General features: G+C 69.1%; 44 protein-coding genes. 18 read left to right on the plus strand and 26 right to left on the minus strand.

Annotated elements, in window-relative coordinates; genetic code table 11:
- Window positions 1-112 precede the first annotated feature (112 nt).
- Entirely contained in the window at window positions 113-988 is an 876-nt protein-coding gene (locus AVR91_RS00005) for an HhH-GPD family protein (RefSeq protein WP_063272658.1), read from the plus strand.
- Between the two features lie 88 nt (window positions 989-1,076).
- On the plus strand, window positions 1,077-2,039 hold the full coding sequence (locus tag AVR91_RS00010; protein ID WP_143253823.1) for a peptidoglycan recognition protein family protein: 963 nt from the start codon (window positions 1,077-1,079) through the stop codon (window positions 2,037-2,039).
- On the opposite strand, the gene AVR91_RS00015 is transcribed toward AVR91_RS00010, so the two are convergent.
- A complete protein-coding gene (locus AVR91_RS00015; protein ID WP_063272659.1) occupies window positions 1,984-3,138 on the minus strand; it encodes an MFS transporter in 1,155 nt (384 codons plus the stop codon). The two genes, AVR91_RS00010 and AVR91_RS00015, sit on opposite strands and share 56 nt — an antisense overlap.
- Before the next feature lie 167 nt (window positions 3,139-3,305).
- Here AVR91_RS00015 and AVR91_RS00020 point away from each other — a divergent pair, with 167 nt between their 5' ends.
- On the plus strand, window positions 3,306-4,745 hold the full coding sequence (locus tag AVR91_RS00020; protein WP_063272661.1) for a M1 family metallopeptidase: 1,440 nt from the start codon (window positions 3,306-3,308) through the stop codon (window positions 4,743-4,745).
- A gap of 297 nt (window positions 4,746-5,042) precedes the next feature.
- Here the strand turns inward: AVR91_RS00020 and AVR91_RS00025 are convergent, their stop codons facing one another.
- The 3 genes from AVR91_RS00025 to AVR91_RS00035 are packed head-to-tail and all read right to left on the minus strand — an operon-like array spanning window position 5,043 to window position 8,022.
- On the minus strand, window positions 5,043-6,023 hold the full coding sequence (locus AVR91_RS00025) for a LysR family transcriptional regulator (protein ID WP_063273494.1): 981 nt from the start codon (window positions 6,021-6,023) through the stop codon (window positions 5,043-5,045).
- Entirely contained in the window at window positions 6,020-7,333 is a 1,314-nt protein-coding gene (locus tag AVR91_RS00030) for a purine-cytosine permease family protein (protein ID WP_063273493.1), read from the minus strand. The genes AVR91_RS00025 and AVR91_RS00030 overlap by 4 nt, the downstream gene beginning before the upstream one ends.
- Before the next feature lie 2 nt (window positions 7,334-7,335).
- On the minus strand, window positions 7,336-8,022 hold the full coding sequence (locus AVR91_RS00035; RefSeq protein WP_063273492.1) for a tRNA-dependent cyclodipeptide synthase: 687 nt from the start codon (window positions 8,020-8,022) through the stop codon (window positions 7,336-7,338).
- Between the two features lie 159 nt (window positions 8,023-8,181).
- Here AVR91_RS00035 and AVR91_RS00040 point away from each other — a divergent pair, with 159 nt between their 5' ends.
- The 3 genes from AVR91_RS00040 to AVR91_RS00050 all read left to right on the plus strand — a co-directional run bounded on the left by AVR91_RS00040 (window position 8,182) and on the right by AVR91_RS00050 (window position 10,025).
- Window positions 8,182-9,135, plus strand: coding sequence for a LysR family transcriptional regulator (locus tag AVR91_RS00040; RefSeq protein WP_063273491.1), 954 nt, complete (start codon window positions 8,182-8,184; stop codon window positions 9,133-9,135).
- 92 nt (window positions 9,136-9,227) lie between these two features.
- Window positions 9,228-9,578, plus strand: coding sequence for a rhodanese-like domain-containing protein (locus AVR91_RS00045; protein WP_016337743.1), 351 nt, complete (start codon window positions 9,228-9,230; stop codon window positions 9,576-9,578).
- Window positions 9,579-9,590: 12 nt separating this feature from the next.
- Window positions 9,591-10,025, plus strand: coding sequence for a thioredoxin family protein (locus AVR91_RS00050; RefSeq protein WP_063273490.1), 435 nt, complete (start codon window positions 9,591-9,593; stop codon window positions 10,023-10,025).
- Here the strand turns inward: AVR91_RS00050 and AVR91_RS00055 are convergent.
- The gene (locus tag AVR91_RS00055; RefSeq protein WP_143253824.1) at window positions 10,007-10,804 is read right to left on the minus strand and encodes an alpha/beta fold hydrolase; all 798 of its coding nucleotides are present in this window, start codon (window positions 10,802-10,804) and stop codon (window positions 10,007-10,009) included. The genes AVR91_RS00050 and AVR91_RS00055 overlap by 19 nt on opposite strands.
- Between AVR91_RS00055 and AVR91_RS00060 the strand changes: the two genes are divergently transcribed.
- The gene (locus AVR91_RS00060) at window positions 10,803-12,242 is read left to right on the plus strand and encodes a M1 family metallopeptidase (RefSeq protein ID WP_063273489.1); all 1,440 of its coding nucleotides are present in this window, start codon (window positions 10,803-10,805) and stop codon (window positions 12,240-12,242) included. The two genes, AVR91_RS00055 and AVR91_RS00060, sit on opposite strands and share 2 nt — an antisense overlap.
- Window positions 12,243-12,331: 89 nt before the next feature.
- Here the strand turns inward: AVR91_RS00060 and AVR91_RS00065 are convergent, their stop codons facing one another.
- A complete protein-coding gene (locus AVR91_RS00065) occupies window positions 12,332-13,522 on the minus strand; it encodes an FAD-dependent monooxygenase (RefSeq protein ID WP_228709088.1) in 1,191 nt (396 codons plus the stop codon).
- A 61-nt stretch (window positions 13,523-13,583) separates the two neighbouring features.
- On the opposite strand from AVR91_RS00065, the gene AVR91_RS00070 reads away from it, so the two are divergent.
- Together AVR91_RS00070 and AVR91_RS00075 are read left to right on the plus strand one after the other, a co-directional pair.
- A complete protein-coding gene (locus AVR91_RS00070) occupies window positions 13,584-13,892 on the plus strand; it encodes an antibiotic biosynthesis monooxygenase family protein (protein ID WP_038520818.1) in 309 nt (102 codons plus the stop codon).
- Window positions 13,885-14,697 carry an SIR2 family NAD-dependent protein deacylase gene (locus AVR91_RS00075; protein ID WP_063275540.1) on the plus strand — a complete coding sequence of 271 codons (813 nt, stop codon included), beginning with the start codon at window positions 13,885-13,887 and terminating at the stop codon, window positions 14,695-14,697. The genes AVR91_RS00070 and AVR91_RS00075 overlap by 8 nt, the downstream gene beginning before the upstream one ends.
- Before the next feature lie 276 nt (window positions 14,698-14,973).
- On the opposite strand, the gene AVR91_RS00080 is transcribed toward AVR91_RS00075, so the two are convergent.
- Window positions 14,974-16,002 carry an endonuclease/exonuclease/phosphatase family protein gene (locus AVR91_RS00080; RefSeq protein ID WP_063275541.1) on the minus strand — a complete coding sequence of 343 codons (1,029 nt, stop codon included), beginning with the start codon at window positions 16,000-16,002 and terminating at the stop codon, window positions 14,974-14,976.
- Window positions 16,003-16,129: 127 nt separating this feature from the next.
- On the opposite strand from AVR91_RS00080, the gene AVR91_RS00085 reads away from it, so the two are divergent.
- Together AVR91_RS00085 and AVR91_RS00090 are read left to right on the plus strand one after the other, a co-directional pair.
- Entirely contained in the window at window positions 16,130-17,107 is a 978-nt protein-coding gene (locus AVR91_RS00085; RefSeq protein ID WP_063275542.1) for an ATP-binding cassette domain-containing protein, read from the plus strand.
- On the plus strand, window positions 17,104-17,901 hold the full coding sequence (locus AVR91_RS00090) for an ABC transporter permease (protein ID WP_063275543.1): 798 nt from the start codon (window positions 17,104-17,106) through the stop codon (window positions 17,899-17,901). Before AVR91_RS00085 ends, AVR91_RS00090 begins: the two co-directional genes overlap by 4 nt.
- A 61-nt stretch (window positions 17,902-17,962) precedes the next feature.
- On the opposite strand, the gene AVR91_RS00095 is transcribed toward AVR91_RS00090, so the two are convergent.
- On the minus strand, window positions 17,963-21,148 hold the full coding sequence (locus AVR91_RS00095; protein ID WP_063275544.1) for a BTAD domain-containing putative transcriptional regulator: 3,186 nt from the start codon (window positions 21,146-21,148) through the stop codon (window positions 17,963-17,965).
- A gap of 151 nt (window positions 21,149-21,299) precedes the next feature.
- Between AVR91_RS00095 and AVR91_RS00100 the strand changes: the two genes are divergently transcribed.
- Together AVR91_RS00100 and pcp are read left to right on the plus strand one after the other, a co-directional pair.
- The gene (locus AVR91_RS00100) at window positions 21,300-22,715 is read left to right on the plus strand and encodes a M1 family metallopeptidase (RefSeq protein WP_063275545.1); all 1,416 of its coding nucleotides are present in this window, start codon (window positions 21,300-21,302) and stop codon (window positions 22,713-22,715) included.
- 26 nt (window positions 22,716-22,741) lie between these two features.
- Window positions 22,742-23,377: a pyroglutamyl-peptidase I gene (gene pcp, locus AVR91_RS00105; RefSeq protein WP_063275546.1), complete on the plus strand. Its 636-nt coding sequence runs from the start codon at window positions 22,742-22,744 to the stop codon at window positions 23,375-23,377.
- On the opposite strand, the gene AVR91_RS00110 is transcribed toward pcp, so the two are convergent.
- The gene (locus tag AVR91_RS00110) at window positions 23,378-25,141 is read right to left on the minus strand and encodes an Hsp70 family protein (RefSeq protein ID WP_063275547.1); all 1,764 of its coding nucleotides are present in this window, start codon (window positions 25,139-25,141) and stop codon (window positions 23,378-23,380) included.
- Between the two features lie 356 nt (window positions 25,142-25,497).
- Complete coding sequence (locus AVR91_RS00115) at window positions 25,498-28,056, minus strand: ATP-dependent Clp protease ATP-binding subunit (protein WP_016337759.1); 2,559 nt, start codon at window positions 28,054-28,056, stop codon at window positions 25,498-25,500.
- A 347-nt stretch (window positions 28,057-28,403) separates the two neighbouring features.
- On the opposite strand from AVR91_RS00115, the gene AVR91_RS00120 reads away from it, so the two are divergent.
- Entirely contained in the window at window positions 28,404-29,222 is an 819-nt protein-coding gene (locus tag AVR91_RS00120) for a hypothetical protein (RefSeq protein WP_063275548.1), read from the plus strand.
- Here AVR91_RS00120 and AVR91_RS00125 read toward each other — a convergent pair.
- Window positions 29,219-29,800, minus strand: a complete 582-nt coding sequence (locus AVR91_RS00125) for a TIGR03086 family metal-binding protein (RefSeq protein WP_063275549.1) — start codon at window positions 29,798-29,800, stop codon at window positions 29,219-29,221. The two genes, AVR91_RS00120 and AVR91_RS00125, sit on opposite strands and share 4 nt — an antisense overlap.
- A gap of 66 nt (window positions 29,801-29,866) precedes the next feature.
- Here AVR91_RS00125 and AVR91_RS00130 point away from each other — a divergent pair, with 66 nt between their 5' ends.
- A complete protein-coding gene (locus tag AVR91_RS00130; protein WP_063275550.1) occupies window positions 29,867-30,706 on the plus strand; it encodes a helix-turn-helix domain-containing protein in 840 nt (279 codons plus the stop codon).
- A gap of 6 nt (window positions 30,707-30,712) precedes the next feature.
- On the opposite strand, the gene AVR91_RS00135 is transcribed toward AVR91_RS00130, so the two are convergent.
- On the minus strand, window positions 30,713-31,066 hold the full coding sequence (locus AVR91_RS00135; RefSeq protein WP_005165380.1) for a histone-like nucleoid-structuring protein Lsr2: 354 nt from the start codon (window positions 31,064-31,066) through the stop codon (window positions 30,713-30,715).
- A gap of 151 nt (window positions 31,067-31,217) precedes the next feature.
- The gene (gene lysS, locus AVR91_RS00140; RefSeq protein ID WP_043848432.1) at window positions 31,218-32,729 is read right to left on the minus strand and encodes a lysine--tRNA ligase; all 1,512 of its coding nucleotides are present in this window, start codon (window positions 32,727-32,729) and stop codon (window positions 31,218-31,220) included.
- A 96-nt stretch (window positions 32,730-32,825) separates the two neighbouring features.
- Here lysS and AVR91_RS00145 point away from each other — a divergent pair, with 96 nt between their 5' ends.
- Complete coding sequence (locus tag AVR91_RS00145) at window positions 32,826-33,599, plus strand: class I SAM-dependent methyltransferase (protein ID WP_063275551.1); 774 nt, start codon at window positions 32,826-32,828, stop codon at window positions 33,597-33,599.
- Window positions 33,596-34,369: a class I SAM-dependent methyltransferase gene (locus AVR91_RS00150; protein WP_063275552.1), complete on the plus strand. Its 774-nt coding sequence runs from the start codon at window positions 33,596-33,598 to the stop codon at window positions 34,367-34,369. Before AVR91_RS00145 ends, AVR91_RS00150 begins: the two co-directional genes overlap by 4 nt.
- 288 nt (window positions 34,370-34,657) lie before the next feature.
- Here the strand turns inward: AVR91_RS00150 and AVR91_RS00155 are convergent, their stop codons facing one another.
- The 7 genes from AVR91_RS00155 to AVR91_RS00185 all read right to left on the minus strand — a co-directional run bounded on the left by AVR91_RS00155 (window position 34,658) and on the right by AVR91_RS00185 (window position 41,645).
- Window positions 34,658-35,437 (minus strand): type III pantothenate kinase, encoded by a 780-nt coding sequence (locus tag AVR91_RS00155; protein ID WP_063275553.1) that lies wholly within the window; start codon window positions 35,435-35,437, stop codon window positions 34,658-34,660.
- Window positions 35,438-35,441: 4 nt separating this feature from the next.
- Window positions 35,442-35,936: an aspartate 1-decarboxylase gene (panD, locus tag AVR91_RS00160; protein ID WP_016337767.1), complete on the minus strand. Its 495-nt coding sequence runs from the start codon at window positions 35,934-35,936 to the stop codon at window positions 35,442-35,444.
- 12 nt (window positions 35,937-35,948) lie between these two features.
- Window positions 35,949-36,857, minus strand: a complete 909-nt coding sequence (panC, locus tag AVR91_RS00165) for a pantoate--beta-alanine ligase (protein WP_016337768.1) — start codon at window positions 36,855-36,857, stop codon at window positions 35,949-35,951.
- Window positions 36,854-37,771, minus strand: coding sequence for a Rossmann-like and DUF2520 domain-containing protein (locus AVR91_RS00170; RefSeq protein ID WP_394329939.1), 918 nt, complete (start codon window positions 37,769-37,771; stop codon window positions 36,854-36,856). The genes panC and AVR91_RS00170 overlap by 4 nt, the downstream gene beginning before the upstream one ends.
- Window positions 37,772-37,906: 135 nt before the next feature.
- Complete coding sequence (locus AVR91_RS00175) at window positions 37,907-39,076, minus strand: PrsW family intramembrane metalloprotease (RefSeq protein ID WP_083715537.1); 1,170 nt, start codon at window positions 39,074-39,076, stop codon at window positions 37,907-37,909.
- A gap of 28 nt (window positions 39,077-39,104) precedes the next feature.
- A complete protein-coding gene (locus AVR91_RS00180) occupies window positions 39,105-41,114 on the minus strand; it encodes a DUF6779 domain-containing protein (RefSeq protein WP_063275556.1) in 2,010 nt (669 codons plus the stop codon).
- A 69-nt stretch (window positions 41,115-41,183) separates the two neighbouring features.
- Window positions 41,184-41,645: a DUF3180 domain-containing protein gene (locus AVR91_RS00185; RefSeq protein WP_063275557.1), complete on the minus strand. Its 462-nt coding sequence runs from the start codon at window positions 41,643-41,645 to the stop codon at window positions 41,184-41,186.
- 60 nt (window positions 41,646-41,705) lie between these two features.
- Between AVR91_RS00185 and AVR91_RS00190 the strand changes: the two genes are divergently transcribed.
- A complete protein-coding gene (locus AVR91_RS00190; protein ID WP_063275558.1) occupies window positions 41,706-42,647 on the plus strand; it encodes a MerR family transcriptional regulator in 942 nt (313 codons plus the stop codon).
- Window positions 42,648-42,800: 153 nt separating this feature from the next.
- Here the strand turns inward: AVR91_RS00190 and folK are convergent, their stop codons facing one another.
- From folK to AVR91_RS00220, 6 genes are all read right to left on the minus strand, one after another.
- Window positions 42,801-43,289 carry a 2-amino-4-hydroxy-6-hydroxymethyldihydropteridine diphosphokinase gene (gene folK / locus AVR91_RS00195; RefSeq protein WP_063275559.1) on the minus strand — a complete coding sequence of 163 codons (489 nt, stop codon included), beginning with the start codon at window positions 43,287-43,289 and terminating at the stop codon, window positions 42,801-42,803.
- Window positions 43,286-43,645, minus strand: coding sequence for a dihydroneopterin aldolase (folB, locus tag AVR91_RS00200; RefSeq protein ID WP_063275560.1), 360 nt, complete (start codon window positions 43,643-43,645; stop codon window positions 43,286-43,288). The genes folK and folB overlap by 4 nt, the downstream gene beginning before the upstream one ends.
- On the minus strand, window positions 43,638-44,480 hold the full coding sequence (gene folP / locus AVR91_RS00205; RefSeq protein ID WP_063275561.1) for a dihydropteroate synthase: 843 nt from the start codon (window positions 44,478-44,480) through the stop codon (window positions 43,638-43,640). The genes folB and folP overlap by 8 nt, the downstream gene beginning before the upstream one ends.
- A complete protein-coding gene (gene folE, locus AVR91_RS00210; RefSeq protein ID WP_063275562.1) occupies window positions 44,477-45,091 on the minus strand; it encodes a GTP cyclohydrolase I FolE in 615 nt (204 codons plus the stop codon). The genes folP and folE overlap by 4 nt, the downstream gene beginning before the upstream one ends.
- Window positions 45,060-47,477 carry an ATP-dependent zinc metalloprotease FtsH gene (ftsH, locus tag AVR91_RS00215; protein ID WP_016337778.1) on the minus strand — a complete coding sequence of 806 codons (2,418 nt, stop codon included), beginning with the start codon at window positions 47,475-47,477 and terminating at the stop codon, window positions 45,060-45,062. Before ftsH ends, folE begins: the two co-directional genes overlap by 32 nt.
- 189 nt (window positions 47,478-47,666) lie before the next feature.
- The gene (locus AVR91_RS00220; RefSeq protein WP_063275563.1) at window positions 47,667-48,500 is read right to left on the minus strand and encodes an ESX secretion-associated protein EspG; all 834 of its coding nucleotides are present in this window, start codon (window positions 48,498-48,500) and stop codon (window positions 47,667-47,669) included.
- Window positions 48,501-48,654: the final 154 nt, after the last annotated feature.

The following is a 48,654-nucleotide window of genomic DNA, read 5'->3' on the forward strand; positions in this document are numbered from 1 at the left end:
AACAACCGATTGAGACCGCCCGCCCTTCACCGCGTGAGACGAGGGGAAAGTCCCCTTCAGCTACGCCCTGGGCCCACGTTCGACGCGCGGGCGCACTCTTTAAGCTGGCCCGGTGGGCGTCGACGCGGATGTGCTGACCGAGTGGTTCGACGAAGTGGGGCGCGACCTGCCCTGGCGTGAGCCGGAATGCTCCGCCTGGGGCGTGCTCGTCAGCGAGATCATGTTGCAGCAGACCCCGGTCGCGCGCGTCCAGCCGATCTGGCTCGAATGGATGGCGCGCTGGCCGGTGCCGTCGGCGCTGGCGGCGTCGTCGCAGGGCGAGGTCGTGCGCGCCTGGGGCAAACTCGGCTACCCGCGGCGCGCGCTGCGGCTGCACGCCGCGGCGGCCGTCATCGCCGCCGAACACGGCGACGTCGTTCCGTCCGATGTGGACACTCTGCTCGCGTTGCCGGGGATCGGCGCGTACACCGCCCGCGCGGTCGCGGCCTTCGCCTACGGCAAGCGGGCGCCAGTGGTGGACACGAACGTCCGGCGCGTGGTCGCCAGGGCGGTGCACGGCGCGGGTGACGCCGGGCCGCCGTCGAACACCCGCGACATGGCCGACGTCGAGGCGCTGCTCCCACCGGAGGACGCGCCCGCGGCGAAACTCTCCGCGGCACTGATGGAACTCGGCGCGCTCGTCTGCACGGCGCGCTCGCCGCGCTGCGCCGACTGCCCGATCTACGAGGACTGCGCGTGGCAGCACGCGGGCAAACCCGCTTACGCCGGACCCGCGAAGCAGGTCCAGAAGTTCGCCGGCACCGACCGCCAGGTGCGCGGTTTGCTGCTCGACGTCCTGCGCGGCAGCGAAGGCCCGGTCGAGAAGGCGCGGCTCGATCTCGTGTGGCACGAATCCGGGCAGCGCGACCGGTGCCTCGACTCCCTGCTCGTCGACGGCCTCCTCGAACAGACCCGGGACGGCCTGTTCGCCCTCCCTGGCGAACACTAACGCATTACGACAAAAGTTGGTCAATGGTTGTCATCGGCGCGATGGCGGGTTAGTTTTCCGGCCAACGCGCATGATGGGAGTTACGCCCGTGGCCGACTTCGACCGACGTACCGCGCTCAAGGGCGGCCTGACGGTAAGCGCCGTCGGGCTACTGGGGACAGCGACGATTTCCGCCGCCGATGCGGCGTCCGGGGTGGCGGAACCGAAGATCTACGGAACGGCCGCGTGGAACGCGCGGCCGCCGGGCGGGGCGATCGAGGTGCAGAACCACAAACCGACGTACATCGTCGTGCACCACACGGTCGAGCCCGGGAACGTCACCGACTACACGCTCGAACACGCCTTCTGGGCGTCGCGTTCGATCCAGAATTTCCACATGGACACCCGTGGCTGGATCGACACCGGCCAGCAGTTCACGAACAGCCGCGGTGGCCACATCACCGAAGGACGGCACCGCAGCCTGGAGATCCTCCGCGGTGGGACCCAGCACGTGCTGGGCGCAAACGTGGGCAACAACAACAGCACCTGTATCGGGATCGAGAACGAGGGCCTCTACAGCAAAGAGGACGTCACGCCCGCGCTCTGGGACTCGCTGGTGAAGCTGGTCGCGTACATCGCGTCGCAATACGACATCTCGCCCGAGTTCATCAAGGGGCACCGGGACTTCAACTCGACCGAGTGCCCGGGAACGGTGCTGTACAACCGGCTTCCCGAGCTGCGCACGGAGGTCGGGAAGCTGCTGGGCACCGCGTCGCCCAAGGTGGACCTGCCGGAGTGGCCGCTGCTCAAACCCGGTGACTCCGGGCCTCGCGTGCGGACGGCGCAGGAACTCCTGAGGGCACGCGGTTTCGCCGTCCCGGTCGACGGCCTGTTCGGACAGTCCACAAAGGACGCGGTCGCCGCGGTGGCGGCCCGGAACGGGCTGGAACGCGACACCTGCGGTGCGACGGCGGCGACCGACGAGACCGGATTCCTCGGCTCCGACGTCTGGCCGCTCATCGTCGGCTCCGGCACCGATCCGCGGGCGCTGAAAGCACGACTCGCCGGCTGAACAGCAGCGGCACGAGGATCAGGAAGGCCGCGCACCACGGGAGCGACGACGTTCCCAGCGGCAGCAGCAGCCCGCCGACGAGGGCTCCCCCGGCGACGGCGCCGTTCCAGGCCGCGATCGTGAGCGACTGGGCGGCGTCGGCCGTGGGGCCCGCGAGCACCGCGGTGACGGCCTGGAAGGCGGTCGGCGCGCCGCCGAATCCCAGGCCCCACAAGGCCGCGGCGGCCAGCACCAGTCCGTGGACGCCGTCGCTGATCCCCATCAGGACGATGGCGGCGGCGGTCGCGACGGAGCACGACAAGAGCACGGCTCGCGGACGGCTGTCGAGCGCGGAGCCGACGGCGACCAGTCCGCCCACCGTGGCGCAGCCGAACACCAGCAGCGCGGCGCCCAGCATTCGCTCCACGCCCAGCCCGGCGAACACCGGGCCGATGTAGGTGTAGGCCACGTTGTGCCCCAACGAGAACAGCGCCACCGTCGCCAGTACGGGGCGCATTCCCGGCAGCCTCGACGCGGCCAGCGGCCGGGTCGGTTCCGTCCGTTCCGCGGGTACGGCGGGCACCGCGACGGACACCCACGCCAGCAACGGCACGGAGATCAGCGCCATCGCGGCGAACGCCCAGCGCCAGTCGGCGAATTCACCGAGCGCGGTACCGGCGGGCACACCCAGCGCGAAGCCGATCGGTGTGCCGGACATGGCCACGGCCAGCGCCCGCCCGGTGAGTCCCGCTGGGGCGAGCCGCATCGCGTAACCCGCGACGAGCGACCACATAACCCCGGTCAGCGCGCCGGAAACGACCCGTGTGGCCAGGATCAGCGGGTACGACGAGGACACGGCGATCACCAGATTGGTCGCCAGGAAGCCGAAGATCAGCACCAGCAGCAGGCGTTTGCGCGGCACCCGGAGGGTCGCGCCGGTGAGCGGGACGGCGGTGAGCGCGGTCGTGATCGCGTAGACGGTGACCAGCTGCCCGGTGGCCGACGGCGAAACGCCCAGCTCCTCGGACATGCCCAGCAGCAGCCCGGCGGGCAGCACTTCGGTGAGGCAGCCGAGGAACACCGTGGTCGTCAGCGCGAGCAGCGCCGGGAGGGGCAGCATGCTCCGACGATCTCTTCCGCCGGGGGACGCGGGTAGTCCCTGGCGGGTATGCCGCGCGGTTATCGGCTGGGATAACCCGGCGGCATGAGCGGCTGGCAGTGCCGCTCGCCGCGCGAGCGTACGCACGATGGCCGGGCATCCTCCCCGTTCAGAGAGAAGGCTCGTTCATGACCGTGCGGATTCGATGGCAGGAGCCACTGTGCACCGCGTTGCTCGCCACCACGATGCTCGGCGCCTGCCCGGCTTCGGCGGTGGCAAAGCCCGCGCCCGGCAGCGACGGATACGTGCACGTCTCACCCGACGGCACCGTCCTCGGACCCGATCCTTACTACCCGAAGGACGGCAACGGCGGCTACGACGTCGATGGGTATTCACTCGCGCTGGACTACGCGCCGTACTCGATGTTCTTGAGCGGCAAGGCGACCATCACCGCGACCGCGACGCAGGACCTGGACCGGTTCGACCTCGATCTGCGTGGTCTCACCGTCCGGTCGGTCACCGTCGACGGCGTGGCCGCGGCGTTCCGCCGGGAGGGCGAACACGAGCTGGTGATCACGCCTCGCACCCCGCTCGCCAACGGTGCGCGGTTCACCGTGGTGGTCGGTTACGACGGGCGTCCGGAACCGATCCCCACGGCGCGGGGACGCGTCGGCTGGCTGGCCGCGTACGGCGATTCCGCCGTCGCCACCGGGCAGCCGCGTTCGGCGATGACCTGGTTTCCCGTCAACGGCACCGAGGTCGACAAAGCGACCCTGCGCGTTTCCGTCACCGTATTGGACGAATTCTCCGTGCTGGGCAACGGTTCCCAGGTCTCGGACGTGCCCGCGGGCGTCGGGCGGCACACCGTCACCTGGTCGGAGGAAACCGCCCTCGCGCCGAGCACGGCGATGCTCGGCATCGGCCGCTGGGAGGTCGAGAGGATCACCCTTCCCGGCGGGCGGACCGCGATCAACGCCTACCACCCGTGCGCCGTGGACAAACGGAAGATCGGCGGGCGGCTGCCCGAGGTGCTGGAATTCCTCACCGGGAAGTTCGGCGACTACCCGCAGTCGGCGGCGGGCGGGCTGTTCCTCGACCGCTCCCTCGGCTACACGCACGGCGCCCAGACCAGGCCGGTGTACGGGCGCACCGCCACGATCGCCGATCTGGTGTACGCCAGCGCGTACCAATGGTGGGGAGCCGGCGTGAGCGGCAAGATGTGGCGCGACGCGCTGATGCCCGAGTCCATCGCGCGGTACGCGGTGTGGCTGTGGGACGAGAAGAACGGCGTCGATCCGGATCGTCGCTACCGTGAGATGGTGGCGAAGGTGCGCGACGACGCGGCTTTTTGGGCGCCGAAGCTCACCGATCCGGGCAAGGGCACGGAATTCGCGCCGACGGCCAAGGCGGTGCTGATGGTGCACGCGCTGCGCCGTCTCGTCGGCGACGACGCGTTCTTCCAGATCCTGGTGGGCTTTCCGGTGATCAACCCGCAGGGAAACCAGAACTGGCACGACTTCGAGCTCTACGTCTCCGCGATGACGCAACGCGATCTCGGCGAGTTCACCCACGCTTGGCTGGACGGCACGGTGCGGCCGCCGGACTCGCTGCTCTTTCCCGGGAGCTGAAGTTACCTCGTGAGTGGTGAGGACGGTGGGTTGCGAAAGCCACTTTCGCAACGTTGAAGGTTGCGAAAGTGGCTTTCGCAACCTCGGCCGTGACCTGGCCCGGTACCCGCTCTGGCGATCATGTCGCCGGTGGTTCTCTTGAGGGGTCGTGCTCGCGGGCGGGGTCGGCGGTGGGGCGAAGGCTCCCTTCGCCGCGTCTAATCCGGTGAAGGGAGCCTTCACCCCGGTCACCCACCCGCGGTGACCTCTTGATGTCCCTTGTGGACGGTGGACCGCGCACCACACGTCACCTTTGCCTCACCACTCACGAGGTCTGTCCAGGTACTCGGCATAAACGGGTGCCGTCCGCGCCTCGGCCCAGTAAGCGTCGACCACCGCGGAGAGCAGCTCGTCCCGCCGCCCCGCCACGAACGTCTCCTTGTTCCAAGCGAGAACATGCCTGCGCGGCAACACGTCCCCGCGCAGCGGCCGGGTCACGATGCCGTGGTCTCCCGGATCGCAGATCGGCTGGGACAGCCCGATCGCACCCGCCTTGACCACCAGCAGCGCCACCTGCTGCGAAGTCACCTGATGGGCGAACGTCGGCGTGAAACCGTGCCGCGCGCAGGTGTCGGCGAAGTACTTGGTGAACGTGGCCGCCGACGAATCCGACACCATCACCCACGATTCGTCCCGCAGGTCGCGCAGGTCGACGACCTTCTCCCGCGCCAGCGGATGGGAGGCGGGCAGCAGGACGAAGGTCGGCTCGGTCACCACCACCGCGGTGTCCACGTTCGCGGGGATTTCGAGCTCGTAGCCCGGATAGTCCTTGACCAGCGCCAATTCCGCGCGGCGCTGGGCCAGCAGTGGCAACAGCCGCTCGGGATGGTCGTCGTGCACGACCTGCACCTCGGAGACCTCCGGCCACAACCTGGTCACCAGCGACGGCAGGCACGCCACCAGCGCGCTGGCCACCGCGGCCACCCGGACGACGGCGGGCGGGCCGCTGGGGCAGACGCGTTGCTCAATGTCTTCGAGCAGTTTGTCCAGCTGTGGCAGCAAAGCGGCGGTGCGGCGCAACAGCAGCTCCCCCATCGGGGTCGGGGTCACGCCGCCTTCGCACCGATCGAACAGCTGGTAGCCCAGCATGTTCTCCAGCCGTTTGAGTTGCGCGGAAACCGCGGGCTGGGTGACGCCCAGCGCGATCGCGGCACGGGAGAGGCTGCCCGTGTCCGCGATCGCCCGGATCACCCGCAGGTGGTGGACATCCAGCTGTACGACGTCGAACTCCTTTGTCACGAACGGGTTTTCGACCCGCCGGAAGAAGTCGTGGCCGCGGGAACCGCCGCGGCCGTGGTCCGTCTGCCGAGAAGAACATACAGCAGAAAAGCGCCGAAAACGGAGTTCACCGTGGGGATCCCCCACGGCAGCCAGATCCCCACCGCCGCTCCGGCCACCCAGCAGATCAGCGCGGCGGGCACCCAGGACGGGCAGGTGGACGGCAGTTCCCCCGACGCGCGGCCGGCCTCCAGCTCCGGTTTCCAGCGCCGGACCACGTAGTACTCGGCGATCACCACCCCGGCCACCGGCGGCGTGAGCACGCCGACCCAGGTCAGGAAGGTGGTGAAGTGGTCGAGGATGCCTATCGCGGAGAGCACCGTGCCGAAGCCGCCGAGCAGCAGGGTCGCGGTGGTGCGGTCCAGCCGCCGGGACAGCAGCACCTGCACGGCGTTCACCAGCCCGAGCGAGGACGAATAGAGGTTCCAGTCGTTGATCTTCAGGATCGCGGTGACCAGGATCAGCGTGCCGAGCACCCCGGACGACGAGGTGATGATCCCGACCACGTCGGCGCTTTTCGCCGCGTGTGCGAGCAGCACCCCGATCAGGCCGATCAGGTACTGGCCGAGGGTGACGCTGACCAGGGTCTGCTTCACCACGTCGGACGCGGTGCGGTTGAACCGGGTCATGTCCGGCGTCATGATCGCGCCCATGATGAAGGCGCCGGCCACCAGTGTGGTGCCCTGCGCCAGCGACATCGCCGGGCCCGGTGGCGGCCCGGACATCAGCACCGGCAGCGAATGGTCGCCGAGCGCCGAGATGATCGAAAACCCCGCCAGCGCCAGGAAAGCGGGCACCGTCAGATACGCCGTCCAGGCCATCGCGTGGAAGCCGAACACGACGATCGCGGTGACCAGCGCACCGCCCGCGAGCGCCCACACCCACACCGGCGGGCCGCCCATCAACGCGTGCAGGCCGTGGGCGAAGACGTCGTTCTGCACCCCGAACCAGCCGGCCAGGCTCACCGTCATCAGGAGCCCGACCAGCGACGATCCGCCGGTGCCGAAGCCGGTCCAGCGCGCGAGTACCGACGTCGAAAGCCCTTCCCGCGTGCCGGCGATCCCCATCAGGATGGTGATGATCTCCAGGAGCACGGAACCGATCGTGATGGCGAGTACCGCGTCCCAGAACGTCATCCCGAAGCCCAGCACCGCGCCGAGCAGGAACTGATGGAACGAGGAAACCTGCCCGAACCGTTGCAGTGCGACGGAAACCCAGGAGTAGCGGCGGTCGGCCGGCACCCGGCGCAGGGAGAAGTCGTCGTGTTCCACGCTCACTCCACCGGTTCCGGGACGGCTTGTTCGAGGACGACGAATCCTTGGCCCGGCAACGGCCGCCACGAGAGTTCGCCGCGGTAGAGCCGTTCGAGGAAGCCGACCCGCTGGTGATAGGCGAACACGGAGCTTTCGACGCCGGCCACGGCGACGGTGCCGACGAACATCGGCAACTCGGCGAGGAAGTACCGGACCGCGCTGCGCAGCTGGTCACGAGTGGGGTGTTCGCCTTCGGGCAGGCGCCGGTCCAGCACCCAGCCCGTGGCGCCGAGGCACTGCTCGGCGAACTCCGGATCGGTGGCGAACCGCTGGTGTGCCTCGGAAAGCAGGCCGAGATACGCGCTGTCGGCCTCCAGCACAGAGGCGTCCAGTATCAAGGTGTGCGGATCCGAAGGACAGACCCGCTGCAGCGCGCGGACGATCTTGTTACGCGTGTAATTGCCCTGTCGTTGCGCCTTTTGCGCGGCCCGGACCGGGTCGTAACCGAGCGCTTCGAGGGTGAACGCGGACGGGCCGTCCGGGACGAAGAAATGGAATTCCCGAAAGGCCGACATGGCCCAGCGGGCGAGATCGGCGATACGGTCCACGGTGAAATGGCTGTTGAACGGGCTGACGCCGAGACAAACGTGCTCGGCCCGCGCCAGCGGATCGGCGCAATGCTCCGTGAGTGGCAGTGGTCGCGGCAAGACGGCTCCTGATTCGCGTGATCTGCGGGGCGTCGACCGAACGTAGCCACGGCACGCCCGCGCGGGTATTGCCGTCGAATGTTGTCACCGGGTTATGAGAAATCGGCTGTCTCTACTTTCGGGGGTGCCGGGCGCGAACCGGTCGCGGTATACGAAGTCATGGAGATTCAGGTTCGGCATCTTCGCGTGATCTGTGCGATCGCCGCCGCCGGCAGTCTCAATCGTGCCGCGGCCGGGCTGGGGCTCGGGCAACCGGCGCTCAGCCACCAGTTGCGCCGGATCGAGCGGATGGTCGGCGGCCCGCTGTTCCACCGCGACCAGCACGGGGTGCGGCCCACCGAACTCGGCGCCCTGATCCTGCGGCGGGCACGCGCGATCGTGCTCACCTTCGACGAACTGGAGCACGACTTCCACCGCCGGGAACCCGAGACCGGCGAATCGATCCGGATCGGCTGGAACGACAGCGCCATCACGGGTTCGCTGCTCGGCGGCCTGCGCGACCTGCGCCCCGGCGAGCCGTTCCGCACGCGCGCCGACACTTCGCGCACGCGGCTGCTGGCGCAGGTCGCGAACCGGGGCATCGACCTCGCGCTGATCATGATCTGCGGCCGTCGTGGTCTTCCGGTGCCGCCGGAAGTGCGGACGCTGACGCTGGTCGAGGAGCCGTCTTTCGTCGCCGTCCCCGCGGAACATCCGCTCGCCGGCGAAGAGGAGATCGAGCTCGCCGAACTCGCCGGGGAGGACTGGATCGTGTCGAGCGGCGGCGACGGCTGCCGGGTGGTGTTCCGCGAAATGTGTCTCGCGCACGGTTTCGATCCGCGGATCACCCACGACGTCGACATCGACACCGCGCGGGAGGACCTGGTCAGCGGCGGATACGGGGTCGGGCTGGTCCAGCCGACCCGGCCACCGGCGGACGGGCTGGCCATCCGGCCGCTGGCGGGCGCGCCGATGTGCGTGCGGCATGTGCTCGCGTGGCGGGAAGACGGTCCGTGCGCACGCGGTGTCCCGGAACTCGCCACCGAGGCGAGGGCGGGCTATTGGCGGCTCGCCGAACGGACGGCGTCGTATCGCTCCTGGCTGCACCGCCACGGCCGGGTGGCCGCCGGATAACCCCTCGGCATGCCGAGGCGGCACTAGAGCGTGTCCCGCGAGGCGGCCGACGATGTGAATCGTCAATCACGGTCGCCGAAAGAAGGGGCACCATGCTGCCGTTGATCACCCGTACGGAACTGCTTTCCCGGATGGAGTCCGGCTCGGTGGTCGTGGTCGACACGATGCCGGTCGCCTATTTCGAAAAGGAGCATCTGCCGGAAGCGCGCAACATTCCGGGTTTCCCGTACGAGCAGGCCGCCGAATTCACCGACCGGCTGGCACCAACGGTGCTTCCGGACAAGGGCGCCGCGATCGTCGTCTATTGCGCGAACACGCCGTGCCGTAACAGCGAATTCGTCGGACGGCGCCTGCTGGAGCTCGGGTACACGAACGTCCGCAAGTACCGCGAAGGCATCGAAGACTGGGTCGCGAACGATCTTCCGACCTGGTCTTCGTCCTGAAAGGAGATCGTCTTGTCCAAGGTCAAACGATTCGTCTGCGTGCTGGCCGGTGCGCTGGCACTCGTCACCGGATTCGGCGGCGGCGTGGCTTCGGCCGCACCGACGGCAGAGAACGTGATGACGGTGACCTCGGCCAACTACGCCGAGGTCATGAACATCTCGAAGCAGAAGCTGGTCATCATGGACTTCGGCGCGACGTGGTGCCCGCCGTGCCGTCAGATGAAGCCGGTGATCGAGCGGCTCGCCGGTGAATACGGCGGGCGGTTCCTGCTGGGCGAGGTCGACGTCGACCAGAGCCGCGACCTGTCCACCCGGTACAACATCCGCTATCTCCCGACGCTGGTCGGTGTCCGCAACGCCGCCGAACTGCCGTCGTCGCGGAACATCGGTTATCCGGGCGAAGCGCGGTTGCGTGCCTGGATCGACGCTCAGCTCGCGAAGGGCTGACCGATGACGTCGGAGAGAAACGCTTCGACGGCACCGAGGTAGGTCTCCGGCGCTTCGTCGTGCACCACGTGCCCGGCGCCTTGGACGACGATGTGCCGTCCGAGGCCGCCGGGCACACGTGCGGCCAGTTCGGCCTGCTGGCCGGGCGGCATCGCGGTGCGTTCGCCCTCGATCGCGAGCAGCGGACACTTGACGCGTTCGACGAACTCCCAGAAATCACGCCGTCCCCACTCGGCCGCGATTTCGTACAGGTCCGTGAGCGACGCGATCAGGTGATAGCCGTCTTCGCGTTCCTCGACGCATTCGATGAAGTAGTCACCGGTGTCGCCGAAGAATTCGCGCACGTGGGCCAGCGACCGGAACGGGACCGGCCACGACTCGAAGTACCCTCGCCAGGTGTCCACCGTCCGGCCGCGCTGATCCGGCGCGAAGTCCTCGCAGACCACCGCGCGGACGAGCTCGGGATGCGTGGCCGCGGTGACCCACGCGTGCAGGCCGCCCATCGAATGTCCGATCAGGACCGCCGGTTCGTCGAAGGTCCGCAGCACCTCGGCGACGTCGTCGGCGAACCGTTCGGTGCGCCAGGGCCCGCCGCGCGGTCCGCGCCCGTGCCCGCGCGCGTCGAGGCCGTGGACACGCCCGTACGGTTCGAGCCTTCGCGCGACCTGCCACCACGTCGTCGCCCTGCCCATCAGCCCGTGCAGAAGGACGATCGGCGGCCCGTCGCCGCCGAAAGTGACCAACCCGTCGCGCTGAATCACCACTAAGCTCCCCTCCATGCGCAGCCGTGTCCCCGCCGCCGGTCTGGTCCTGGGGGTCGTCTGCGCCCTGATTATCGGCTGCAGTGCCGATCCCCCTCCGGCCACGCCCCCTCCGCCGCCGATGAACCCGGCGCCGGGTGCTCCGGGCGCGGGCGACCCGTACTACCCCATGGACGGCAACGGCGGCTACGACGCGACCGAATACCAGGTCGGGATCACTTACGACCCCGCGAAGGGGCGTCTCGACGGCGACACCACGGTGATCGCGAAAGCGACCCAAGACCTCAATCGGTACAACTTGGACTTACGCGGCTTGACGGTCCAATCCGTTGAAGTGGACGGTAAACCGGCGAAGTTCGCGCGCGAGGGCGAGTTCGAGCTGGTGGTGACGCCCGCCGAGCCGATCCGGAACGGGACCTCCTTCCGCACGAAGGTCCTCTATGGCGGCGATCCGTCGGCGACGCCCAAGGCGGGCGGCAGCGAGAACGGCTGGCAGAAGTCGAAGGACGGCGGCGCGTTCATCGTCGGCGAGCCGCATTCGGCGTCGTTCTGGTATCCCGTCAACGAGACCCCGCGCGACAAGGCGATGTTCACCCTCACCGCCCGCGTGCCGGACGGCTGGACCGTCATCTCGAACGGGCGCGAGATCCAGAAGACCGCGGCGAACGGCTGGACGACGACGTCCTGGCAGGAACGGACCCCCGTCGCGGCGTACCTGACCACGGTGGCGATCGACAAGTTCACCGTCGACCGGATGGCGCTCCCGGACGGGACGCCGGTGGTCAACGCGTACGCGCCGGGCGCCGAGGACCGGCGCGACACCGGCAGGCGGCTGCCGGAGATCATCGGCTTCCTGAGCTCGAAGTTCGGGCCGTATCCGGTGGACGCGGCGGGCGGTATCTATCTCGACGAGGACATCCACTTCTCACTGGAGACCCAGACCAGGCCGACCTACGCGAAATGGGCCGACCTGATCACCGTGGTGCACGAAACCGCGCACCAGTGGTTCGGCGATTCGGTGACGCTGAATTCGTGGTCGGACATCTGCCTCAACGAATGTCTCGCGTCGTACGCGCAATGGCTGTGGCAGGAGTCGCGGGACAACGAGGACCTGGATGTCCGTTATCGCGCCGCGCTGGAGATCATGCGGGGCAGCACGGATTTCTGGAAGCCGAAGCTGGTCGGCATGGGGGCGGGGCAGGAATTCCGCGGCGTCTACGACAAGGGGATCCTTGCCGTCCACGCGCTGCGGCGGAAGATCGGCGAAGGCGCGTTCGCGCGGCTGCTGAAGGAATGGCCGGCGGCGTACCGGAACGCGAACGCGAGCTGGGCGGACTTCGAGGCGTTCACGATCAAGCTTTCGGAGCAGGACCTGCGACCGTTCTTCGACGCGTGGTTCCACGGGACGACGATCCCGCCGGACGCCGAACTGCTTCCGGGCACCCTGCGCGGCTGACACCTCACCCACGCACTGGCGCGTTGCGAAAGCCACTTTCGCAACCTTCAACGTTGCGAAAGTGGCTTTCGCAACACCTGCGGACGACTCTAAACGCGCGGGTAGTCCGGCAGGTCGATGCCGTTCACGACGTCCCGCATCTTCCGCGAGGCCAGCGCGGCGAACGGCTTCAGCCGCATGACCCGCATCGCCAGGTACCGCATCCGCAAGCCCGTCCGCGACTTCGCGAAGATCGACTCCGCGTTCTCCCGCCCCAGCTCCTGCGTCTTCTCGACGAACTCGCGCATGACGGCTTCGTAGCGCTTGAGCCCGGTGTCGAGACCGGCGGCGAGTTCCCCGGCGAGCACGTACGCACCGACGAACGCCAGGCTCGTGCCCTGCCCGGACAGCGGCGACGGGCAGAAAGCGGCGTCGCCCAGCAGCCCGACACGGCCGCGCGACCAGGAGTCCATGATCACTTGGGCGCACGAGTCGAAGTAGAAGTCGGGCGCCTCGTCCATCCGGTCGAGCAGCCAGGGCGCCTCCCACTCCATCCCGGCGGCGAACCGGCGGACCAGCGCCTTCTGCGCCTCGACGTCGCGGTAGTCGTAGTCGATCTTCGGCGAAGCGAACCCGAAGTACGCCATCGCCTCGTCGCCGTCGCGGACGGCGCGGATCCCGGCGGACCGGCCGACGTCGTCGTAGCCGACGGCCCAGTTCCGCAGGCCGAGCCGGTTCGGCACGGTGAAGAACGCCAGGTACGAACCCAGATGCCGGACGAACCGGGACTCCTCGCCGAAGGCCAGCGCCCGCACCCCGGAATGCAGCCCGTCCGCCCCGATGACCAGGTCGAACGTCGCCCTCGAACCACTCGCGAAGGTGACGCCGACGCCGTCGGCCCGCTCGTCCAGCGCGGTGATCCGGTCGCCGAAGACGTACTCCGTCCGCTCCCGGGTCGCTTCGTAGAGCACTTCGGTCAGGTCGCCGCGGAGGATCTCGATCTCCGCGACGACGCCGTCGCCGTCGAAGTCGTCGGCGCGGATGGTGGCCTTCGTGCGGTTCTTCCGGTCGACGAGGGTCTCGCCCTTCGTGTCCGTGCAGGCCGCCCGGATGCGTTCGTCCAGCCCCATCCGGCGGGCGACCTCCTTGGCCGTTCCGCGCAGGTCGACGGCCTGGCCGCCGGGGCGCAACGACGGCGCGCGCTCCACGACGGTCACCTGGAAGCCGTACCGGGTCAGCCAGAAGGCCAGCGCCGGCCCGGCGACGCTCGCTCCGGAGATGAGGATCTTGGTGTCAGCCATCGTCTGGAAGGTCCCACGCATCACATCGCGGCGCAAAACGATTTCGTCGTAGGCTGGCGGCATGGCTGTCGTGAAGATCAACGCGATCGAGGTCCCCGAAGGCGCAGGCCCCGAGCTGGAGAAGCGGTTCGCCGCGCGGCTGCACGCCGTCGACGACCAGCCCGGCTTCCTCGGCTTCGAGCTGCTCCGCCCGGTCTCCGGCGAGTCGCGCTACTTCGTCTACACCAAGTGGGAGTCCGAAGAGGCGTACCAGGCGTGGGCGTCCGGCCCGGCGCGTGAGGCACACGCGGGCGAGCGCGCGAAGCCGGTCTCCACGGGTGCGAACCTGCTGGAATTCGAGGTCGTCCAGGCTTCGAAGCCGGGTGAGTGAACTCGAACGAGCCGCGGAACTGATCGACGGCGCCGGCGCGCTGCTGGTCTGCGCCGGCGCCGGGATGGGCGTCGACTCCGGCCTGCCCGATTTCCGGGGCGACGAAGGTTTCTGGAAGGCGTATCCGCCGTACGAGCGGCTGGGCATCAGCTTCGTCGAGCTCGCCGACCCGCGGCATTTCGCCGAAGATCCCGAGCTGGCCTGGGGTTTCTACGGGCATCGGCTCGCGCTGTACCGCGCCACCGTGCCGCACGACGGGTTCCGGCTCCTGCTGTCCTGGGGAGCGCGGAAACCGGGCGGCACCCGGGCGTTCACGTCCAATGTGGACGGACAGTTCCAGAAGGCGGGCTATCCGCAGGTCGCCGAGGCGCACGGCTCCATCCATCACCTGCAGTGCCTCGACAGGTGCACCAAGGAGATCTGGCCCGCGGACGACGTCGAAGTCCCGATCGACGAAGGCACCATGCGCGCGCAGGCGCCTTTGCCGTCCTGCCCGCGCTGCGGTGGTCTCGCCCGGCCCAACATCCTGATGTTCGGCGACTACGACTGGCTCGGGCAGCGCAGCCAGGCCCAGCTCGACGAGCTCAACGCGTGGCGCCGCGCGCATCGCGACCTCGTGGTGGTGGAACTCGGCGCCGGACAGGCCGTGCCGACGGTGCGGCGGTATTCGGAGCTGGCCAGCGCCGCGACCGGTGCCCTGGTGCGGATCAACCCGCGTGAACCCGGGATCCGGCACGGCCGCGGGGTCTCCCTCGCGACCAGCGGCCTGGAAACGCTCGAAGCGCTGGACGCCCTGCTCAGCTAGGCCCGGTCCTTGCCTTCCGGTCTCGGGGTGGATGAAGGGGACTTTCACCGCATGCGACGCGGGTAAAGCGCCCTTCACGGCGTGGGTGAGGGACCGTGCCATGAACATCCACAAGGTGCACCTGAACCGGCGACACCGTCCAGGTCGCGCCCGCGTCACCCGAGCGCGCTCTCCGGGGCGCCCGCGGGCAGCTGTCCCGGGACACAGGCCGCGAGCAGCGACAAGGCCGGAATTCCCCAGAGCTTCCTCATGAGCGGGAAGCCTGCCGGCGGAAGGTCAATTTCCGGGCAGCACGATTTCCGCGTAGACGGCGTCGTGATCGCTCCCAGGCGTCTCCAGCACCTTGAAGTCCGCGATGGCCGTCCGTTTGTCCGCCAGCACGTGGTCGATCGCCACCGGCGGCGCGATCCCGTTCGTCCAGGTCCCCTGCAACGCCTTCCCCAGCTCATCCGCCGCGTCCACGTATCCCCTGGTCAGCAGCTCGCGAAAGAGCGCGTGGTCGAGGCTGGCGTTGAAGTCGCCCGCCAGGATCCGGATGTCGTGCTCCGCGTCGGCGTACGGCAGTTCCTTGGCCTCGGCGACCCACTCGTACCGGTCCCACATCGGCGCCGAAGGATGGACCGCGACGACCTCGACGCGGACGCCGTCCCCGAGATCCACGCTCGCACTGGGCTGCTTGTAGTCCGAGTCGCCGCTGAGCTTCAACGGCGTGAGCGGGTACTTCGACACCAGCCCGGAGCCGGACGCCCACTCGGCCGGATGCAGCACGCGGTACGGCAGGACCTGGAACAGCCCCGCCCGGTCGAGCGCGGTGATCGCCTCGGGGGTCAGCTCGGTCAGGCTCAGGACGTCGACCTGGTGTTCCTTCACGTAGCCGACGATCCTGGCCGGATCCGCCCCGCCGCCGAGCATGTTCGACGCCAGGACGCGGACGTGCTTCCCGTCGAGCGCCTTCTGCTCGTTCGCGAACGCGCGCGGCAGGACCATCGACGCGATCGTGCAGGTCAGCACCAGCGCGACGGCCGCGGTCCACCAGCGGCGCAGGACCAGCGCGAGGACGGCGAGCACGAGCGTCGCGATCCCGGCGTACGGGGTGAGCGCGAGCGCCGCGATCGTGTACGTGTTGCCGTCGTAGCCGACCAGCCGCAGCGCGGTCAGCACCGCGAACGGCACGACCGCCGCGATGAGGAGCCCGCTGACCAGCTTCCGTCCGGTGCCGGGACGCGCCGCCGGACGAACCGGACGTTCTTCGATCACCATGCCGTCGAGTATGCCGATCACGCGCGCCGGGGCAGCGGTCTCCACAACACCTTCACAACCTCCTCACACGGCGTCTACCAGCGCTTATCAGCCGCTGACAGCGCGCTGTGCGTGGTCTGCCAGGCCCGGGGTGCACCTTTGTCCGCGGGGCGAGATCCACAGGAGGAAAGCGATGACTCACGCGATCAGGGCCGAGGGCCTGGTCAAACACTATGGGGAGACGAAGGCGCTCGACGGGGTCGATCTGGAGGTCCCGGCGGGCAAGGTGGTCGGGGTGCTGGGGCCGAACGGCGCGGGGAAGACGACCGCCGTCCGGATCCTGGCCACCTTGATCCGGCCGGACCGCGGCCACGCGAGCGTCTTCGGGTACGACGTCGTCAAGAACCCGATGGCGGTCCGGAGCATGATCGGGCTGACCGGGCAGTACGCGTCGGTCGACGAGGACCTTTCCGGTACGGAGAACCTCGTCCTGATCGGCAGGCTGCTGGAGTTCTCGAGGGCGGACGCGAAGCAGCGCGCGGCCGAACTGCTGGAGCGGTTCGAGCTGACCGACGCCGCCGGCCGCGCGATCAAGACCTACTCGGGCGGGATGCGGCGGCGGCTCGACCTCGCCGCGAGCCTGGTCGGCCGTCCCAAGGTGCTGTACCTGGACGAGCCGACCACGGGGCTCGACCCGCACGCCCGCAACGAGGTCTGGGCCGTGGTCCGGACGCTGGTCGCCGACGGCACGACGGTGCTGCTCACCACGCAGTACCTGGAGGAGGCCGACCAGCTGGCCGACACGATCACCGTGTTCGACCACGGGCACGTCGTGGCGAACGGCCGGGCCGACGAGCTCAAGCGGCGGACCGGCGGCCAGACACTGCAGGTGCGGCCGTCCGCGCTCGCCGACCTCGACGCCGTCGAGCGCATCCTGGCCGGGCTCACCGGGGCCCGGCCGAACCGGGACGACGACACCGGGCTGCTCACCGCGCCCGTCGCCGACCCGGTCCTGCTGTCCACCTTGGTCCGCAAGCTGGACGAAGCCGGGATCACCGCGGACGAGCTGGCGCTGCGGCTGCCCAGCCTCGACGAGGTGTTCCTCGCGCTGACCGGCAAGAAGACCGGCGAGTCCACAAAGGACACTACTCCGGAAGGGAGCCTGGTATGACGACCATCGCCGCGCCCGCACCACGGCGCGTTTCACTGTCGAGCAGCACGCGGCACGGGCTTTCCCTCGCCTGGCGCGGCATCCTGAAGATCCGCAAGAACCCGGAGCAGCTGGCCGACGTCACCATCGCGCCGATCATCTTCCTGGTCATGTTCGTCTACCTGTTCGGTGGCGCGATCATGGGCAGCACCGAGGGCTATCTCCAGATGATCGTGCCCGGCATCATGGTGTTCAACATCCTGCAGGCCAGCATGACCGTCGGCGTCCAGCTGAACACCGACGTCACCAAGGGCGTGTTCGACCGGTTCCGCGCGATGCCGATCGCCCGGTCCGCGCCGCTGATCGGCGCCGTACTGGCCGATATCGTGCGGTACCTGGTGTGCCTGGTCGTGTTGATGGTCGTCGCGACGATCATGGGTTACCGCGTCCAGACCGGACCGGCCGAGTTCGCGCTGGCGATCCTGCTCGTCATCGCGTTCGCGCTGTCGTTCTGCTGGGCCTCGGTGTTCGTCGGGATGCTGGTGAAGAGCCCGGGCGCGGTGCAGGGCCTGATGTTCGTCGTGCTGATGCCGCTGACCTTCGGCAGCAACGTCTTCGTCCCGACCGGCACCATGCCCGGCTGGTTGAAGGCGTGGGCCGACATCAGCCCGGTGACGCAGATGTCCGACGTCCTGCGCGGGCTGATGAACGGAGGGCCGATCGCCGGTCCGCTGACCGGCTCGCTGATCTGGATGGCGGCCGCGCTCGCGGTCTTCTTCCCGCTCGCCACGTGGGCTTACCGGAAGCGCGTCTGACGGGGGTCAGGGGGAACGCGCGTGAAGGGCTCCTCGCCTCTGCCAGGCGAGGAGCCCTTCTTCACGGAGCCAGTTCCCGCAGGATCCAGGACAGCAGCTCGGTGCGGGCAAGCCCGGCGTCCTGCACGAGCAGCTCTTCGTAGCACTCCTCGCCGAAATGCTCGCGAAGATCGCCGATCAGCTGCCGGACACCGGGTTCACCGAGGTCCAGCCTGCCGCGCAGGAGTTTCGCCGCGCCGAGCAGCCGGACGGCGGTCTCAGGTCGTCCCTGCCGGAATCGGATCAGGCCGCCGACCTCGACGATCCGCCCGAGGTCGGCGATGTCGCCGCGCTCCGCGGTGGACTTCGCGACGGCCGCGGCCCCGCGTTCGGCCGCGGCCAGATCCCCGGCGGCCAGCCCGATCTCGGTGTCGATGTATCCGCCGAACTCCTCGCCGAACGTGCCCGGCGCCGCGACCGCGGTCATCTTCTCCCGGAATCGGATGGCGACCTCACGCGCCTCGTCCACGCGTCCGGCCCGGCAGAGCAGATCGGCCTTGCCCACCAGCACCATCACCGCCAGCTGGGCGTTGCCCATTTCGCTCGCGTAGCGCTCGGCCTCGAACATCTCGCGCATCGCCGTGTCCAGATCGCCCGCCCGCGCGTACTCCGTCGCGAGCCTCCATCGCTGCTGGACCAGGTCGTCCTGCGATCCCAGTTCGAGCGCGAGGGCGAGCCCTCGGCGGTACAGCGCGAGCGCGGCTTCGTGATCGCCGGACATCGAGATGTCGCTCGCCTTCATCCCCAGCGTCATCGCGGTGCCCCACCGGTCGCCCACGGCCAGAAAACCTTCGTAGGCCCGGTCCCTGGCCTGTTCGGCGCCGTCGGGGTCACCGTCGTCGACGAGGATGAAACTCTGCGCCCACGCCCCCGCCGACCTCGCCCACGGGTCCGGGCTCGACAACGCCCGCTCCACCTCACGGTGCGCGAGTTCCTTGTCCTGGCTGAAGAAGGCCAGCATGGGCAGGCCGATGGCCAGCCCGGCGAACCGGGTGTACGCGTCCGTCCGCACGCATTCGTCGATCAGGACCCGCACGGCTTCGCGGTCGCCGACGCCGGGCACCATCGTGGTGATCTCGCGCATCGCCTGGAAAGCGGCCGCGAAGTCCTCGTCCAGCCGGTCGCCGAAAGCGAGCACTTCGGCGACGAAGGATTCGACCCGATCGCTGTCGCCCTTGATCAGCCAGTACCAGAAGGTGCTGCCGAACAGATGCGTCGCCATGTCCACGTCGCCGGCGTCGATGGCCTGGCGGAGCGCGGTCACGATGTTGCCGTGCTCCGCGTCGTAGCGCGAGATGGCGATGAGCTGATCGGCCGTCCGCAGCATCGGCTCCAGCCGCTCGGCGAGCTGGGCGTAGTAGCGGTGATAGGCCTTCGTCAGCTGTTCCCGCTCTTCGGCCTCATCGAGCCGTTCCGCCGCGTAGGCCCGGATGGTCTCCAGCATGCGGTAGCGCGGCTCGCCCTGCTCCCCGGCGATCGCGTCCACAATGGACTTCTCGACGAGCGAGCCGAGGACGTACAGGATGTCCTCGGCGAGCAGGCCCTCGTCCGCGCAGACGCTTTCGACCGCTTCGACCTCGGCGCCTGCCCCGAACACCGAAAGCCGTCTGGCGAGCACGCGCTCGGCGTCGTCGAGCAGGTCCCAGCTCCACTCGACGACGGCACGCAGCGTGCGCTGCCTCGGCAGCGCCGTGCGGCTGCCGGAGGTCAGCAGGCGGAACCGGTCGTCGAGGCGTTGCGAGATCTGCGCGACGGTCATCGACCGCAGCCGCGCCGCGGCCAGCTCCAGCGCCAGCGGCATCCCGTCCAGCCTGCGGCAGATCTGCGCGACGTCGTCCACAGTGGACTCGTCGAGCCGGAAATCCGGGCGCACGGCCACCGCCCGGTCGACGAACAGCCGGATCGCGCCCGCCTCAGCGGCCTGGGAAACCGTCGGCGTGCCTTCCGGGACCGCCAGCGGGCCGAGCGGGCACAGCGTCTCGCCGTCGATGGCCAGCGCCTCCCGGCTCGTCGCGAGGACACGCAAGGTCGGCACGCGCCGCAGCAGGGTGTTCGTCAGCTCCGCCGCGGCGTCGACCAGATGCTCGCAGTTGTCCAGCACCAGCACCGATTCACCGGCGCCGAGCGTCTCCACGACCCTGGCCAGCGCGTCCGCCGGGCGGCGCATCGGATCGCCGGCGTGCGAAAGGCCGAGATCCCACAGCTCCAACGCCGCGAAGACCGCGCCGGGCAGGTCGCCGGGGTCGCGGACGCCGGCGAGCGGCACGAACCAGACCCGTCCGCGCGCGTGCGCCGGATGCCGGGTCGCGACCTCCGTGGCCAGCCGCGTCTTCCCGGCACCACCGGGCCCGACGAGCGTCACCAGCCGCGCACCGGCGAGGAGCTCGGCGATCAGCTTCAACTCGTCGTCACGGCCGACGAAACTGGTCAGCCGCACCGGCAGATGATCGGCGGGCGCGGGCGGCGGGCCGAGTTCGCCGCGCAGCGCCGCGAGATGGATCTCCTGGAGTTCGGCCGAAGGATCGACGCCGAGCTGATCGGCCAGCGCCGCCCGGACCTCCTCGTAGACGGCCAGGGCGTCGGACTGGCGATCGGCCGCGCACAGCGCCCGGATCCACAACCCGGCGAGCCGTTCGCGCAGCGGATGCCGCCCGGCGGCCTCCTTGAGATCCGCCAGCACCCGGTCGTGCCCGCCGAGCCGGATCTCCGCTTCGAAACGGTCTTCGGCGGCTTCGAGACGCAGATCCTCCAGGCGGGTCGCCGGTGCCTGCGCGAAAGGAGCGTCGAGGACGTCGGACAGCGCTTGACCACGCCACAGCCCGAGCGCCTCGGCGAGGATCGCGGCCGCACCGGCGTCCCGGCCCGCCGTGAGTTCCGCGCGTCCCTCCGCGGCCAGCCGCTCGAAACGGCACACATCGACGTCCTCGCGGGCGACGTCCAGCCGGTAACCGCCCGGCCCGGAGTCGAGGGCGACGTCTTCGGCGCGCAGGACCTTGCGCAGCCGCGAGACCAGGGATTGCAGCGCGTTCGCCGCGTCGGCGGGCGGCTCCGCGCCCCAGAGACCGTCGACGAGGGCCGTCGCCGGGACGGCACGGCCGGGGTCCAGCGCGAGCCTGGCCAAGAGCATGCGGAGGCGGGCACCGCCGATGTCGACCGGGGTGCCGTCACCGGCCTCCGCTCCGACCGGGCCCAGCAGCGTCACACGCACGGACCCCAGCTTTCCAGAAGCCGCAAACGCATACCCCGACCAGGCGACGGAAGTGGGGATTATCCGGGCACGAAGGATCTTTCCGGGCGGAAGGCCGAGGTCACAGCGCTACGTTCGGGATCAAGTCACAGCCGATCGACTGGGAGCGTGAATGAGGTACCGGAGTGCGGCCGTCGTCGCCGCCGTTCTGGCCGCGAGTGTCCTCGGCGGCGGGACCGCCCTCGCCGACACCGGGAAACCCGGCGCCGACGGCGCGGGCGACAGCTACTACCCGCAGGACGGCAACGGCGGCTACGACGTCGGCGACTACAACCTGAAAATCGGCTACGAGCCCGCCACCAAACAGCTCACCGGCCTGCAGACGATCACCGGGCGGACCACACAGGCGCTGAGCTCGTTCAACCTCGACCTGCACGGGCTGACCGTCGACTCGGTCAAGGTCGACGGGCGGAAGGCGGCCTTCACCCGCACCGGCGACCACGAACTCGTGATCACCCCGGCGCGTCCGCTGCGGAACCACGAGCGGTTCACCGCCGAAATCGCGTATCACGGCGTCCCGCAGCCGATCGAGGATCCGGCGCTGGGCGAGAACGGCTGGCAGTACGCGAAATCCGGCGGCGCGTTCGTCGCGGGCGAGCCGAAATCGGCGACCACCTGGTACCCGGTCAACGACACCCCGCGCGACAAGGCGACCTTCCACCTCGCCGTCACCGTGCCGTCGGAATGGGGCGTCATCTCGAACGGCCGCGAGCGCGGGCACTTCGCCGACGGGGCGAAGACCACCTACGTCTGGGCCGAAGAGACCCCGGCCGTGCCGTACATGACGACGGTCGCGATCGACAAATGGGAGTTCGAGCGGACGAAGCTGTCCGACGGCACCCCGGTCGTCAACGCCTACGCCCCCGGCACCCCCGCGTCGACCAAGCAGGCCGAAGCGCGGCTGCCGGAGATCATCGACTTCCTGGCGTCGAAGTTCGGGCGCTATCCGGTGGACGCGGCGGGCGGCATCTTCCTCGCCGAGCCGATCGGGTTCTCGCTGGAGACGCTGAGCAGGCCGATCTACTCGGGCGCGGCGGGCAACATCCCGACGATCGTGCACGAGAACGCCCACCAGTGGTGGGGCGACTCGGTCGCCGTCGACAAGTGGAAGGACGTCTGCCTCAACGAATGCTTCGCGTCGTACGCGGAATGGTTGTGGTCCGAGGCGAAATCCGGCCAGGACCTGAAGGCGCGCTACCTGACCGCCGTGCAGAAGGCGACGGACCGGTTCTGGGCCGGGAAGCTGTACGACATGGGGCCCGGCAACGAGTTCACCTACGTGTACTCGAAGGGCCCGGTGGCGTTGCACGCGCTGAAGAACTACATCGGCGCGGCGCCGTTCGACCGCATCCTGAAGACGTGGCCCGCCATCCACCGCGACGGCAACGCGAGCCTTCCGGAGTTCCAGAAGTTCGCCGAACGCGTCGCGCACAAGAACCTCCAGGGCTTCTTCGACGCGTGGTTCTACGGCAACACCAAGCCGGCGCCCGAGTACCTCTACCCGGGGGACCTCAAGCCCGTCTCCTGACCTGCGTCACACGTTAGGGTGAGGGCATGACGTCTGTGCTCCTCACCGGTTTCGAACCGTTCGGCGGTGAGCGGGTGAATCCGTCGTGGCAGGCGGTTTCCCTGCTCACCGGCCGACGGCACGACACCGTGGCCGTCGAACTGCCGTGCGTCTTCTCGCGTTCGCTGGTCACCTTGCGCGACGCGATCGACGAATACCGCCCGGAGCTGGTGATCTGCGTCGGCCAGGCGGGCGGCCGCCCCGACGTCACCCCGGAGCGGGTCGCGATCAACCTGATCGACGCGCGCATCCCGGACAACGCGGGCTCGCAGCCCGTCGACGTCCCGGTGATCCCCGGCGGCCCCAACGCGTACTTCACCACGCTGCCGGTGAAGGCCTGTGTCACCGGGATCAAGGACGCGGGGCTGCCGGCGTCGGTCTCGCACACCGCGGGGACGTACGTGTGCAATCAGGTCTTCTACGGGCTGATGCACTTGCTGGACAACGACTTTCCCGGAGTGCGCGGCGGTTTCGTGCACGTGCCGTACACCCCGGAGCAGGCCGCGCGGACCACCGCGCCGAGCCTGGCCGTGCACCGCGCCGCCGAGGCGCTGGAGATCATCGTGGAGACCGCGCTTTCGGTGACCGAAGACCTTTCGACGCCCGCGGGCACCCTGCACTGATCAAGGCTTGAGCTGGGCGGTGAAGAACTCGACCATCTCCGCGGTCGTCCGCGCGGTGCCATCGCTGCGGGTCGAGACGAGCATCGCGCTCAACGGCGCGTCTTCGGTCCCGAAGAGCACGATGCCGCTTCGCGCGCCCACGCCCGCCACGTAGCGCCCTCGGAGGCCGTCGGCCGCCCAGGTGCCCTCCGCGGGTTTGCCCTTGGTCATCCGCTGCCGGACGCCGTCCTCCAGGCCGGTCATCGCGACGCCCTGGTAGTAGTTGATCGCGTTCGATCCTTTGGCGTCCTTGAACACGCAGGTGACCGCCGACGCCGCACCGACCGTGGCGGCCGCGTCCGGCGCGTCCCGGCACTCGTCCCGCTGCGGGATGACGGCGGCGATCCGGCGGAGACAGTCCGTGAACCCCTGCGCGTCCTTCGGGCCGGGCTGATCGCAGCTCACCGGTTTCGCCGGAGCCGGCCCGGCGACCGGCTCCTCCTTGCCGCCGCTGAGCAGGACGATCGTCGTCACGATCGCTGCGAGAGCGAGGGCAACGACGCCGTAGGTCGTGGGTTTCTGCCAGTTGCGGCCGGGCGGCGGCGGGGGCGGTGTCCAACGCGGCGGCTGAGGACGCTGCGGCGGGGGCTGGTGCTGAACCGGCTGTTGGACGGGCTGTGGCCGCACCGGCGCGAAGGCGGGCACGGTCAGCTGGGAATCCTCACCACCGGTGGGCACGTGATGCAGCCCGAACGCGACCGCGGTCTCCGGCTGGTCCTGCGTGGTCGGCGCGATCCTGAGCTGGTTCGCCAGCAGGCTCGCCAGCAACGGCATCCGGCTCGGCCCGCCGACGAGGTAGACGCCGCCGAGCCGGTCCGGGGTCAGCCCGGCGCGATGGATCGTGGTGGCCAGGAGTTCGCCGCTGCGCAGGAAACTCGGCCGGACGAGCGCTTCGAGCTCCATCCGCGTCACCCGCACGTCGCCGAACGGCTCCGGCATCGGGATCTCGGTCTGCTGGTGCCGCGACAGGCTTTCCTTGGCGTCACGGACATCCTGCAGCAACGACCGGCGCGTCCGGCGGTCGCTGACCGACTGCGGGCGCAGGATCCGTTGCCACTGCGCGGGATCGGAATGCGACACCTCGCGGCCGATGTGCACCAGCAGTGCCTGGTCGATGTCGAGACTGCCGAGATCGGGCAGCCCGTCCTCGGCGAGCACGGCGAACCCCTGCGCGCTCACGCCGACGACGGCGCAGTCGAAGGTGCCCGCCCCGAGGTCGTACACCGCGATCGGACCGGGCGGCCGCCTGCCGTTGTTGAGCGAGGCGTAATGCGCGGCGGCCGCGACCGGCTCGGGAATGAGCACCGTGGTGGGAAAACCGGCCTTGAGGGCGGCGTCGCGGAGGATCTGCTTGCGGTCCGGGCCCCAGCCCGCGGGATGCGAGATGCGCACCTGCGCGGGCATCCGCTGGAGGAGCAGCTCGGCCTCTTCGCCGACACGGCGCAGCACTGCGGCGAAGGCGTCGGCGATGGGGAGCGAGAGGTCACCGAGCTGGAGAGCGCCCTCGTCGATACGCCGCTTCGGATTCGCCTCGAACCGGCTCGGGTCGAGGCGGGCCCGGCGTTCGGCGTCCCGGCCGACGAAGACCGTGCCGTCCTTGTCGGCGTAGATCGCGGACGACATCGTCACCGACCCGTCGATCTCGACGACCTGCGTCCCCCTGCCGTGGATCGAAAGCACCCCCACCGTGCTGGAGGTACCGAAATCGATCGCCAGAACGTCCATCTGACCCCCTCCCGGACCCGATGGCATCGTCTCACGCCCTCCGATCACGCGAGTTCCGCCTCCAATCACGCGAGTCACGGCCCCAATCACGCGAGTTCCGTGCCTGATCACGCGAGTCGCGCGTCCAATCACACGTGTCGTCCGCCTGATCACGCGAGTTCGCCGTCCACGCACACAGGCCCCTGTGCGGGAAAGGCGAAATCACGTGATTGAACGCGTAACTCACGTGATTGGGGACGTAACTCGCGTGATTGGAGGGCGAACTCGCGTGATCAGACGGACGACACGACACACCGAAAACGCGGAAGTGCCCGCCGCGGCGAAACCGCGACGGGCACTTCAGGAGCAGAGAGGCGTTACTCGCCCTCGGCTTCACCGTTCTCTTCGGTCGAGCCGGCACCGATGCTCACCGGCGGGGCGTCCGGGACCGACGAGGGACGGGCTTCGCCGCGGAAGACGAAGTGCGCCTTGTCGTCCTTCTCGCCCTCTTCGTCGTTCCAGCCTTCGACGTCGACCAGGATGATCTGGCCGGGCTGGACCTCGCCGAACAGGATCTTCTCCGACAGCTGGTCCTCGATCTCGCGCTGGATCGTGCGACGCAGCGGCCGCGCGCCCAGCACCGGGTCGAAGCCGCGCTTGGCGAGCAGCGACTTGGCCTTGGGCGTGAGCTCCAGCTCCATGTCCTTGGCCTTGAGCTGCGTCTCGACCCGGGCGATCATCAGATCGACCATCTCGATGATCTGTTCCTTGGTCAGCTGGTGGAAGACGATGATGTCGTCGATCCGGTTCAGGAACTCCGGCCGGAAATGCTTCTTCATCTCCTCGTTGACCTTTTGCTTCATCTTCTCGTACCGGTTGGTGCTGTCACCGCCGGACGAGAACCCGAGCGAGACGGACTTGGAGATGTCCGAGGTACCCAGGTTCGAGGTGAAGATGAGCACGGTGTTCTTGAAGTCGACCGTACGACCCTGACCGTCGGTGAGACGGCCGTCTTCGAGGACCTGCAGGAGCGTGTTGTAGATCTCCTGGTGGGCCTTCTCGATCTCGTCGAACAGGACCACCGAGAACGGCTTGCGCCGCACCTTCTCGGTCAGCTGGCCGCCCTCTTCGTAGCCGACGTAGCCCGGAGGGGCACCGAAGAGCCGCGAAGCGGTGTAGCGGTCGTGGAACTCGCCCATGTCGATCTGGATGAGCGCGTCGTCCTCGCCGAACAGGAACGCCGCGAGCGCCTTGGACAGCTCGGTCTTACCGACACCGGACGGGCCGGCGAAGATGAACGAGCCGGAGGGGCGCTTCGGGTCCTTCAGGCCGGCACGGGTGCGGCGGATCGCCTGGGAGACGGCCTTGACCGCGTCCTCCTGGCCGATGATCCGCTTGTGCAGCTCCTCCTCCATGCGGAGCAGACGCGTGGTCTCCTCCTCGGTGAGCTTGAACACCGGGATACCGGTCCAGTTGGCGAGGACCTCGGCGATCTGCTCCTCGTCGACCTCGGCGACGACGTCGAGGTCGCCGTCCTTCCACTGCTTCTCCCGCTCGCCCTTCTGGCCGAGGAGGGTCTTCTCCTCGTCACGGAGGCGGGCGGCGCGCTCGAAGTCCTGCGCGTCTATCGCGGACTCCTTGTCCCGGCGCACGTCGGCGATCTTCTCGTCGAACTCGCGCAGGTCCGGCGGCGCGGTCATGCGGCGGATGCGCATCCGGGCGCCGGCCTCGTCGATCAGGTCGATCGCCTTGTCCGGCAGGAAGCGGTCGTTGATGTAGCGGTCCGCGAGGGTGGCCGCCTGCACCAGCGCGCCGTCGGTGATCGAGACGCGGTGGTGCGCCTCGTACCGGTCACGCAGACCCTTCAGGATCTCGATCGTGTGCTCGAGCGACGGCTCGCCGACCTGGATCGGCTGGAAGCGGCGCTCCAGCGCGGCGTCCTTCTCGATGTACTTGCGGTACTCCTCGAGCGTGGTCGCGCCGATGGTCTGCAGCTCACCACGGGCCAGCATCGGCTTCAGGATCGACGCGGCGTCGATCGCGCCCTCGGCGGCACCCGCGCCGACGAGCGTGTGCAGCTCGTCGATGAACAGGATGATGTCGCCGCGGGTCTTGATCTCCTTGAGCACCTTCTTGAGGCGCTCTTCGAAGTCACCGCGGTACCGGGAACCGGCGACCAGGGAGCCGAGGTCGAGGGTGTAGAGCTGCTTGTCCTTCAGCGTCTCTGGGACCTCGCCCTTGACGATGTTCTGCGCGAGCCCCTCGACGACGGCGGTCTTGCCGACGCCGGGCTCGCCGATGAGGACCGGGTTGTTCTTGGTGCGCCGCGACAGCACCTGCATGACCCGCTCGATCTCTTTGCCCCGGCCGATGACCGGGTCGAGCTTGCCTTCGCGGGCCTGCACGGTCAGGTTGCGGCCGAACTGGTCGAGCACCAGCGACGACGACGGGGTGCCTTCACCGCGTCCGGAGCCGGTCTCGGTCGACTCCTTGCCACCCTGGTAGCCCGACAGCAGCTGCAGGACCTGCTGACGCACCCGGTTGAGGTCCGCGCCGAGCTTGACGAGCACCTGTGCGGCGACGCCTTCTCCCTCGCGGATCAGCCCGAGCAGGATGTGCTCGGTGCCGATGTAGTTGTGGCCGAGCTGCAGCGCTTCGCGCAGCGACAGCTCAAGCACCTTCTTGGCCCGCGGGGTGAAGGGGATGTGCCCGCTCGGGGCCTGCTGCCCCTGGCCGATGATCTCCTCGACCTGCTGGCGGACGCCCTCCAGCGCGATGCCCAGCGATTCCAGCGCCTTGGCGGCGACACCTTCACCCTCGTGGATCAGACCCAGGAGGATGTGCTCGGTGCCGATGTAGTTGTGGTTGAGCATCCTGGCCTCTTCTTGGGCCAGGACGACCACCCGCCTCGCGCGGTCGGTGAACCTCTCAAACATGTGCACTCCCTCGACTGCTGCGACGGCGGCCCGTTTCCATCGTGCTTTCACCGCGATGGATTCAGCACCGTGAGACCACTCTAGTAGCCATGCGGTCGCGCTGGCGTACCACTACGGCTGATTGCGGCCCGTTCGCGCCCAGGCCGTTCTCCGGCCGTGCGCTCTTTCATCTTCCGGTTGCCCTGCACCTTTACGTCAAGCCCAACGTGCGAACACGCGTCCGGATTCCGCCGGACGAGGGTTGTCCGCTGAGCGCGAACACGGGGTCCGCCCAGTGGTTGGACACCCGTCCGGAGTAGTCACGGACGGTATGTAAGGTTAGGCGTACCTAATGACGGGAGGTCGGCGTGTCGCATCCTCACACGCTCGCGTCGCGCGAGGACGGACTCCGCGCCTCCCTGTCGAGGATGCCCGAAGACGCCCGGCTCCGCGCGGACGTGCCGGAGGGCGAGCCGGGCTGGGTCCGCTGCCGCGACCTGCTCGGCGAACCGGCCCGCCTCGTGCGCTGGCGGGAGCGGCTCACCGGCTGGCTGGCCGAGACGTATCCGCAGGCGGCCACGATCCCCGAGCGGACCCCGGCGAGCTGGATCCTGTCCTGGTACCTGCACGTCCCGGCCCTGGCCGGCGCGATGCTGCTCCATCACCAACGCCGCGTCCCGTCGCTGGCGCCGTCCGCGCTGGCGTTCCGGATCGGCGCCGACCGGCCCCACCCGGACTCGGTGGCCGTCCTCCGCGAAACGTTCCACTGCCTGCCCACGGACCCGGGCTCGGCGCACCCGAGGGCCGTCGTGGTCCCGGACGAGCGGGCGCTGGCGGCCGTCCTGCGGGGCCGGTACGTCGCGCACGCGAGCCGGTTCATCGACGTCTACGGGCCGCTGACGAGGCTCGGGCGGCGCCAGTTGTGGGCCGCCGCCACGGACGCGCTCGACAACGCGCTGTGGTCGGCGGGACGGCTGGGCGGGACTCCGGAGGCCGAGGGCGCCGGGGTCGCGGACGCCGCTTTGGTCCTCGAAGCCCGGTTCCCGCCGTTGACCTCTTCATCGAAGCTGACGCTCGCCACCGGAGCCGATGGACGCCGCGAGTGGACGAGAATCCGCGAGGGCTGCTGTTTCAACCATCTGCTTCCGGCGGAATCGGAATGCGGAGGTTGTCCGCGAACCCGCTAACGGCTCCAGCCGGGGTTTCGTCCCGTCACTCCCAAAGCGCGCTCGAACGGCGTCGCGCCTTCCGCGACGGCCACTTCTTCCCCGTACACCTTCATCGTCCGAGCCTGTTCCCCCATCGCCGTGGCGGACGCCAAGACGGCTTCGGCCACTTCGGGCGCGACGTCGAACGTGCGGCCTGTCGCCTTCGCCAGGTCCCAGCCGTGGAAGACGAACTCGCCGAGCACCATGTCGCCGACGATCGACGACGGCATTTCCGTCGCGCCGAGCGCCGTCATGCCCTGCCACGCCCCGGGTGTCCCGAAGACGTCCACGAGCCGCGCGGTCTGTTTCTCGATGGCACTGAGCCATTCACCGTCGGCGAGACCCGCTTCGGCCTCGCCGACGGACACTTCGGGCGGTGCCGTCTTGTGCCCGGCGGCTTCGAGCCAGGGACCCCAGTAGAGAAGGTGGTTCAGCAACGCGCGGACGTCGTACTCGGCGCACGGAGTGCGGGCGGAGAGGTCGGATTCGCCGATCCCGCGCAGGATTCCGGTGAATTCCGCGGCGGCGGGAGCGATCAGGGCAGCGTGTTCGGTCATGTGGGCAGGAAATCCCGCGCACCGGCGCGCTGTCTTGAAGAAACGCGACAGGGTTAGGTTGATCCGGTGAGCGGGCACCGGATCCCGGCGGGGATCGTCAACGCGCGGGCGGCGAAGTTCAGCCTCGTCCGGCATCCACCGACGCCGGAACTGCGCCCGTACGTCGACCACCACTGGGTGCTGCGCTGGGATCTGCGCGGCCTGCCGGGCGAGGAACAGGCGGTTTTGCCCAATCTCGCGGTGAACGTCACGTTCTTCCGCCGCGCGGCGGGTGCGTACGGACCGGGGAAACGACCTTTCCGCTACCTCGTCGAGGGCACGGACCACGGTATCGGCGTGCGATTCCGCCCGGGGGCATTCCGGGCATTCCTCGGCGGTCCGGTCTCGATGATCTCCGGCGGTTCCGTTCCGCTCACCGATCTCTTCCCCGGGGCCGGAGCAGTGACGGAATCGGTACGGAATGCGACGGACGACTTCGAAATGGTCCGTGCCGCGGAGGAACTGCTCCTCGCGAAACACCCCGTGCTCACCGCCGCGGCCGCGACGGCCATCGAAGCGGTGGAAACAATCGCGGGCGATCAGGCCATTACCCGGGTCGCCGAGCTGTCAAGCCGGACAGGCCTGTCTCAACGAAGCCTGCAACGCCTGTTCGCCGAACATGTCGGCACCGCCCCCAAATGGGCGATTCAGGTATACCGATTGAACGAGGCGGCGGCACGGATCGCGGCCGAGGAACGGCCGGACTACGCGGAACTGGCGTTCACGCTGGGCTATAGCGACCAAGCGCACTTCACCCGGGATTTCCGCTCCGTGACCGGATGGGCGCCCAGCGAGTACGCCCGCTTGAACCGTGTACAAGAACAAGAAAGCCGCCGGGAAAGGTTTCCCGGCGGCCGTCTGGTCTGAAAGACCTCAGTTCTTCTTGTGGTAGGCCTCCACGACCTCGGACGGGATACGTCCGCGGTCGGAAACCTGGAAGCCGTTCTTGCGGGCCCAGGCGCGAATGGCCTGGTTCTGCTCGCGGTCCACGGTCGCGGGACGGGCGGCGGCCTTCACGCCGGCGACCGGACGAATGGCGGTGCGCTTACGGCCACCCGCGCGACGGGCGTGCTCCACATACTGGGCCAGCGCGTCACGAAGCTCTTCCGCGTTTTCCGCGGAAAGGTCGATCTGGTAGCTCACACCGTCCAAACCGAACTCGACGGTCTCTTCCGCCTCAGTGCCGTCGAGGTCGTCGACGAGCGAGACGAGCACCTTCTGTGCCATCTGTTTCCTCCTGCTGGGGGCTTACACGAATGATCTGGTACGGGGCATGCCCCGGACAGAAGACTTTGTCTAGCGACATTAATACCCGCTACCGACTCATAACGCAAATCTTGTTTACGAGAACGATCGAGGTATCTGTCACGCGGACGGGTTATTCGGGTCGGACGAGCGGGAACAGGATGGTCTCCCGGATACCAAGGCCGGTCAGCGCCATCAGCAACCGGTCGATCCCCATTCCGACACCACCGCTCGGCGGCATTCCGTACTCCAGCGCGCGGAGGAAATCCTCATCCAGGTTCATGGCCTCACTATCGCCCTGCGCACCCAGCCGGGCCTGTTCCACGAGACGCTGCCGCTCCACCACGGGATCGACCAGCTCGGAGTATCCGGTGGCCAGTTCGAATCCGCGCACGTACAGATCCCACTTCTCGGCCACCCCCGGCTTGCTGCGATGTTGCCTGGTCAGCGGGGATGTCTCGACCGGAAAATCACGGACAAAAGTAGGTTCGTGGAGATGATCGCCGACGAGATGTTCCCAAAGTTCTTCGACGAGTTTGCCGTGGCCTAACTTCGGGTCGAGCTCCAGCTCTCGCGCTTCGGCATAGGAACGCAGCTTGTCCGCCGATGTCTCGGGAGTGACCTCTTCCGACAACGCCTCGGACAACGACTCGTACATTCCGAGCGTGGTCCACTCGCCGGACAGGTCGTACTCCGAACCGTCGGCGAGAGTGACCACCTGAGTACCGAGAACGTTCTGTGCCGCCTCCTGGATGAGCTGCCGCGTCATCACCGCGTTGGAGTCATAGGTCGCATACGCTTCGTAGTACTCGAGCATGGCGAACTCGGGCGAGTGCGAGGAGTCGCTGCCCTCGTTCCGGAAGTTCCGGTTGATCTCGAAGACCTTCTCGATACCGCCGACCACGCAACGCTTGAGGTACAGCTCCGGCGCGATCCTCAGGTACAGATCGAGGTCGAAGGCATTCGAATGCGTGACGAATGGCCGCGCCGCGGCACCGCCGTGCAGCGTTTGCAGCATCGGGGTCTCGACCTCGAGGAATCCCCGGCCGTGAAACGAGTCACGCAGGGAACGCAGCACACCGGCACGGGTACGGACCACGTCCCGCGCCTTGGGACGCACGATCAGATCGACATAACGCTGCCGGATCCGCGTTTCCTCGGCCAGGTCTTTGTGCGCCACCGGCAACGGGCGCAATGCTTTCGACGTGATGCGCCAGGAGTCGGCCATCACGGAAAGCTCACCGCGCTTGGAGGTGATGACCTCGCCGGAGACGAATACGTGATCACCGAGATCGACATCGGACTTCCATGCCGCGAGCGCGTCCTCGCCCACCTTCGCGAGGCTGAGCATCGCCTGCAACTCGGTGCCGTCGCCTTCACGAAGACTCGCGAAACACAGTTTGCCGGTATTGCGCATGTACATGACCCGGCCGGTGATACCGACGATGTCGCCGGTCGCGGTGTCGGCAGGAAGACCGGAATGCTTCGCGCGCACTTCGGCCAGCGAGTGCGTCCGGGGCACCTCGACCGGATACGGATCGATACCCTCCGCGATAATCCGGTCGCGCTTGTCCCGGCGCACCCGCATCTGTTCCGGCAGGTCTTCGTCGGGGCTCACGCCCTCGGATGCGGGGATTTCAGTCATGGCGCACAGCGTACGAACCCGCCGCTTCCCTACGCCAACCGGATTACCTTTTCCGGGTCCGGACCGGCCGGTTTTCTCTCCATTAACCTTGAGCGCGTGAACTCATCCACTCCTGGCATCGAACCCGAACTGCAAGCACGCCGTGCCGCCTCGTTCGGCGCGGAGGCCGCCGCCTATGCCGAGCATCGGCCGGACTATCCGGAAAAGGCACTGGCCTGGGGGCTGGCCGGCGCGGCGGGAACCCCGGAGCGGGTCCTCGACCTGGCGGCCGGGACCGGCAAGGTCAGCGAAGGACTGCTGGCGCTGGGCGTCGAGGTCACGGCCGTCGAGCCGGACGAGAAGATGCTCGCCGAGCTCACCAGGACACTCCCCGCCGTGACCCCGCTCGTCGGGACCGCCGAAGAGATCCCGCTGCCGGACGGCTCCGTGGACGCCGTGCTGGTGGGCCAGGCCGTCCACTGGTTCGATCTCGACCGGGCCTATCCGGAGATGGCCAGGGTGCTGAAACCGGGCGGAGTCTTCGCCGCGCTGTGGAACCACGACGACGAGTCGGCGGGTTGGCTGGCCGAGTTGAACGCGCTGATCAAGACGTCGATGAGCAGGCGCTGGCTGAGCGACTACGAATCGCTGCCGGCACACGAGGCCTTCGAGCCGTTCGAGAAGAAGACGTTCGGCCACAAACAACCCAGGACGGCGGAAACCCTGGTGGCCACTCTCGCCACCCATTCGCACATGCTGGTGGCCCCGGCGGAGGAACGCGAAGCCAAACTGCGCACGGCACGGGAATTCCTCGGCCGGAATCCGGAAACCGCCACGGGGGAATTCGACCTGCCGATCACCACCACCGTCTTCCGGGCACGGAAGCGATGACCGACTGGAAGGCGGCGTTCACGGCGACGTTCGGCGCCCCCGCGTCGGCGGTGTCCGCGCGGATCTGGGCCGAGGTCTACGGCGACGAGTACCCCGCCGAGCTCGACACCTACAGCTTCGTGACCCGGACCGACCTGCGCCGCATCGCGGCCGAAGCGCGGCTGGAGCCGGGCGGGCTGCTCGCCGACATCGGCTGCGGGCGCGGCGGTCCCGGGCTGTGGGTCGCCGCCCGCACGTACGCGACGCTCACCGGCATCGACATCGCGGCGACGGCGCTGGCGTCGGCACGGCGCCGCGCGGAGGCCATGGATGTCGAGGCGACCGAGTTCCGGGTCGGCGACTTCGAGGACACCGGGCTGGACGACGCGTCGTTCGACGCGGTGATGAGTGTCGACGCGCTGCTGTTCGCGCCGGACAAGCGCCGCGCCTGCGAGGAATTCGCGCGGATCCTCGCGCCGGGCGGGCGGCTGCTCGTGACGACCTGGGACTTCGACGGGCAGCCGGTGAACCGGCCGCCCCAGGTCGCCGACCACCGGCCGCTGCTGGAGGCCGCCGGTTTCGACGTCCTTTCCTACGAGGAGACGCCGGACTGGCGGGCGCGGCAACGGCGGACCGTGGAGCTTTCGCTCGAACGGCTGGAGGAACTCGCGGCCGAATCGGGCGACGATCCTTCGAGGCTCCGGGCGAGCCTCGAACAGACGCTGCGGAACCAGGACCTGATGACGCGGCGGGTGCTGATGATCGCCTCCCGCCACGAGTCGTCCGTCTGATCACGCGTGTCGTCCGTCTGATCACGCGTGTCGTCCCTGCGGTCACACGAAACCGTCCGGCTGCAGGTAGCTGAGACCCGGTTGGTTCTATCGACCAGTAGGGCGAAGGTGTCGTGTTCGCGGGCGGGGCCAGCGACGGTGTGAAGGCTCCCTTCACCACGTCTAATGCGGCGAAGGGAGCCTTCAGCCCTGGTCAAGCGCGGGTCGTGAGTGGCGTTTCGGGTTAGAACCCGAAGCGCCACTCACGACCACCTGCACCGACCACGCCACGTTTTGCCCTACCCCTCACTAAATGCGGTGGTTGCGCTCGTAGACCAGCCGCAGGCCCAGGAGCGTCAGATCCGGCGCGTGCTCGGTGATCGTCTCGGATTCGCCGAGCACCAAGGGCGCGAGGCCGCCGGTCGCGATCACCGCGACCGGATCCGTCCCGCCGGGCGAGAGTTCGCGCTTGATCCGCTTCACGAGGCCGTCGACCTGGCCGGCGAACCCGTAGAGGATGCCGGATTGCAGGCATTCCACGGTGTTCTTGCCGATCACCGACCGCGGCGGCACCAGCTCCACCTTGCGCAGCGCCGCGGCCCGCGCGGCCAGCGCGTCGACCGAGATCTCGATCCCGGGTGCGAACGCGCCGCCGAGGAACTCGCCCTTGGCGGAGATGGCGTCCACATTGGTCGAAGTCCCGAAATCCACCACCACACAAGCGGTCGACGGGTGCAGGTGATGCGCGGCCAGGGTGTTCACCAGCCGGTCCGCGCCCACCTCCTTGGGGTTGTCGACCAGGAGCGGCACACCGGTGCGCACCCCCGGCTCGATGACGATCTTCGGCACCCTGGCGTAGTAACGCGAAAGCATGACGCGCAGCTCCCGCAGCACGGCGGGAACCGTGGACAGCGCGCTGATCCCGGTGACCGCGTCCGCATGCGAGCCGAGAAGCCCGCGCATGGTGAGCGCGAGCTCGTCGGCGGTCATCCGCGCGTCGGTGCGCATCCGCCAGTCACCGATCAGCTCGTTTCCCGAATACAGCCCGAGAACGATGTTGGTGTTGCCGACGTCGATCGTGAGCAGCAAGGACTCAGCTTTCGGCGTGCAGCAGCGCGTCGAGACGGCGGGCGTCGGCGGTTTCGGCGACCGGGAAGGTCATCGTGTCGTCGTCGGCCAGGGTCACGGTGCCGCTCAGCAGACCGGAGCCCTCCGGCGCGTGCCCGGGGTTGGCGCCCTTCTCGACGATCCGGTTGTCCGCGTCGACGAAGACGACCCGCGGCCGGAACGCGGCCGCCTCGGCGTTCTCCATCTGCGCGTACGAAATCAGGATCACCAGGTCGCCCGGGTGCACCAAATGCGCCGCGGCGCCGTTGATCCCGAGCACCCCGCTGCCGCGTTCGCCCGCGATCACGTAGGTTTCGAGCCGTGCGCCGTTGGTGACGTCCACAATGGACACCTGTTCGCCCGGCAGCAGATCCGCCGCGTCCATCAGGTCCTCGTCGACGGTCACCGATCCGACGTAGTGGAGATCGGCCTGGGTGACCGTCGCCCTATGGATCTTCGATTTCAGCATCGTGCGGTACATCGTGGACTCTCCCTATTCCCCTGCGTCCGGCGCGTGTTCCGGATGGTCAACGGCCGCGCCGAGCACCACCGGGACGTTGTCGATCAGCCGGGTACTCCCCACCCTGGCCGCGATCAGCAGACGCGCCTCACCGTCGACGGGCGCGGGCCCGAGGTCGGTTCCCCTCAATTCCAGATAGTCGACCTCGACCGCGGGTCGCGCGGCGAGGGTCTGCCTGGCGGTCGCCAGCACGGCTTCCGCGCCGTCGCGTCCGACGAAGGCACCCGCGGTGAGCGCCGCCGACAACACGATCGCGTCCTCGCGCTGTTCCGGAGTCAGGTAGACGTTGCGCGAGGACAACGCCAGCCCGTCGCGCTCCCGTACCGTCGGCACCCCGATGACGCGGGTGTCGAAGTTCAGGTCGCGCACCATCTTCTTGATCAGCACCAGCTGCTGGTAGTCCTTCTCCCCGAAGAAGGCGTAGTCCGGCCGCACGATGTTGAACAGTTTCGCCACCACGGTCAGCACGCCGGCGAAATGCCCCGGCCGCACCGCGCCTTCCAGCTCGTCGCCGAGCGCGCCGGGATGCACCGTGACGGTGGCCCCTTCGGGATACAGATCCGACGCCTTGGGCAGGAAGCCCAATTCGACGCCGTCCTCCTTCAGCACTTCGAGGTCCTTGTCCAGCGGACGCGGGTACGCCTCGAAGTCCTCGCCCTCCCCGAACTGCAGGGGGTTCACGAAGATCGACGTCGCGACGACCGTGTTCGGCAGCCGCTTCGCGCGGCGGATCAGCTCGCGGTGCCCCGCGTGCAGGGCGCCCATCGTGGGCACCAGCGCGACCTTGCGGCCGACGCCGTGCAGCGCACGCGTCACCTGGCTGACCTGCTCCGGCGGCTGGAAGGTGTGCAGCGTGCCTCGGGCGAATTTCGGTGTGGTCACTGGTTTTGCTGCCCTTCGGCGGGGTCACTGAGGAGTTCGGTGAGCTCGGCGGCGGCCGAGGCGTCCAAGAGCCCGGCGGCGTCGCCGCGCGCCAGCGTGCGCTTGGCCAGCGCGCGATAGCTCGGGGCGATGTCGGGGCCACGTTCGGCCAGCACCGCGAGATGCTTGCGCACGGTGCCGAGATCACCACGGGCCACCGGCCCGGTCAGTGCCCGGTCCCCGTGTCGCAGAACATTATCCAACGCCGCCGACAACAACGGAGCCACCAGGCGTTCGGGCTGGGCGATTCCCGCCCCTCGCAACAGTTCCGCGCAGTCGGCGACCAGTGTCATCAGGTGGTTCGCGCCGTGTGCCAACGCCGCGTGATAGAGCGCTCGCGCTTCGTCGGGGACCCGGACGGGCTCCGCGCCCATCTCCACGGTCAGCGCCTCGCCGACGTTCCACGCCGCTTCGTCACCTTCCGCCGCCGTGACGCCGAAGCTGCAGGCGGCGAGCCTGTCGAGGTCTTCGGGACGGCCGGTGAAGGTCATCACGGGGTGCAGGGCCAGCGGCAGCGCGCCGGCCTCTGCGGCGGGTGCGAGGACGTCGATGCCGTGCGATCCGGAGGTGTGCACGACGATCTGTCCCGGACGCAAGGAGCCGGTGGCGACGAGGCCGCGCACCATCCCGGCGAGCGCGTCGTCCGGCAGGGCCAGCAGGACCAGGTCGACCCGGCGGGCGACCTCGTCGGGCGGCAGGAGCGGCACGTCGGGGAGCAGCTGCTCCGCCCGGCGCACCGAAGCGTTGGAAAGGCCCGAAGCGGCGACGACCGTGTGCCCGGCCCTGGTGAGCGCCGCGCCTACGACACTGCCGACGCGGCCTGCGGAAACGACGCCCACGGCCAGGCGAGCGGGCCTCATCATGGCGTGCGCCAATGGACGCTCATGGTCGAAAACTCCTCAACTCGTTCCAGTCCCGCTCTGCGGTCGCGGGTACCAGACGACGGCGCGAGGGTAACCCTCCGGCCCGGCTCCGAACCGGCGCTCGTGACCAGCTTCACCTGACCGTGGTCATCCGCGCGGCGCGCCGTCGGCGAGCCGGACGGCCTCGGCCCGCGACGTCTTGAGCACCTGCAACAGCTCGCGCTGCCGCTGTTTCGCCTCGTCGGTGAGCTTCGGGCCGCGCCGCAGGAACGCGAGCTCGGTCACGCTGGCCTGGTAGCGGCCGACGGCCTTCGCCGCCTCCCGTCCCGACTGCTTCCGCGCTTGTTTGCGCCACGACCGCCGCCCGGAGAGGCTCGCCAGCAGCGACACCTCGGTCGGCGCGATCCAGCGGGCGTCGACCATCATCGGCAGGGCGGCGGCGACGATCCGCTGCTCGCGGCGCCGCTGCATGACCACCACCGAGAAGACGCCGATGAACAACGGCACCATGATCAGGAAGTACACGTTCAGGAAGGTCTTGGCGCCGCCGAGCAGCGCGGCGCCGTTCCACAGCGCGTGCAGCAGCACGGCGACGAGGTAGCCGCCGATCGGCGCCAGGATCCGCAGCGAGCGGACCTTGCTGCTCGCGGCGACCCCGAGGCCGATCCCGGTCATCACGGCGAACAGCGGATGCGTGAACGGGGAGAGCACGCCACGCAGGAAGAACGCCGCGAGCACGCCGGCGCTCGTGCCGTCACCGAAGCCGTGCTCGGCGAACGCGCGGCCGAAGTAATAGATGTTCTCGGTGAAGGCGAAGCCCGCCGCGGTGAACCCGGCGTAGACGATGCCGTCCACGACGCCGTCGAACTCGCTCGGGCGGCGCCACCACAGCAACAGGATGAACGCGGCCTTCGCGGCCTCCTCGACCAGCGGCGCGGAGACCAGCCCGCTGATCTTGCCGCCGACACCCGTGCCGAGCAGCAGGTCGCCGACCGCCTCGGCGCCGCTGTTCAGCAGCAACGCGATGATCGTCGCGACGCACGCGCCCCACACGAAGGAAAGCAGCAGGAGTTTCGGCGGTTCCGGCTCCCAGCGGTCGACCCACAGGAACGCGGTGACCACGACGGCGACCGGGACCAGCGCCGCGAGCACACCGATCCCCACCGCGAGCGGGCCCACCTTTTCGGTCACCGTGCCGAAGACGAACAGCCCGCACAGCGCGACGGCGATCAGCCCGAGCACCGGCAGCAGCACGGTGATCGACCGAGACCGGCGGGGCCGGTCGAGACCGGGCGCCGGGGAGGAAGGCTCGCTCACAGCGGGTCACCCTACCGTCGGTACGGGTTCAGTCTTCGGCGCGCCGCCTGCGCCGCGGAGTGGATTCGTTCGCGCCGTTGGCGGCGAGCAGATCCATCACCGAGCGGCCGGACGCGTGCGAGCCCGCGTCGGAGGTCTCCGGACGGCTGTGCGACGACCCGTTGCGGGACGGCGTCTCGTCGTCCGGCTTCGCCCGCCTGCCGCCGTGACGGCCGCCGGTGGATTCGGCGGCGGCGCTCTGCCAGGCCGGGGGCTCCCCGTCGGGACGACGGCGACGGCCGCCACCGGTGGGCTCCGGGACGTTCGGCGCCGGGGTGATCGAGACCGAGGAGTCCTCGGCGGCCCGGCGACGGCGTCCGCCGCCACCGCTCTGCGCCAGCCTGATCTCTTCGGGCAACGTCGGGTTGACCGCGGGCGGCTCCTCCGCGGGCGGGGAACTGTGCCGCGACGGCGCCTCGGCGGCCGGACGGCGCACCGGTTCGGGCTCCGGCTGCCGCACCGGCTCGGCCCGGCGAGGCGGCTCGGACACGGCCGGGATCGACGGCGGGGTCGGCGGCTCCGGTTCGCGACGCGGCTCGGGGCGCGGTTCCGGATGCGGCTGGACGGCCGCGGGCTGGGGCTTGGCGGGCGGCGTGGGACGCAGCCGGTCCTGGAAGTCGTCCTTCCGGGGGAACGCCGCGCTCAGGTCGGAGACCGGGCGCTCCTGCGTCCACGACGGCTTCCACTCGCCGGTGGCCTCCATCGGCTCCGGCGTGACGGGCTTGTTCGCGGGCGGCGGCGTGCCACCGGCCGGACGGGGCCGCTCGACCGGCTTCATCCCGGGGCGGGTCAGGCCGAGCTCGCGGTTCGGCCGGGGACGGTCCGGCTCGACCTTCTTCACCGGCTTCGCCTGCACCGGAGGCTTCACCGGCGGCGTCTGCTTCCGGGTCTGCTCCTCGGGCCGCGCCGCGGGGGGACGCTGCACGGTGCCGGCGTCGAGCCGCTGTTGCAGCGAAGACTGCTGCGGGCGGCGGGGCGGCTCGTTGCGCGGCGGCTCCGGACGCTGGGGCTGCCGGGCGATGGTGGGCATCGACGGCTGCGAGACCTCGGCGCGCGACACCCCCGGCATCGACGGGCGGGACACCTCGGCGGGCGTCACCGGCGGCGGGGTCTTGCGCTGGGCGTCGACCCTCGGCATCGGCCGGGAGACCTCGGCGGGCGACATCCCGGGGTTCGACATCTCGAGCCGCTCGCGGCGGGCGGCTTCGGCGGCGAGCGCTTCGGCCGCCTTCGAAGCGCGGGCGTCCGCCTTGCGCATACTGCGGCGAGTCGACTCGTCGACCGGCTTCGGCCGCTGGACCTGATTGCTCTGCCCGTACCCGTTCGTGCCGTTGACCTGGCCGTTCGCCGGTTTGCGGCGGGCGGCGGGCGGGGTGCCGGCCCGCGCGGAAGCGGGTTCGAGGACGCGGTCGATCATCTCGGTCGGGCGCTCGCGCTCGCGTTCACGCTCGTCGACGTCGATCGTGGTGCTCTTGGCCGCCATGAGCTGGGGTTTGCCGTTGCCGTTCTCGGACCCCGCGCTCATCAGCTGCTTGTTGTCGAGGGACCGCATCCGGGTGGCCTGCGCGGTGAGCGCGACGCGTTCGAGGAGCACCTCGCCGCCGAAGAGCGACTGGAGGCTTTCACGCAGGGCGCTCACCTCGGCTCTGAGCGCTTCGAGCTCTTCCTGGGAACGGCTCTCGGCGGCCTGCCGGGTCTCCGCCTCGATCTCCAGCTCGAACTCGCGGCGGGCGGCGATCTCGCGTTCCAGCTCCAGCTCGTAGACGGCCTGCGCCTCGGCGACGGCGTCCTCGCTCTGCGATACGTGCTTGCGGTAGCGGACCGCGAGGAACGCACCGATCAAGGCGGCCCACAGCGCCGCGACGATGCCCAACCGCAAGTAGCGGAGGTCGTCGGAAAGCACCAATGCGAGAGTCGCGCCGACGGCGAGAACCAAGCCGACGACAAGCCACGGCCTACCCGCAAGGCGGCCGCGCGAGTCGTCACCCACCCCGGTCATGCCCAACACCGTACCTTCTAGTAATCCGAACGAGACCTAGTCGGTACTTCGAGCGGTGGCTCTCGCGCGTTAACCGGTCGGCTCGGGATGGCTGTCCCGATCACCGCCCTCGGGGGTCCGGCAGCAGTGTTCGAGCCATAAAGCCGCAGCTACCAGCGCCACCGAGCTGACGATCCCGACCGTCGCCGAGCGGAGATCACCGCTCGCCGCGAGGAGTTCGTCACGTCGCGGAAAAAGATACGCGAAAGCCGCCAGCCAAACCCCCGTCATCACGGATCCGGCGAGCGACGAGGCCTTCGCGAGGGCCACCGATCGGGCGACGGAGATCGCGGAGAGCACGCGGTTGCTCTTGATCCGCGCACGGATGATGAAGGCGAGCACGACCTCGCAGAGCGCGAGGACGAGCAGCGTGATTCCGGCGAACAGCGGAAGCGCGGGGATGGAGCCGTACGCGACCTGGAAGAGCAGATAGGCCAGGACCAATCCCAGGAGGCCGGCCACCGCCAGCTCGCGTGGCCGGGTGAAGTGCATGGTCCAACGCTACCTGGCAGGCTTGACTCTCCACCAACTGGAGAGTCGACGATGAAGCATATGGGCACCGCAGCGGTTTTCACCATCGGGGAGCTGGCCAAACGGACCGGCCTGCCGGTGAAGACCATCCGCTTCTACTCCGACGAAGGGCTCCTGCCCCCGACCGACCGCACCGATTCGGGCTACCGCCTCTACGACGCCACCGCGATGGCGCGCCTGGAGCTGGTCCGGACGCTACGGGAGCTCGGGCTGGGTCTCGCGGACGTGGAGCGGGCGCTGACCAGGGAAGCGACCATCGGGGACCTCGCGGTCCAGCACGTCGCCGCCCTGGACGAGCAGATCCGGCGGCTGGAACTGCGTCGCGCGGTCCTGCGAGCGGTGGCCAAACGGGACTCACCACTGGAGGAGGTCGAACTGATGAACAAACTCGCGTCGATGTCGGACGAAGACCGCAAACGTTTGCTCGACGAGTTCTGGGCGGACATGGTCGAAGGGCTCGAACTGGATCCGGAGTTCTACGAGCGGATGCGCTCGGCGAAACCGGAACTGCCCGACGACCCGACGCCCGAGCAGCTGGAGGCCTGGATCGAGTTCGCCGAACTCGTGCAGGACGACGAGTTCCGCGCGTCGATCCGCCGGATGAGCGAGTGGCACTCGCAGCTCCGGAAGCAGGACGGAGCGGACTTCGGCGCGAAGCAGCAGGAGCTGTGGACGGCGTGGAGCGCGAAGGCGACCGAAGCGCTCGAAGCCGGCCTCGCGCCGGACTCGCCCGAAGGCCGGGAGCTGGCGGAGACGATCTTCACTCAGTCTTCGCGCAACGGCCGCGACCCGCGCGACCCTGCCTGGCGCAAGCGGCTGACCGACGGGATGGCGATCAGCTCCGACCCGCGTGCCGAGCGGTACTGGCTGCTGCTGGGGAAGATGAACGGCTGGCCGTCGTTCCCGTCGCAGATGCGGCAGGCCGAGTGGATCATCGCCGCCCTGCGCTCCGCGCTCGCCTAACGCGCGTTTAGTCCTCTAATTGCCTGATCGCCGGCGGGCGCGGGTGGGCGTTGCGAAAGCCACTTTCGCAACGTTGAAGGTTGCGAAAGTGGCTTTCGCAACCTCTCCGGGACCCCCGCCTAATGCAGTGGTTGGTATCGCCGACTACCGCATTCAGAGGACGAAATGCGTGAGGCGGACGGAGTCGCGGTCCGAGGCGGGGCGGGCCGCGAGGAGGTCGGCGACCGGGCCGTGGCCGGGGAGCACCGCGTCGGGCTCGATCTCCAGCCAGGGGATCAGCACGCTCGCGCGCTCCGGCGTGCCGGGATGCGGAAGCAGCAACTGGGGGTCGTCGGAGCGAACCCCGTCCACGGTCACTATGTCGACATCCAGCGTGCGCGGACCCCACCGGAGTTCGCGCACGCGCTCCGCCGCCTGCTCGGCGGCCTGCCCGGTGCGCAGCCAGTCCCAGTGATCGCGCGCCGGATCGTCGACCAGGACGACGGCGTTGAGGAAGTCCGGCTGATCCTCGACTCCCCAAGCCTTGGTCTCGTACACCGACGACACCGCGACGACCGCGGGCCGGACCGCATCGACGGCGGACCGGAGGTACGTGAGCCGGTCCCCCAGGTTGGAACCGAGCGAAAGCAGCGCCCGGCTCATCGCTCCCGCCGCACCGTGACGGCGACGTCGTCGAATTTCAGCGGGATCGGCGCCGACGGCTTGTGCACCGTCACCTCGACGGCGGTCAGCCGCTCGTCGCGCAGCACCTCGTCGGCGATCTTCCCGGCGACACTCTCGATGAGGTCGTATGGCTCGCCCGCCACGATCCCGGCCGCGAGTTCCGCGAGTTCGCCGTAGTGCAGCGTCTTGGTCAGGTCGTCGGACGCGGCGGCCGGACCGAGGTCCAGCCACACCACGATGTCGACGACGAACTCCTGCCCGTCCCGCTTCTCGTGGTCGAAGACCCCGTGCCTGCCGAAGACCCTCAATCCGGTCAACGTGATCCGGTCAGACAACGGGACTCCCCTTCCGCCAAGCCGCCGCGACGGTCACGGCGTCGATACTCGCGCCGACCTCGTGCACCCGCACACCCCAGGCACCGGCCGCCGCCGCGAGCGCGGACACGGCCGCGGTCGCGTTCTCCCGGCCGTCCGGCGGAGCGGGCTTTCCGTCCTTTCCGGACAAAAGGCGCCCGAGGAACCGTTTGCGCGACGCGCCGACGAGGACCGGGAAACCCAGTGACAGAAAGGAATCCAGGCCGTTCAACAACGCCCAGTCGTGCTCGGCGTTCTTCGCGAAACCCAACCCGGGATCGAGCACGATCGCGCCGCGGTCGACGCCCGCGGCGAGCGCTTCGTCTACTCGGGACAGCAGCTCGGCGCGCACGTCCGCGACGACGTCCTCATAGGACGCGAGTGCGTTCATGTCCTTGCTGTGCCCGCGCCAGTGCATCAGGACATACGGGACACCGGTCTCGGCGGCCACCTTCGCCATGTTCGGATCGGCCAGCCCACCGGAGACGTCGTTGATGACGGACGCGCCCGCCTCGATCGCGGCGAGGGCGACCTCGGCGCGGGTGGTGTCCACGGACATCGCGATACCGTCGGCGGCGAGCGAGCGGATCACCGGCATGATCCGGGAAATCTCGGTCCCGGCGTCCACCCGGGACGCTCCCGGCCGCGTCGACTCCCCGCCGACGTCGATCAGATCCGCGCCGCGCGCCCACATCTCGTGCGCGTGCTCCAGCGCCTGCTCGACACCGAGGTAGCGGCCACCGTCCGAAAAGGAATCGGGGGTGACATTGAGGATCCCCATCACCGCGCACCGGCCGGGCCGGGGCAGGGCGGTCATCGACGGCCCTTGATCAGATCCAGCGCCTCCGCCCGCGAGGACGCCGAAGACTGCAGCAGCCCGCGCACGGCGGACGTCGTCGTCCTGGCGCCGGGTTTGCGGATCCCGCGCATGGCCATGCAAAGGTGTTCGGCCTCGACCACGACGATCGCGCCGCGGGGCTCGAGTTTGCGCATGAGCGCGTCGGCGACCTGGGAGGTCAGGCGCTCCTGGACCTGCGGGCGCTTGGCGTAGAGATCGACGAGGCGGGCCAGTTTGGACAGGCCGGTGACCTTGCCGTGCTCGTTGGGGATGTACCCGATGTGAGCGACGCCGTGGAATGAAAGCAAATGGTGTTCACAGGTGCTGAACATCGGGATGTCCGTCACGAGCACGAGTTCTTCGTGTGCCTCGTCGAACGTGCGGTCCAGGACGTGGTCCGGTTCGGTGTAGAGACCGGCGAACATTTCCCGGTAAGCGCGAGCGACCCGGGCCGGGGTCTCCAAGAGACCGTCCCGGTCCGGGTCCTCACCACAGGCGAGCAGGAGTTCGCGTACGGCTTTCTCGGCCCGGTCCTGGTCGAAGACCGGGCGGTCGCCGTTATCGCTTGGTGTCGTCCTGTCCGTCGTCACGCCGTTGCTGTCCTTCGTCCTGCTGACCGCCGGGCTGGTCAGCGAACCAGCCGTCGCGCGGGCGGTCTTCGGCGGGACGCCAGGGCTGGTTCGGCTGGCCGCCCGGCTGCGTGGCCGGGGTCCATCCGGGAGGAGCCCCGTAGTTCGGCGGGCCGCCTACGGGCCCACCTTGGTAACCGCCTGCCGGTCCGCCCGGCTGCTGCCCACCATATGCCTGGGGCCAGTGACCGGTGCCGTTCGGCCCGCCGTTGGGGCGACCGCCGTTGGGGTAGGCGCCCGGCGGCGGAGGGGCGTACGGGTTGGCGTTCGGGTCCGGCGGCGGGGCCGGCTGCGTGTACGGCGGGCCACCGGGGAGGTCGCCGCCGCCCTGCGCGGTGCCGACCGGGGTCGGCGCCGGCTGCAGCACCGGCTGCTCCTTCTTCTCCTCCGGCGGGGGCCACGGCTCGCCGCGCTCCATCGCCAGCTCGCCGGGGGTCTTGATCGGCGGCTTGTCGGACGGCTTGCGGTCGCCGAACTCGTTGAAGATGGTGATGTGCGGGCGCTTCTCGACGGTCGCGAAGATCCGCTCGAGATCCTTGCGGGTCAGCGTCTCCTTCTCGAGGAGCTCGATGACGAGCTCGTCGAGCACGTCGCGGTAGGTGCTCAGCACGTGCCACGCCTCGGTGTGCGCGGTCTCGATGAGCTTGCGCACCTCCTCGTCGATCTCGTGCGCGACCTCCAGCGAGTAGTCCGCCTGGCGGCCGGCCGAGCGGCCGAGGAACGGGTCGCCCTGTTCCTGGCCGTACTTGACCGCGCCGAGCCGGGCGCTCATGCCGTATTCGGTGACCATCGCGCGGGCGATCTTCGTCGCCTGCTCGATGTCGGAGGAGGCACCGGTGGTGGGCTCGTGGAAGACGAGCTCCTCCGCGGTCCGGCCGCCCATCGCGAAGACCAGGCGCCCGATCATCTCCGAGCGGGTCATCAACTCCTTGTCGTCCTCCGGGACGAGCAGGGCGTGACCGCCGGTGCGCCCGCGCGGGAGGATCGTCAGCTTGTAGACCGGTTCGATGTCCGGCATCGCCCACGCGGCGAGCGCGTGCCCGCCCTCGTGGTAGGCCGTGATCTTCTTCTCCTTCTCGGAGATGATCCGGCTCTTGCGGGCGGGGCCGCCGACGACGCGGTCGACGGACTCCTCCAGCGCGGCGTCGGTGATCACGTGCCCGTTCTGGCGGGCGGTGAGCAGGGCGGCCTCGTTGAGGACGTTCGCCAGGTCCGCGCCGGACATGCCGACGGTCCGCTTGGCGAGGCTGCTCAGATCGGTGCCCTGCGCGATCGGCTTGCCCTTGGCGTGCACCTCGAGGATCGCCTTGCGGCCGCGCATGTCCGGCGCGGACACCGGGATCTGGCGGTCGAAGCGGCCGGGGCGCAGGAGCGCCGGGTCGAGGATGTCGGGACGGTTGGTCGCGGCGATCAGGATGATGCCGCCGCGCGCGTCGAAGCCGTCCATCTCGACGAGGAGCTGGTTCAGCGTCTGCTCGCGCTCGTCGTGGCCGCCGCCGAGGCCGGCGCCGCGCTGGCGGCCGACCGCGTCGATCTCGTCGACGAAGATGATGCAGGGCGCGTTCTGCTTGGCCTGCTCGAACAGGTCACGGACGCGCGAGGCGCCGACACCGACGAACATCTCGACGAAGTCGGAACCGGAGATCGTGTAGAACGGCACGCCCGCCTCGCCGGCGACGGCGCGCGCGAGCAGCGTCTTACCGGTACCGGGCGGCCCGTAGAGCAGCACGCCCTTGGGGATCTTCGCGCCGAGCGCCTGGTAGCGCGCCGGGTTCTGCAGGAAGTCCTTGATCTCGTACAGCTCTTCGACGGCCTCGTCGGCGCCCGCGACGTCCCCGAAGGTCGTCTTGGGCATGTCCTTGTTGAGCTGTTTGGCCTTCGACTTGCCGAAGTTGAGGACGCGGTTCCCGCCGCCCTGCGCGTTGTTCATCATCCACATCAGCAGGCCCAGCACCAGCGCCAGCGGGATGGCGAAGATCAGGATCTGGGTGAGGACGTTCTGCTGGGTGACCTTGGTGGTGAACTTGACCGGGTTGTCACCGCTCTTGAGGCCGATGAGCTGGCCGTAGATGGTGCCCGCGACGTTCGCCGGGTACTGCGCGATGATCTGGTCGACCTGCTGGCCGTCGACCTCGATCTTCTTGTTCAGCAGCAGCTTGATCTGCTGCTCCTTGTCCTCTTGCGAGGCTTCCTTGACGTTGTTCGCGGTGATCTGCTGGTTCGCGATCGAGATCGGCACCTGGGTGTAGCCACGATCACTGTCGAAGATCGTGTTGTATGCGAGAAACGCCAGTACCGCCGCGAGAATCCAGAGCACTGGGTTCCTGAGCACGCTCTTCCGGTTCATACGACTCGGCCCTGGTGGCCTCGACCCTTCCTGGTTGGGCGGCTCCTGTGATACCCGCCATCACGATCTTGACGACCCATGGTGCTCCGACACCCGCCCCTCAGGATACCGCCCGCCTGGACGGATGAGGGTGGTGAGCCTCTCGGACGTAAACGGCGGACGCCTCGTGAGGGTTCCCGGAGCGGGACCCTAGCGTGTGTCGACCGCCACACCGGCGGCCATTTCACCCAGCCGCATGCGGAGTGTCTTGACGTCGGCGGGCGAGACGGTGACCCACTCGCGGCCGTCCGGACCGGCCTGTGACGTGCTGAGATAGCGGCCGCTGGCGGTGTCGAACCAGCCGATGACCCGGGATCGCTGCTTGGCGCCCACGTGGGACCGGCTGTTCGCTGCGAGCTGACCGCCTCGGAGCCTCGGCTGGCCGGTGAGCTTGCCGAACGCCTCACGCGGGTCCGCGGTGATGCGTTCACTGAGCGAGACGCGCGGCTTGTCCTTGCGGCGGCTCTTCGCCGCTTCGGGCTCTTCGGACTGCTTCGTCGCGTTGATGGCGGCGCGGATCGGCTCGGTGCGGCGGGCGTCGTCGATCGGCAGCGTGATGGACGCCTCCGAACCACGCTGCCCAGGGGGCAGCAGGTCGACGACCGCGGTCGGGAGCCCGTCGGCGGGCGCCTCGCGCAGCCAGATCCCGGACTGGTCCTGGATCGCGATCACCCCGTCGCGGCCGTCGGTGGCGCCGAGCACGGCGATCGTCGGAGCCTGGAAATCGGGGATGTGCAGCGCGTCGATGGTCAGCGAACCGCGGGCGAGGAGGTACAGCCAGTCCTCGATCTTCCGCTCCAGCCGCCCCCGGCCGTCGCGGATGCCGCGGGCCTGGAGCTCGTTGTCGACGCGCTGGCGCAGCGCCCGGCGTTCGAGCTCGGTCGCGCCGTGCGACCGGACGCGCAGCGGGTACGGCAGGTCGCCGAGCTCGGCGGACTCCCAGAGGAAGTCGAACGCCATCGGCGTGAAATGTTCCTGGTGCATTGCTCCGTGCCCTCCCGGCACCTCGGCTTCTGGGCCTCGGGACGCCCAGCGGGTTCACGATAGCGAAGGGGTACGACAGTCGTCGTCCGGATGCGCTAAGTGTCCGCCGCGAACGCTATGAACGGGACGTTCCTTGCAAATTTTGCAAGGAACG

It is taken from the genome of Amycolatopsis keratiniphila subsp. keratiniphila, assembly GCF_001620365.2.
GTDB lineage: Bacteria > Actinomycetota > Actinomycetes > Mycobacteriales > Pseudonocardiaceae > Amycolatopsis > Amycolatopsis keratiniphila.

Excerpts from the sequence above, each read along its gene's own strand:
- AVR91_RS00220 (WP_063275563.1), bottom strand. The coding sequence starts at position 48,500 with ATGCACCAGGAACATTTCACGCCGATGGCGTTCGACTTCCTCTGGGAG.
- AVR91_RS00085 (WP_063275542.1), top strand. The coding sequence starts at position 16,130 with ATGACTCACGCGATCAGGGCCGAGGGCCTGGTCAAACACTATGGGGAG.
- AVR91_RS00180 (WP_063275556.1), bottom strand. The coding sequence starts at position 41,114 with ATGACCGGGGTGGGTGACGACTCGCGCGGCCGCCTTGCGGGTAGGCCG.
- panD (WP_016337767.1), bottom strand. The coding sequence starts at position 35,936 with ATGTACCGCACGATGCTGAAATCGAAGATCCATAGGGCGACGGTCACC.
- AVR91_RS00060 (WP_063273489.1), top strand. The coding sequence starts at position 10,803 with ATGCGCAGCCGTGTCCCCGCCGCCGGTCTGGTCCTGGGGGTCGTCTGC.
- AVR91_RS00020 (WP_063272661.1), top strand. The coding sequence starts at position 3,306 with ATGACCGTGCGGATTCGATGGCAGGAGCCACTGTGCACCGCGTTGCTC.
- AVR91_RS00070 (WP_038520818.1), top strand. The coding sequence starts at position 13,584 with ATGGCTGTCGTGAAGATCAACGCGATCGAGGTCCCCGAAGGCGCAGGC.
- AVR91_RS00115 (WP_016337759.1), bottom strand. The coding sequence starts at position 28,056 with ATGTTTGAGAGGTTCACCGACCGCGCGAGGCGGGTGGTCGTCCTGGCC.
- folP (WP_063275561.1), bottom strand. The coding sequence starts at position 44,480 with ATGACCGCCCTGCCCCGGCCCGGCCGGTGCGCGGTGATGGGGATCCTC.
- AVR91_RS00045 (WP_016337743.1), top strand. The coding sequence starts at position 9,228 with ATGCTGCCGTTGATCACCCGTACGGAACTGCTTTCCCGGATGGAGTCC.
- ftsH (WP_016337778.1), bottom strand. The coding sequence starts at position 47,477 with ATGAACCGGAAGAGCGTGCTCAGGAACCCAGTGCTCTGGATTCTCGCG.
- AVR91_RS00150 (WP_063275552.1), top strand. The coding sequence starts at position 33,596 with ATGACCGACTGGAAGGCGGCGTTCACGGCGACGTTCGGCGCCCCCGCG.
- AVR91_RS00015 (WP_063272659.1), bottom strand. The coding sequence starts at position 3,138 with ATGCTGCCCCTCCCGGCGCTGCTCGCGCTGACGACCACGGTGTTCCTC.
- AVR91_RS00055 (WP_143253824.1), bottom strand. The coding sequence starts at position 10,804 with ATGGAGGGGAGCTTAGTGGTGATTCAGCGCGACGGGTTGGTCACTTTC.
- AVR91_RS00135 (WP_005165380.1), bottom strand. The coding sequence starts at position 31,066 with ATGGCACAGAAGGTGCTCGTCTCGCTCGTCGACGACCTCGACGGCACT.
- lysS (WP_043848432.1), bottom strand. The coding sequence starts at position 32,729 with ATGACTGAAATCCCCGCATCCGAGGGCGTGAGCCCCGACGAAGACCTG.
- AVR91_RS00090 (WP_063275543.1), top strand. The coding sequence starts at position 17,104 with ATGACGACCATCGCCGCGCCCGCACCACGGCGCGTTTCACTGTCGAGC.
- AVR91_RS00185 (WP_063275557.1), bottom strand. The coding sequence starts at position 41,645 with ATGCACTTCACCCGGCCACGCGAGCTGGCGGTGGCCGGCCTCCTGGGA.
- AVR91_RS00125 (WP_063275549.1), bottom strand. The coding sequence starts at position 29,800 with ATGACCGAACACGCTGCCCTGATCGCTCCCGCCGCCGCGGAATTCACC.
- AVR91_RS00065 (WP_228709088.1), bottom strand. The coding sequence starts at position 13,522 with ATGGCTGACACCAAGATCCTCATCTCCGGAGCGAGCGTCGCCGGGCCG.
- AVR91_RS00100 (WP_063275545.1), top strand. The coding sequence starts at position 21,300 with ATGAGGTACCGGAGTGCGGCCGTCGTCGCCGCCGTTCTGGCCGCGAGT.
- folK (WP_063275559.1), bottom strand. The coding sequence starts at position 43,289 with ATGAGCCGGGCGCTGCTTTCGCTCGGTTCCAACCTGGGGGACCGGCTC.
- AVR91_RS00110 (WP_063275547.1), bottom strand. The coding sequence starts at position 25,141 with ATGGACGTTCTGGCGATCGATTTCGGTACCTCCAGCACGGTGGGGGTG.
- pcp (WP_063275546.1), top strand. The coding sequence starts at position 22,742 with ATGACGTCTGTGCTCCTCACCGGTTTCGAACCGTTCGGCGGTGAGCGG.
- AVR91_RS00190 (WP_063275558.1), top strand. The coding sequence starts at position 41,706 with ATGGGCACCGCAGCGGTTTTCACCATCGGGGAGCTGGCCAAACGGACC.
- AVR91_RS00040 (WP_063273491.1), top strand. The coding sequence starts at position 8,182 with ATGGAGATTCAGGTTCGGCATCTTCGCGTGATCTGTGCGATCGCCGCC.